General features: G+C 70.2%; 51 protein-coding genes (2 of these 51 running past the window's edge). 28 read left to right on the forward strand and 23 right to left on the reverse strand.

The features are described from left to right. Positions 1-911, reverse strand: partial view of a type I glutamate--ammonia ligase gene (glnA, locus tag ACIPY8_RS17210; RefSeq protein WP_400820808.1) — the 5' portion only. It extends 514 nt beyond the left edge of the window; only the first 911 of its 1425 coding nucleotides appear in the window; the start codon lies at positions 909-911; its stop codon lies beyond the left edge, outside the window. A gap of 158 nt (positions 912-1069) precedes the next feature. On the opposite strand from glnA, the gene ACIPY8_RS17215 reads away from it, so the two are divergent. Further along, complete coding sequence (locus ACIPY8_RS17215) at positions 1070-1456, forward strand: RDD family protein (RefSeq protein WP_400820971.1); 387 nt, start codon at positions 1070-1072, stop codon at positions 1454-1456. Between the two features lie 6 nt (positions 1457-1462). On the opposite strand, the gene ACIPY8_RS17220 is transcribed toward ACIPY8_RS17215, so the two are convergent. Then, the gene (locus tag ACIPY8_RS17220; protein ID WP_400820811.1) at positions 1463-1942 is read right to left on the reverse strand and encodes an ATP-dependent zinc protease; all 480 of its coding nucleotides are present in this window, start codon (positions 1940-1942) and stop codon (positions 1463-1465) included. 26 nt (positions 1943-1968) lie between these two features. Here ACIPY8_RS17220 and ACIPY8_RS17225 point away from each other — a divergent pair, with 26 nt between their 5' ends. Beyond that, positions 1969-3156 carry a RimK family alpha-L-glutamate ligase gene (locus tag ACIPY8_RS17225; RefSeq protein WP_400820813.1) on the forward strand — a complete coding sequence of 396 codons (1188 nt, stop codon included), beginning with the start codon at positions 1969-1971 and terminating at the stop codon, positions 3154-3156. 71 nt (positions 3157-3227) lie between these two features. On the opposite strand, the gene ACIPY8_RS17230 is transcribed toward ACIPY8_RS17225, so the two are convergent. Continuing rightward, entirely contained in the window at positions 3228-3938 is a 711-nt protein-coding gene (locus ACIPY8_RS17230) for a DUF4191 family protein (protein ID WP_400820816.1), read from the reverse strand. A 158-nt stretch (positions 3939-4096) separates the two neighbouring features. Between ACIPY8_RS17230 and ACIPY8_RS17235 the strand changes: the two genes are divergently transcribed. Together ACIPY8_RS17235 and ACIPY8_RS17240 are read left to right on the forward strand one after the other, a co-directional pair. Further along, the gene (locus tag ACIPY8_RS17235) at positions 4097-4966 is read left to right on the forward strand and encodes a hypothetical protein (protein WP_400820819.1); all 870 of its coding nucleotides are present in this window, start codon (positions 4097-4099) and stop codon (positions 4964-4966) included. 32 nt (positions 4967-4998) lie between these two features. Next, complete coding sequence (locus tag ACIPY8_RS17240) at positions 4999-5619, forward strand: hypothetical protein (RefSeq protein WP_400820822.1); 621 nt, start codon at positions 4999-5001, stop codon at positions 5617-5619. Between the two features lie 13 nt (positions 5620-5632). On the opposite strand, the gene sucB is transcribed toward ACIPY8_RS17240, so the two are convergent. From sucB to ACIPY8_RS17255, 3 genes are all read right to left on the reverse strand, one after another. Further along, positions 5633-7366, reverse strand: coding sequence for a 2-oxoglutarate dehydrogenase, E2 component, dihydrolipoamide succinyltransferase (gene sucB / locus ACIPY8_RS17245; RefSeq protein ID WP_400820825.1), 1734 nt, complete (start codon positions 7364-7366; stop codon positions 5633-5635). Between the two features lie 98 nt (positions 7367-7464). Beyond that, the gene (gene lpdA, locus ACIPY8_RS17250) at positions 7465-8838 is read right to left on the reverse strand and encodes a dihydrolipoyl dehydrogenase (RefSeq protein ID WP_400820828.1); all 1374 of its coding nucleotides are present in this window, start codon (positions 8836-8838) and stop codon (positions 7465-7467) included. A gap of 4 nt (positions 8839-8842) precedes the next feature. Further along, positions 8843-10315 carry a leucyl aminopeptidase gene (locus tag ACIPY8_RS17255; protein WP_400820830.1) on the reverse strand — a complete coding sequence of 491 codons (1473 nt, stop codon included), beginning with the start codon at positions 10313-10315 and terminating at the stop codon, positions 8843-8845. A 105-nt stretch (positions 10316-10420) separates the two neighbouring features. On the opposite strand from ACIPY8_RS17255, the gene ACIPY8_RS17260 reads away from it, so the two are divergent. From ACIPY8_RS17260 to ACIPY8_RS17270, 3 genes are all read left to right on the forward strand, one after another. After that, a complete protein-coding gene (locus tag ACIPY8_RS17260; RefSeq protein WP_400820833.1) occupies positions 10421-11362 on the forward strand; it encodes a proteasome assembly chaperone family protein in 942 nt (313 codons plus the stop codon). A 129-nt stretch (positions 11363-11491) separates the two neighbouring features. Further along, positions 11492-12769, forward strand: coding sequence for an RNA polymerase sigma factor (locus ACIPY8_RS17265; RefSeq protein WP_400820835.1), 1278 nt, complete (start codon positions 11492-11494; stop codon positions 12767-12769). Continuing rightward, complete coding sequence (locus ACIPY8_RS17270) at positions 12769-13461, forward strand: coenzyme F420-0:L-glutamate ligase (RefSeq protein ID WP_400820838.1); 693 nt, start codon at positions 12769-12771, stop codon at positions 13459-13461. Before ACIPY8_RS17265 ends, ACIPY8_RS17270 begins: the two co-directional genes overlap by 1 nt. A gap of 89 nt (positions 13462-13550) precedes the next feature. Here the strand turns inward: ACIPY8_RS17270 and ACIPY8_RS17275 are convergent, their stop codons facing one another. Continuing rightward, on the reverse strand, positions 13551-14567 hold the full coding sequence (locus tag ACIPY8_RS17275; RefSeq protein ID WP_400820840.1) for a sugar-transfer associated ATP-grasp domain-containing protein: 1017 nt from the start codon (positions 14565-14567) through the stop codon (positions 13551-13553). An 80-nt stretch (positions 14568-14647) separates the two neighbouring features. Between ACIPY8_RS17275 and ACIPY8_RS17280 the strand changes: the two genes are divergently transcribed. Together ACIPY8_RS17280 and ACIPY8_RS17285 are read left to right on the forward strand one after the other, a co-directional pair. Continuing rightward, positions 14648-15346 carry an alanine racemase gene (locus ACIPY8_RS17280; RefSeq protein WP_400820843.1) on the forward strand — a complete coding sequence of 233 codons (699 nt, stop codon included), beginning with the start codon at positions 14648-14650 and terminating at the stop codon, positions 15344-15346. Beyond that, a complete protein-coding gene (locus ACIPY8_RS17285; RefSeq protein ID WP_400820845.1) occupies positions 15343-16395 on the forward strand; it encodes an alanine racemase in 1053 nt (350 codons plus the stop codon). Before ACIPY8_RS17280 ends, ACIPY8_RS17285 begins: the two co-directional genes overlap by 4 nt. Before the next feature lie 67 nt (positions 16396-16462). On the opposite strand, the gene ACIPY8_RS17290 is transcribed toward ACIPY8_RS17285, so the two are convergent. Continuing rightward, positions 16463-16681, reverse strand: coding sequence for a hypothetical protein (locus tag ACIPY8_RS17290; RefSeq protein ID WP_050720867.1), 219 nt, complete (start codon positions 16679-16681; stop codon positions 16463-16465). A gap of 181 nt (positions 16682-16862) precedes the next feature. Between ACIPY8_RS17290 and ACIPY8_RS17295 the strand changes: the two genes are divergently transcribed. After that, on the forward strand, positions 16863-18977 hold the full coding sequence (locus tag ACIPY8_RS17295; protein WP_400820847.1) for a type IIA DNA topoisomerase subunit B: 2115 nt from the start codon (positions 16863-16865) through the stop codon (positions 18975-18977). Here the strand turns inward: ACIPY8_RS17295 and ACIPY8_RS17300 are convergent. Continuing rightward, complete coding sequence (locus ACIPY8_RS17300; RefSeq protein WP_400820850.1) at positions 18931-20178, reverse strand: glycosyltransferase; 1248 nt, start codon at positions 20176-20178, stop codon at positions 18931-18933. The genes ACIPY8_RS17295 and ACIPY8_RS17300 overlap by 47 nt on opposite strands. Positions 20179-20210: 32 nt before the next feature. On the opposite strand from ACIPY8_RS17300, the gene ACIPY8_RS17305 reads away from it, so the two are divergent. The 5 genes from ACIPY8_RS17305 to ACIPY8_RS17325 are packed head-to-tail and all read left to right on the forward strand — an operon-like array spanning position 20211 to position 25158. After that, entirely contained in the window at positions 20211-21200 is a 990-nt protein-coding gene (locus tag ACIPY8_RS17305) for an NAD-dependent epimerase/dehydratase family protein (protein WP_400820852.1), read from the forward strand. Further along, positions 21197-21994, forward strand: a complete 798-nt coding sequence (locus ACIPY8_RS17310; RefSeq protein ID WP_400820855.1) for an MBL fold metallo-hydrolase — start codon at positions 21197-21199, stop codon at positions 21992-21994. The genes ACIPY8_RS17305 and ACIPY8_RS17310 overlap by 4 nt, the downstream gene beginning before the upstream one ends. Beyond that, entirely contained in the window at positions 21994-23286 is a 1293-nt protein-coding gene (locus ACIPY8_RS17315; protein ID WP_400820857.1) for a F390 synthetase-related protein, read from the forward strand. Before ACIPY8_RS17310 ends, ACIPY8_RS17315 begins: the two co-directional genes overlap by 1 nt. Next, on the forward strand, positions 23283-24215 hold the full coding sequence (locus ACIPY8_RS17320; RefSeq protein WP_400820860.1) for a 3-oxoacyl-ACP synthase III family protein: 933 nt from the start codon (positions 23283-23285) through the stop codon (positions 24213-24215). Before ACIPY8_RS17315 ends, ACIPY8_RS17320 begins: the two co-directional genes overlap by 4 nt. A 37-nt stretch (positions 24216-24252) precedes the next feature. After that, on the forward strand, positions 24253-25158 hold the full coding sequence (locus ACIPY8_RS17325) for an arginase family protein (protein WP_400820863.1): 906 nt from the start codon (positions 24253-24255) through the stop codon (positions 25156-25158). 9 nt (positions 25159-25167) lie between these two features. Here the strand turns inward: ACIPY8_RS17325 and ACIPY8_RS17330 are convergent, their stop codons facing one another. Continuing rightward, on the reverse strand, positions 25168-25704 hold the full coding sequence (locus tag ACIPY8_RS17330; RefSeq protein WP_400820865.1) for an AAA family ATPase: 537 nt from the start codon (positions 25702-25704) through the stop codon (positions 25168-25170). After that, positions 25704-28145, reverse strand: a complete 2442-nt coding sequence (locus ACIPY8_RS17335; RefSeq protein ID WP_400820867.1) for a DNA topoisomerase (ATP-hydrolyzing) subunit A — start codon at positions 28143-28145, stop codon at positions 25704-25706. Before ACIPY8_RS17335 ends, ACIPY8_RS17330 begins: the two co-directional genes overlap by 1 nt. A 59-nt stretch (positions 28146-28204) precedes the next feature. On the opposite strand from ACIPY8_RS17335, the gene ACIPY8_RS17340 reads away from it, so the two are divergent. Continuing rightward, positions 28205-29326 (forward strand): alkaline phosphatase family protein, encoded by a 1122-nt coding sequence (locus tag ACIPY8_RS17340; RefSeq protein ID WP_400820869.1) that lies wholly within the window; start codon positions 28205-28207, stop codon positions 29324-29326. A 20-nt stretch (positions 29327-29346) separates the two neighbouring features. Here ACIPY8_RS17340 and sepH read toward each other — a convergent pair whose 3' ends face one another. Then, a complete protein-coding gene (sepH, locus tag ACIPY8_RS17345; RefSeq protein WP_400820871.1) occupies positions 29347-30387 on the reverse strand; it encodes a septation protein SepH in 1041 nt (346 codons plus the stop codon). A 196-nt stretch (positions 30388-30583) separates the two neighbouring features. Between sepH and ACIPY8_RS17350 the strand changes: the two genes are divergently transcribed. Continuing rightward, positions 30584-30877, forward strand: coding sequence for a DUF4193 domain-containing protein (locus tag ACIPY8_RS17350; protein ID WP_400820874.1), 294 nt, complete (start codon positions 30584-30586; stop codon positions 30875-30877). A gap of 85 nt (positions 30878-30962) precedes the next feature. Here ACIPY8_RS17350 and ACIPY8_RS17355 read toward each other — a convergent pair whose 3' ends face one another. Next, a complete protein-coding gene (locus tag ACIPY8_RS17355; protein WP_400820876.1) occupies positions 30963-31427 on the reverse strand; it encodes a DUF3093 domain-containing protein in 465 nt (154 codons plus the stop codon). 12 nt (positions 31428-31439) lie between these two features. Here ACIPY8_RS17355 and dut point away from each other — a divergent pair, with 12 nt between their 5' ends. The 5 genes from dut (at position 31440) to dxs (ending at position 38318) form a co-directional block, all read left to right on the forward strand. Next, positions 31440-31913: a dUTP diphosphatase gene (gene dut / locus ACIPY8_RS17360; protein ID WP_400820879.1), complete on the forward strand. Its 474-nt coding sequence runs from the start codon at positions 31440-31442 to the stop codon at positions 31911-31913. Continuing rightward, entirely contained in the window at positions 31906-32484 is a 579-nt protein-coding gene (locus ACIPY8_RS17365) for a DUF3710 domain-containing protein (RefSeq protein WP_400820881.1), read from the forward strand. Before dut ends, ACIPY8_RS17365 begins: the two co-directional genes overlap by 8 nt. Continuing rightward, the gene (locus ACIPY8_RS17370) at positions 32481-33227 is read left to right on the forward strand and encodes a DUF3159 domain-containing protein (protein WP_400820884.1); all 747 of its coding nucleotides are present in this window, start codon (positions 32481-32483) and stop codon (positions 33225-33227) included. The genes ACIPY8_RS17365 and ACIPY8_RS17370 overlap by 4 nt, the downstream gene beginning before the upstream one ends. Positions 33228-33335: 108 nt before the next feature. Then, positions 33336-36218, forward strand: a complete 2883-nt coding sequence (locus ACIPY8_RS17375; RefSeq protein ID WP_400820886.1) for an aconitate hydratase — start codon at positions 33336-33338, stop codon at positions 36216-36218. Between the two features lie 159 nt (positions 36219-36377). Further along, a complete protein-coding gene (dxs, locus tag ACIPY8_RS17380; protein WP_400820888.1) occupies positions 36378-38318 on the forward strand; it encodes a 1-deoxy-D-xylulose-5-phosphate synthase in 1941 nt (646 codons plus the stop codon). On the opposite strand, the gene ACIPY8_RS17385 is transcribed toward dxs, so the two are convergent. From ACIPY8_RS17385 to ACIPY8_RS17400, 4 genes are all read right to left on the reverse strand, one after another. After that, the gene (locus ACIPY8_RS17385) at positions 38267-38857 is read right to left on the reverse strand and encodes a hypothetical protein (protein WP_400820891.1); all 591 of its coding nucleotides are present in this window, start codon (positions 38855-38857) and stop codon (positions 38267-38269) included. The genes dxs and ACIPY8_RS17385 overlap by 52 nt on opposite strands. Before the next feature lie 41 nt (positions 38858-38898). Then, entirely contained in the window at positions 38899-39594 is a 696-nt protein-coding gene (locus ACIPY8_RS17390; protein ID WP_400820893.1) for an SPFH domain-containing protein, read from the reverse strand. Positions 39595-39722: 128 nt separating this feature from the next. Continuing rightward, the gene (locus ACIPY8_RS17395; RefSeq protein WP_400820896.1) at positions 39723-41189 is read right to left on the reverse strand and encodes a glycerol-3-phosphate dehydrogenase/oxidase; all 1467 of its coding nucleotides are present in this window, start codon (positions 41187-41189) and stop codon (positions 39723-39725) included. Continuing rightward, on the reverse strand, positions 41186-41794 hold the full coding sequence (locus ACIPY8_RS17400) for a TetR/AcrR family transcriptional regulator (RefSeq protein WP_400820898.1): 609 nt from the start codon (positions 41792-41794) through the stop codon (positions 41186-41188). Before ACIPY8_RS17400 ends, ACIPY8_RS17395 begins: the two co-directional genes overlap by 4 nt. 20 nt (positions 41795-41814) lie before the next feature. Here ACIPY8_RS17400 and ACIPY8_RS17405 point away from each other — a divergent pair, with 20 nt between their 5' ends. The 3 genes from ACIPY8_RS17405 to ACIPY8_RS17415 are packed head-to-tail and all read left to right on the forward strand — an operon-like array spanning position 41815 to position 46019. Further along, on the forward strand, positions 41815-43437 hold the full coding sequence (locus tag ACIPY8_RS17405) for an FAD-binding oxidoreductase (protein WP_400820901.1): 1623 nt from the start codon (positions 41815-41817) through the stop codon (positions 43435-43437). Position 43438: 1 nt separating this feature from the next. Next, positions 43439-44365, forward strand: coding sequence for a diacylglycerol kinase (locus ACIPY8_RS17410; RefSeq protein ID WP_400820903.1), 927 nt, complete (start codon positions 43439-43441; stop codon positions 44363-44365). Further along, positions 44358-46019 (forward strand): GMC oxidoreductase, encoded by a 1662-nt coding sequence (locus ACIPY8_RS17415; protein ID WP_400820905.1) that lies wholly within the window; start codon positions 44358-44360, stop codon positions 46017-46019. Before ACIPY8_RS17410 ends, ACIPY8_RS17415 begins: the two co-directional genes overlap by 8 nt. 106 nt (positions 46020-46125) lie before the next feature. On the opposite strand, the gene ACIPY8_RS17420 is transcribed toward ACIPY8_RS17415, so the two are convergent. The 4 genes from ACIPY8_RS17420 to ACIPY8_RS17435 form a co-directional block, all read right to left on the reverse strand. Beyond that, positions 46126-48285 (reverse strand): 3-hydroxyacyl-CoA dehydrogenase NAD-binding domain-containing protein, encoded by a 2160-nt coding sequence (locus ACIPY8_RS17420; RefSeq protein ID WP_400820908.1) that lies wholly within the window; start codon positions 48283-48285, stop codon positions 46126-46128. 6 nt (positions 48286-48291) lie between these two features. After that, positions 48292-49497, reverse strand: a complete 1206-nt coding sequence (locus ACIPY8_RS17425; RefSeq protein ID WP_400820910.1) for a thiolase family protein — start codon at positions 49495-49497, stop codon at positions 48292-48294. 73 nt (positions 49498-49570) lie between these two features. Then, on the reverse strand, positions 49571-50764 hold the full coding sequence (locus ACIPY8_RS17430; RefSeq protein WP_400820913.1) for a ribonuclease D: 1194 nt from the start codon (positions 50762-50764) through the stop codon (positions 49571-49573). Then, positions 50757-51338, reverse strand: a complete 582-nt coding sequence (locus tag ACIPY8_RS17435) for a DUF3000 domain-containing protein (protein ID WP_400820916.1) — start codon at positions 51336-51338, stop codon at positions 50757-50759. Before ACIPY8_RS17435 ends, ACIPY8_RS17430 begins: the two co-directional genes overlap by 8 nt. Positions 51339-51363: 25 nt before the next feature. Here ACIPY8_RS17435 and ACIPY8_RS17440 point away from each other — a divergent pair, with 25 nt between their 5' ends. After that, the gene (locus ACIPY8_RS17440) at positions 51364-52518 is read left to right on the forward strand and encodes an alpha/beta hydrolase (protein WP_400820918.1); all 1155 of its coding nucleotides are present in this window, start codon (positions 51364-51366) and stop codon (positions 52516-52518) included. Here ACIPY8_RS17440 and ACIPY8_RS17445 read toward each other — a convergent pair. Both ACIPY8_RS17445 and ACIPY8_RS17450 read right to left on the reverse strand, forming a co-directional pair. After that, a complete protein-coding gene (locus tag ACIPY8_RS17445; protein ID WP_400820921.1) occupies positions 52502-52933 on the reverse strand; it encodes a SufE family protein in 432 nt (143 codons plus the stop codon). The genes ACIPY8_RS17440 and ACIPY8_RS17445 overlap by 17 nt on opposite strands. A gap of 18 nt (positions 52934-52951) precedes the next feature. Continuing rightward, a complete protein-coding gene (locus ACIPY8_RS17450) occupies positions 52952-53845 on the reverse strand; it encodes a sulfurtransferase (RefSeq protein WP_400820923.1) in 894 nt (297 codons plus the stop codon). 146 nt (positions 53846-53991) lie between these two features. Between ACIPY8_RS17450 and zapE the strand changes: the two genes are divergently transcribed. Further along, positions 53992-55044 carry a cell division protein ZapE gene (gene zapE / locus ACIPY8_RS17455; protein WP_400820925.1) on the forward strand — a complete coding sequence of 351 codons (1053 nt, stop codon included), beginning with the start codon at positions 53992-53994 and terminating at the stop codon, positions 55042-55044. A gap of 114 nt (positions 55045-55158) precedes the next feature. Next, positions 55159-56036, forward strand: partial view of an ammonium transporter gene (locus ACIPY8_RS17460; protein WP_400820928.1) — the 5' portion only. 361 nt of this gene lie beyond the right edge of the window; only the first 878 of its 1239 coding nucleotides appear in the window; its start codon is at positions 55159-55161; its stop codon lies off the right edge, out of view.

A 56036-nucleotide genomic window follows, 5' to 3' on the forward strand; every position in this document is an offset into this window, starting at 1 on the left:
CCGCCGATGTACCAGCGCGCGATGTCGCTGAGCTGGCCGTAGCCGGCCTCGTCGTAGAACAGCGGCTTGCCGTCGTTCCACAGCGACTGGTGGGTGTGCATGCCCGAGCCGTTGTCGCCGTACAGCGGCTTCGGCATGAAGGTGGCGACCTTGCCCCACTCCTCGGCGGTGTTCTTGACGATGTACTTGAACTTCAGGATGTCGTCCGCCGAGTGCACCATGGTGTCGAAGCGGTAGTTGATCTCCTGCTGACCGGCGGTGCCGACCTCGTGGTGCGAGCGCTCCAGGATGAAGCCGGCCTCGATGAGCTTCAGCGTGATGTCGTCGCGCAGATCGGCCGTCTTGTCGACCGGGCTGACGGGGAAGTAGCCGCCCTTGTACGGGGTCTTGTTGGCGAGGTTGCCGCCCTCCTCCTCGCGACCGGTGTTCCACGCGGCCTCCTCGGAGTCGACCTTGTAGAAGCTCTCGCCCGACGTGACCGAGTAGCGGACGTCGTCGAAGATGTAGAACTCCGCCTCGGGGGCGAAGAACGCGGTGTCGGCGATGCCGGTGGAGGCGAGGTACTTCTCGGCCTTCTTGGCGACCTGACGCGGGTCCTTCGAGTAGATCTCGCCGGTGCGCGGGTTGTAGATGTCGAAGACCATCACGAGGGTGCTCGCCTCGCGGAACGGGTCCATGTACGCCGTGGTGACGTCGGGGATCAGCTGCATGTCCGACTCGTGGATGCTCGCGAAGCCGCGGATCGAGGAGCCGTCGAACAGCTGGCCGTCCGTGAAGAAGTCCTCGTCGACGGTCGCTGCGGGGATGTTGAAGTGCTGCTGCACACCCGGCAGGTCGGTGAAGCGGATGTCAAGGAACTTGACGTCGTTCTCCTTGATGTAGGCGAGCACCTCGGACGAATCTTTGAACATGAACAGCTCCTGGATCGGATCGGTGGCTTCACGGCCATTCTGCACAGTACGGCCGGGGCGTTACTCCACGGTATCCGCTTTGTTTCCAGCGTGTTACGCGCCGGTAGGGTTGATGTGTGACGGATGCTGTGAACACGTACCCCGGCGAGAGACTCGGAATGCCGCAGACCGGGACCGGCAGCATCGCCCGTCCCGGGCGCCGGATCGGGGCACTGTTGATCGACTACGTCGCAGCCACGATCATCGCCACCGGTTTCCTCGGCTTCGACCAGTTCGCACTGCCCACGGAGGCCGGTCTCACGCAGTTCGCGCCCATGGCGGTGTTCGCGGTGCTGCAGATCCTCTTCATCCCCACGGCGGGCGGCAGCCCCGGCCACCGCATCCTCGGCATGCGCGTCGTGCGTCTCGGCGGCGGCTGGGTCGGGATCTGGCGTCCGATCGTCCGGACGCTGCTGCTGGTCGTCGTGATCCCCGCCGTGATCTGGGATGCCGATCAGCGCGGCCTGCACGACAAGGCGACCGGCCTGGTGCTCATCCGCGCGTGAGCGGACTCATTCCCGGCCGCGGTTGCGGCGCCGGGCCTCGCGCGGCGCACGACCCCCGACGAAGGAGCGCGACGGGTCGACGACGTACCCCTGCTTGAGCGCCTCGCGCCCGATCAGCATGCGGAAGCCCATCTCGTCCCGGTTGCTCAGCGTGACCTCCGCGAGGACCTCGCGGTCGTAGAGACGGATGAGCAGCTCGACGACGAAACGCTCCTGCGCGTGACCCGAGGAGCTGCGCACGGCACGGCGGTCGTGCACGGGCGACTCCACGTCGACGGCATCCTCCTGGCTGTCCTGCCAGGGCTTCACCCGGAAGCGGACCCACGACACGCCGTCGCGCTCGAACTCATGGATGTCGAACGCATGCAGCGAGGACGTGCGGGCACCGGTGTCGATCTTGGCCTTGAGCCAGTCGACGCCGAGATCGGGCAGGCTCACCCATTCTCGCCACCCGATAAGAGTGTTTGAATGGGATGACTTACTCACCCGACCATCCTGGCAGGAAATCCCTCGTGAAGATCGCAGTGCTCTCCCGTGCGCCGCAGGCGTACTCCACCCAACGACTTCGTGCGGCCGCCCTCCAGCGCGGTCACAACGTCAAGGTGCTGAACACCCTGCGGTTCGCGATCGACCTCACCGCGGACGAACCCGACCTGCACTACCGCGGACGGCAGCTGAGCGACTACGACGCGATCCTGCCGCGCATCGGCAACTCGATCACGTACTTCGGCACGGCCGTCGTGCGCCAGTTCGAGCAGATGGACGTGTACACGCCGAACACCGCGAACGGGATCTCGAGCGCGCGCGACAAGCTCCGGGCGAATCAGATCCTGTCGAGGCACAACATCGCGATGCCGCCGACCGCGTTCGTGCGCAATCGCGCCGACGTGCGCCCGGCGATCGAGCGCGTCGGCGGTGCCCCTGTCGTCATCAAGCTGCTCGAGGGCACCCAGGGCATCGGCGTGATCCTCGCGCCCCAGGTCAAGGTCGCCGAGGCGATCATCGAGACGCTGCACTCCACGAAGCAGAACGTGCTGATCCAGAAGTTCATCTCCGAGAGTCGGGGCAAGGACATCCGTGCGCTCGTGGTGGGCGACCGGGTCGTCGCCGCGATGCGACGCTCCGCCGCGGGCGATGAATTCCGCTCCAACGTGCACCGCGGGGGTTCGGTCGAGGCGATCGAGCTCGATCCCGTGTACGAGCGCGCCGCCGTGCGTTCGGCGCAGATCATGGGACTCCGCGTCGCGGGCGTCGACATGCTCGAGGGCGACGACGGGCCGCTGGTCATGGAGGTCAACTCCTCGCCCGGGCTGCAGGGGATCGAGACCGCCACGAAGCTCGACGTCGCCGGCGCGATCATCGACTACATCGCCGGTCAGGTGGCGTTCCCGGAGATCGACGTGCGTCAGCGTCTCACGGTCTCGACGGGATACGGCGTCGCCGAGCTCATGGTGCACGGCGCGGTCGACCTCGTCGGCAAGACTCTCGGCGAGGCCGGGCTCTGGGAGCGCGACATCACCGTGCTCACCCTGCACCGCGGTGTGACCGTGATCCCCAACCCGCGCAAGCACGTGGTGCTCGAGGCCGATGACCGGTTGTTCTGCTTCGGCAAGCTCGACGAGATGCGCTCGATGGTTCCCGAGCGCCGCCGACGCCGCGCGAAGGTGCGCCGGCTGCCGCGACAGCCGCTGTCCGAGTAGCCGGTGACGACGAAGCGCGGCCGCCCTCGCGAGAGGAGCGGCCGCGCTTCGTCGTCTGTGCGGGATCCGGATCAGCGCGGACGCTGAGCACGGACCTTCGTGGGGTCGATGCCCTTCGGGATGGGCAGCGAGGAGATCGACTGCGACACCGACTCGATGCGCTTGATGACGGCGGCCATGGTGGCCTTGTCGATCGCCTTCGGAAGCTTCTTGATGGTCTTCGAGAGGTCGGCGATGGCGACGTCGTCGTCGCCGTGTCCGACGTAGAGCACCGTGACGGGCACGCCGTGAGCGACGCGAGCGGCCTTGCTGCGCTCGTCGTTGACGAGGCGCGTCAGGCGACCGCGCGAGCCTTCGCCGACGACCACGACGCCGCCGCGGCCGACCGTGCGGTACACGGCGTCCTGCGTCTTGGGGTTGATGCCGACGGGCGTCTCGGACGCCTGCCAGCTGCGTCCGAGGCTCGTGCTCAGCACATGGCCGGTGGCACCGGGCATGCCGTCGATCTTCTGATACATCGCCGAGGTCGACAGGCGGGTCATGAGGAACATCGACCCGAGCACGCCGAGCATGAGACCGGAGATGCCCCAGAGGACGAGCGTCCAGATCTGCGACTGCTGGATCAGGAAGCCGACGATGAGTCCGATGAGCACACCGGCGATCAGGATCGCGATCTGGGCCCAGGGGAGCCAGGGGTACACCTCACGGGTGAACCGGAAGAGCGACTTGATCTGGGAGAAGAACCCCGGGCGCTTCTCGGGTGCGGACGAACGGTTTGCCATGCTCCCAGGATACCGACTCCCGGATGCGGTCATGACGCCGTTCGCGTGGGGCGGATTCCCCGTCGGCTCCTCCTCCACATCCAGGGCGCAAGGCCGATTCTCTCCACAGGCACCCCGATCTGTCCCGCCTCATCGGCGGATGCGCTCTGATGGAGGCCATGACATCGAGCGAGACGACCACGCGACGGGCGAGCGCCCTGCTCCCCGGCGCGTACCGCGTCGTCCGTCGTCTGGCAGCGGAGGAGGGGCCTTTCGCCGGGGCGCTCGTGTCTGACGGGGAGGAGAAAGCCGTGCTGCGGGACGCGGAGGGGCTGTCCGGCTGGGGCGGATGGCCGTACGCGGGCGCGCAGCATGTCGCGGCGCCGATGGACGTGGTGCGACGTGCCGACGGGCACGACGTGCTGCTGCCCTGGTGCACCGAGAGGATCACCGTGTTCCTGGGGCGCCGCGCGCGTCAGGGGAACGTGCTGACGGCTGGGGAGATCAGCACGCTGGTGGTCAGCGTGCTCCGGGGGGTCGGTGAACTCGACGCCGGCCCTCCCGGAGCACGCCGCGGGGAGTGGTGGCTGACCGACGAGGGATGTCCGGTCGTCGTCATCGGGGAGGACGACGACGCGCGTGTGACCGGAGCGAGGCTCGTCGAGGCGGTCGCGGCCGAGACGACGGATCGAGCGCAGAGGCGACTGCTCGACGTCATAGCCGAGGGGCTCCGCCGGTTCGCGGACCGACCGGAGGTCCCGCGGCGCCAGCTCGACATCTGGGAGACGGAGCTGTTGTCCGTCGCTGCTCCCCGTCCTCTGAGCGTCGCAGAGGACACCGCCCCGGACACGTCCGCTGCGGGTGCGGTGCACAGGATCGTCGCCGCGGAGCCGTTCGTGCACCGCCGGGCGGAGCGTCGGCGGATCTCGCCGGCCCATCGTCGGAGGCACGGATGCGTGACGTGTCGGCACCACCGGTGCGGGCGCGTGTCGCGATGCTCGTGCGCACCGTCCTCGTGTCGGTGCGGACGGTCGCTGCGTCGGCCGTAGCGGTGCGGCGGCCTCGGCGCGGCGTCGCGTCCATGGACGAGGAGCGAGGAGGGCGCCCCGGCGGGACGGGACCGGCTCGTCGACGGGTGCCGAAGCTCCTGGTCGGAGCGGTCGCCGCCGGCGCGGTGATCGCGGCGGGCCTGCTGTGGCCGGGCGGAGGTTCGGATGGTCCGGCCGGTGGCGACTCGGCCGCGGGAGGCGCGAGGCACGTCGAGAACCCGGCCGCGGCGGACGTGCCGACCGAGCCGTCGTCGGGCGGCGCGGAGGAGCAGACGGGCGTTCCGCTCGACCCCGCACCGGAGCCCGGCGCGAGGAGTGGAGGAGATCTGGAGGTCATCGGGGCGCGCGTGGTCGCGGCCGTCCGTGCATGCGTCGCCGCCCGCGACGACACCTGTGCGGCGGCCGTGGTTCCCGGCGCCGGCCATGTCGTCGACCTGTTCGAGGCCGCGTCGCAGCGGGACGAGGGCGACGAGAGCATCCAGGTCGTCGACGAGTACGGCGGCGCCGCGGTCCTGCGGCTGTCGACGGGCGCCGAGGCCGGGAAGGGCGCGGAGGCGGGTTCCGGGGCGTACGCCCGCATGCTCGTGCTCGTTCAGGTGGACGAGAAATGGCTGGTCCGCGACGCCTACGACGTCGCGGACCAGCCAGGGTGACACTGCGAGGAGATCAGGCTCCGAGCTGAGCGGCGAACTGCGCCGACTCGAGGCGGGCCTTGACCGCCCCGAGGAAGCGGGCTGCGTCTGCTCCGTCGATGATGCGGTGGTCGTACGAGAGCGCGAGGTACACGTACGAGCGCACCGCGATCGCGTCGGTGCCGCCGACCTTGACGAGGCCGGGCCGCTTGACGACCGTTCCGGTCCCGAGGATCGCCGACTGCGGCAGGAAGACCACGGGGGTGTCGAACAGCGCGCCACGCGAACCGGTGTTGGTCAGCGTGAACGTGCCGCCTGCGAGCTCGTCCGGCTTCAGCTTGTTGTCGCGGGTGCGGGCCGCGAGGTCGGCGATCTCGTGCGCGATCTCAGCGATGTTCTTCGACGCCGCGTCGCGCAGCACCGGGGTGAGCAGGCCGCGCTCGGTGTCGACCGCGATCGAGAGGTTCTCGGTGGCCGGGTACACGATCTGGTCTCCGTCGACCGTGGAGTTCACGATCGGGAAGGCCTGGAGTGCCTCCGCGGCGGCGAGGGCGAAGAACGGGAGGAACGACAGCTTGTCACCGGTCTTCTCGAGGAACGAGCCCTTGACGCTGTCGCGGTACTCCGCCAGAGCCGTCACGTCGACCTCGACGACCGTCGTGAGCTGAGCCGTCTGCTGCATCGACTCGACGGCGCGCTGGGCCAGAACCTTGCGCAGACGGGACATCGGCTGCGTCGTGCCGCGGAGCGGCGAGACCTCGAGCGCCGGAGCGGCGGGAGCCGCGGCGGCGGCCGGAGCGGCCGAGGCCGACTCGGCTGCCTTGAGGACGTCCTCCTTGCGGATGCGTCCACCGACGCCGGTGCCCGTGACGGTCGCGAGATCGACACCCTGCTGCGAGGCGAGGCGACGGACGAGCGGCGTCACGTAGAGGTTGTCGTTCTCGGTCGGGAGCGACAGCTTCGGAGCAGCAGCGGCGGCGGGTGCCGGGGCGGCGGCGGGTGCCGGGGCGGCGGCGGGTGCCGGGGCGGCGGCGGGTGCCGGAGCAGCGGCCTCCGGAGCGGCGGCCTCAGGAGCGGCGCTCGGGGCAGCGGCAGGTGCGGGGACGGCGCCCGAACCGACGCGGGCCAGGACAGCGCCGACGGCGACGGTCTCGTCCTCGCCGGCCACGATCTCCTGGAGCACACCGGCGACCGGCGACGGGATCTCGGTGTCGACCTTGTCCGTCGAGATCTCGAGGAGAGCCTCGTCGACCTCGACCGAGTCGCCGACCTGCTTCAGCCAGCGCGTCACGGTGCCCTCGGTCACGCTCTCGCCGAGTTCGGGGAGCACGATGTCCTTGGCGTCGCCTGCCGGAGCGGCGGCGGGTGCCTCGGCGGCAGGTGCCTCGGCAGCGGGCGCCTCGGCGGCAGGTGCCTCGGCAGCGGGCGCCTCGGCGGCAGGTGCCTCGGCAGCGGGTGCGGCCTCGGCGGGTGCGGCTTCAGCGGCCGGGGCTGCGGCCTCGGGAGCGTCGGCGGCCGGTGCCGCACCGCTGCCGTCGCCGATCCGCGCGAGCAGCGCGCCGACCTCGACGGTCTCGTCCTCGGCGACGAGGATCTCCTCGATCACACCGCTGACGGGGGAGGGGATCTCGGTGTCGACCTTGTCGGTCGAGATCTCGAGCAGGCCCTCATCCGCCTGCACGGTGTCTCCCACCTGCTTGAGCCAGCGGGTGACCGTACCCTCTGTGACGCTCTCACCGAGAGCGGGGAGGACCACGGATGTGCTCATGACGGAGTCTCCTTCAGGAAGTTGTATGACGCTTGTCTAGCTTAGTGACCTGCGCGGCGGTTGGTGTTCCGCCCCGCTGGTCCGGGGGTCTGGGTGGTTCAGAGAGCGTGCAGCGGCTTGCCGGCGAGGGCCAGGAAGGCCTCGCCGAGAGCCTCGCTCTGAGTCGGGTGGGCGTGGATCAGCGGGGCGATGTCCTCCGGGTGGGCTTCCCACGCCACGGCGAGCTGGCCTTCGGTGATGAGTTCGCCCACGCGGTCGCCGAGCAGGTGCACGCCGAGCACCGGACCGTCCTTGAGGCGCACGACCTTGACGAGTCCGCCGGTCCCGATGATCTCGCTCTTGCCGTTGCCGGCGAGGTTGTACTCGTACGCCGCCACGGCGTCAGCTCCGTGCGCCGCGACAGCGGCCTCCTCGGTCACGCCCACCGACGCCACCTCGGGGCTGGAGTACGTCACCTTCGGGATCTGCGAGTCCGGGATGGTCACGGGCGACAGACCAGCGATCCTCTCGGCGACGGCGATTCCCTGCTGGAATCCGCGGTGCGCGAGCTGCAGTCCGGGCACGATGTCGCCGACGGCCCAGACGCCCGGGGCACCGGTGCGCAGGTCCTGGTCGACGGTGACGAATCCACGGTCGAGCGCGACTCCGGCCTCCTCGAAGCCGAGGTCGGCGGTCACGGGACCGCGGCCGACCGCGACGAGCAGGTAGTCCGCCGTGAACTCCTTGCCGTCCTCGAGCGTGACGGTGACCGAGGAGTCGTCCTGCGTCGCGGTCTGGAAGCGCACACCCAGCGAGTATTGGATCCCGCGACGACGGAACGCGCGCTCGAGGCCCTTGCTGAGTGCGATGTCCTCGTTGGGCACCAGGTGCGGCAGCGCCTCGATGATCGTGACCTCGGCGCCGAAGGAGCGCCAGACGCTCGCGAACTCCACGCCGATGACACCGCCGCCGAGGATCAGCACTCGGTCGGGGATCACATCGAGCGACAGGGCCTGCTCGCTCGTGAGGACGCGCCCGCCGATCTCGAGGCCCGGCAGCGTGCGGCTGTACGACCCGGTCGCGAGGATCACGTCGGCCCCGACGTACACGTCGTCGCCCACGCTCACCGAGCGGTCGGCGTTGAGGCGGCCGGTGCCGGCGACGGTCGTGATGCCGCGCGCCTTGACAAGCCCCTCGAGCCCCTTGAACTTCTTCGCGACGATGCCCTCGCGGTAGGCGCGGACGCCGGCCGGGTCGATGCTCTCGAGCGTCGCGGTGATGCCGACGTGCGCGGCGTCGCGCACGTGCTCGGCGACCTCGGCCGCATGGAGCAGAGCCTTGGTCGGGATGCAGCCGCGGTGCAGGCAGGTGCCGCCGACCTTGTCCTTCTCGATGAGGGCCACGCTCTTGCCGAGCTCGCTGGCTCGCAGCGCCGCGGCGTACCCGCCGCTGCCTCCGCCCAGGACGACGATGTCGAAGGTGTGGGTTGTCATGTGGTCATGCCTCCGTGTGGGATGCGTCGGCGAAGGCGATGATCGATCGGACCATCGCCCCCGTTGGACCCTTGTCCGTGAAGCCGTAGGGGGCTCCGTTGTGCTCGCCGGATCCGGCGATGTCGAGGTGCACCCAGGGGATGCGCGGCGCGTCGTCCGCGTCGGACGTGCGGCCGATGAAGCGGCGGAGGAAGAGGCCCGCGTAGGAGGCGCCGCCCATCCTGTCGCCCATGTTCGCGTTCTGCATGTCGGCGATGGGGGAGTCGAGCGAATCCTCCATGTAGTCCGGCAGCGGCATGTGCCACGCCAGCTCGTCGACGGACTTCGCGGCGGCCAACAGTTCGGCGACGGTGTCGTCGTCGCCGAACACACCGGTGTGACGGTGTCCCAGCGCCATCACGATCGCGCCAGTCAGGGTCGCGACGTCGATGATCACGTCCGGGTGCTCGCGGCTCGCGGCGACGAGGCCGTCGGCGAGCACGAGCCGGCCCTCGGCGTCGGTGTTCGGGACCTCGACGGTCGTACCGTCGAGGATGCGCAGCACGTCTCCCGGGCGCAGAGCACGACCGGAGGGCATGTTGTCGGTGATGCAGAGCCAGGCGGTGACATGCACGGGGAGGCCGAGCGTCGCGATCGCCCGCAGCGCGGCGAGGCTCGTGGCGGCTCCTGCCATGTCGAACTTCATGCCGACCATGGAGGCCGCGGGCTTGAGCGAGAGTCCGCCGGTGTCGAACGTGATGCCCTTGCCGACGAGGGCGATGTGCCGTGTGGCGTCGGCGGGCGCGTAGTCCAGTCGGACGAGGCGCGGCGGGCGGTCGGAGCCCTGCGCGACGCCGAGGATGCCGCCGAAGCCCTGTGCTGCGAGGGCCTCCTCGTCGAGGATCTCGACGGTGACGTCGAGGTCGGCCACGCTGTCCGCAGCGCTCTGCGCGAGCTGCGCGGGGCTCTGCCATTCGGCGGGGGTGAAGACGAGGTCCTTGATGAGCGAAACGGCATCACCCACCGCGGTCGCCTTCGCGACGGCAGCGTCGTCGACATCGGCGTGCAGGATGACCGACGTCGCGCGGGCCTTCCCCTTCTCACGGCGGTAGCCGTCGAAGCGATATCCGCCGAGCACGGCGCCCTCGGCCGCGGCATCCGCGAAGCTCTCGAGCCCCGGTGCCAGGGCGAGGGAGACCGTCTCGAACCCGGTGAGGCCGCGCAGCGCGGCGCCGACGGCGTTTCGCACCGCGGCGGCGTCCGGATCCGTCCCGACCCCGACGACCGCGAAGGGCAGGGTCGTCGTCTCGGGGGCGTGCACGCGCGTGAACGCCGACGCGGAACCCGTGTACCCGACGCCCTTCAGCGCCTCGGCGAGTCCGGGGTAGCCGGAGAGCGGTTCGACCGAGTCGCTGATCTCGGGGATGACGAGCACTGCGGCGTCTGCAGCGCTTCCGGGGAACTGATCGGTGGTGCGCGAGAGCGCGGGAAGCGTCATGCCTCCATCCTAGGGACCACGATGCCTGCGGTCGTCGCGCGACGTGTTCGCTGTGAGCATGACGGCCGCCGCCCTCCCGTCCGCCCCTGCTCGTAGCATGGAGTCATGCCCTTCTCCGGAGACATCCACGAACGTGTCGCGAACGCGCCGGCGGTGCCGCGCGGGCTGCCCCTGGTCCTGCTCCTCACGGGCTTCACGGACGCGGGGAACGCGGTCTCCGGTCTCATCGAGCACCTGCGCGAGACCACGTCCCCGCAGCCGATCGAGATCTTCGACAACGACGTGCTGCTCGACTACCGGGCGCGTCGACCGGTGATCGCCTTCGATCAGGACCACCTCACCGAGTTCCGTCCGGCTCGGCTCGAGCTCTCGCTCGCCACCGATGCCCTCGGGCAGCAGTTCCTCCTCCTCGCGGGCTACGAGCCGGACTTCGCCTGGAACGAGTTCGCGCGCACCGTGCTCGACCTCGCTTCCGAGTTCGAGGTGTCCGGTCTCAACTGGGTGCATTCCATCGCGATGCCGGTGCCGCACACGCGGCCGATCGGCACGACGGTGAGCGGCAATCGCCGTGAGCTCACGGTCGCGCACTCGGTCTGGCGCCCGCGCACCCAGGTCCCGGCCACGGCCGGTCATCTCCTCGAGTTCCGCTTCGCGGAGCGCGGCGACCGCGTCGTCGGCTTCGTGCTGCTCGTCCCGCACTACCTCGCCGAGACCGAGAACCCGGATGCCGTGATCGCGGCCGCCGAGCGGCTCATGGCGGCGACCGGTCTGGTGCTGATGCTCGACGAGGTGCAGGAGCGCCGCGAGGACTACCTGTCCCGCGTCGACGAGCAGGTTCTGGGGAACGACGAGCTGCAGCAGATGGTGCACGGTCTCGAGCGCCGGTACGACGCCTACATGGCGGGCCGTGATCCGGAGGACGCGTCGTACGACGAGGGCGGGTTCAACGAGCGCGACCTGCCGAGCGCCGACGAGTTGGCGGCGGAGCTGGAGCGCTACCTCGCCTCGCGGCGCACCGGCGACGAGGACAAGCCCGGTCGCGGCTGAGCCCGACGGGCGGCGAGTTCGCCGGGATGCACCTGCACACCCGCACGTGTGGGTATACTAGGAGTCCGACCCGTTGTCAATCGATCTCCCCGGAGATCGGGCTTGACAAGGGTCTTACTAGTGTCCGAAATGTCCCGAGGCCGCCTGCGGCCCCGTGAAAGGCGAAACGTGACTCCTGCCACGACGAAGAAAACCCGGACGAAGAAGACCGCCGAGGCTCCCGAGGTCGAGCCCCAGGCGGAGGAGACGGCCGAGAAGCCCGCGCCCAAGACCGCCGCGCAGCGTGCGGCCGCCAAGCGCGCTCCCGCGAAGAAGAAGAAGTCGGACGACATCGTCGAAGATGACGAGTCCACGGCCCCCGCGGCCGAGGAGGCCGACGAGGACGAGGACGACAAGAAGCCGGCCTTCACCGAGCCGCTGCCCACGGGTGCGATCGTCATCTCGTCGAACGACGACGAGGACGTGCCGGTCTACTCGACGCAGATCACGGGCGCGACGGCCGACCCGGTCAAGGACTACCTGAAGCAGATCGGAAAGGTCGCGCTGCTGAACGCGGCCGAAGAGGTCGAGCTCGCGATGCGCATCGAGGCGGGTCTGTTCGCCGAGGAGAAGCTCTCCGCGATGTCGGCGGCCGAGAAGACCGGCCAGCTCGGTCTCGACCTCCAGTGGGTCGCCCGCGACGGCCAGCGCGCGAAGAGCCACCTCCTCGGTGCCAACCTGCGACTCGTCGTCTCGCTCGCGAAGCGCTACACCGGCCGCGGCATGCAGTTCCTGGATCTGATCCAGGAGGGCAACCTCGGTCTCATCCGCGCGGTCGAGAAGTTCGACTACACCAAGGGCTTCAAGTTCTCGACCTACGCGACCTGGTGGATCCGTCAGGCGATCACGCGCGCCATGGCCGACCAGGCCCGCACCATCCGCATCCCGGTGCACATGGTGGAGGTCATCAACAAGCTCGCCCGCGTCCAGCGGCAGATGCTGCAGGACCTGGGCCGCGAGCCCACGCCCGAGGAGCTCAGCCGCGAGCTCGACATGACGCCCGAGAAGGTCGTGGAGGTGCAGAAGTACGGCCGCGAGCCCATCTCCCTGCACACCCCGCTCGGCGAGGACGGCGACAGCGAGTTCGGCGACCTGATCGAGGACACCGAGGCCGTCGTGCCGGCGGACGCCGTGGGCTTCACGATGCTGCAGCGTCAGCTCGAGCAGCTGCTCGACTCGCTGTCGGAGCGCGAGGCCGGAGTGATCCGGATGCGCTTCGGCCTGGGCGACGGTCAGCCGAAGACGCTCGACCAGATCGGCGACACGTTCGGCGTGACCCGTGAGCGGATCCGTCAGATCGAGTCGAAGACCATGGCCAAGCTGCGCCACCCGAGCCGCTCGCAGTCGCTGCGGGACTACCTCGAGTGATGCAGGCGAACGAGGGCAAGGCGCTCGAGGCGAGCGTCGAGGGGACGAGCTACGCGCGGATTCCGCTGAAGACGCGCGTCGTGATGCCGAACGACGACCTCGACTCCGTCATCACGGAGTACGCGAAGGACGCCGTGCAGCCGGGCGACCTGCTGTTCGTGACCGAGAAGATCGTCGCGATCACGCAGGGTCGCTCATACCGTCTCGACGAGATCACGCCGCGCCCGCTCGCCCGCTTCCTCTCCCGGTACGTCGTGCGCACCTCGTACGGCATCGGCCTGGGCATGCCCGAGACGATGGAGATGGCGCTGCGCGAGTGCGGCACCCTGCGGATCCTCTTCGCCGCGGGTGTCTCGGTGATCACGAAGGCGTTCGGCCGTCGCGGGGACTTCTACCGCATCGCCGGCGACAAGGCGCGCGCGATCGACGGCCCTACCAAGAACACGATCCCGCCCTACAACGAGGCGGTCGTGCTCGGTCCGAAGAACCCGCGCGAGGTCGCGCAGCGCGTGCAGAAGCTCGTCGGCGCCCAGGTGGATGTGGCCGTGGTCGACATCAACGATATCGGCGGCAACATCCTGGGTTCGACGCTCGACAAGGCGGGGGAGCGCCGGCTGGTGCAGATCCTCGGCGACAATCCGCTCGGCCAGGGCGGACAGTCCACGCCGGTGGGCATCGTCCGCGCGGTCTGAGTCGCACAAAGACCCTCTGTTTCTGCCGTTCGGCAGAAACAGAGGGTCTTTTGGTGCCGTTCGGCAGAAATAGACGGGGGTGTCTGCGCTCAGAAGCCGATCGCGGCCTGATAGCGCGGCTTGTGACCGGTCCGGATGCCGGTGACGCTGGGCTTGTTCTCGTAGACGCCCGCGCCCCAGTTGCCCTCGACGAGCACGGGGCCGTCGGGCGTCACCACGACGTCCCAGCCGACGTACTGGACCTGCGGGACGACGCGGGCCGCCTGGTCGACGAACTCCCGCACCTGGTCCATCAGCGGCAGCTGGAAGTCGGCGATCGTGAACCCGGAGTCCGGGTGGGTGACGTGCACGTGGCCGTGCGAGTCGTAGCCGGGGCCGACGGCGTGGCCGTCGTCGTCGAGCATCGTGTAGAAGCCGCCGAAGCTCATCTGGTCGCTCACCGCGCCGCGGCCGAACTTCTGCGCGATCGCGAGGATGTGCGTCTTCTCGCCGTCGAAGAAGGCGGTGACGCGCGTCGTGTTCACGGTGCCGGGGCAGACGGCGGCGAGGTCGGCGTGCTGGCGGATGACCTCCTCGACGAGGACCTGCTTCTTCGACAGCAGCTCCGCGTGGAACGCGGTCCAGTCCGTGACGTCCTTCGCGTGATAGCGGTGCACGCCGGTGCCGGCCTGACCGTGCGTCTCCTTCACGACGATCGTGCCCTGGCGCTCGGTGAACGCGCGCAGCTCCTCGGCGTTGTCGGCCGTGATCAGCATCCACTCGCGCTTCAGCAGAGCGTCGAACCTGACGTTGAACTCGGCCTTGTCATGGAACAGGTGCCGGTAATCCGGGTGGTCGTACTGCTGCGAGATCTGATTCGACACGGGGTGCGTCATGTACGTGTTGCGCTCGGCCTTGGACAGGATCGCGAAGTCGTAGTCGATGTAGTCCTGGAAGCCGACGTTGTGCCGACCGGCCGACCACAGCATGTCGACAACGACCAGCGGCACGGGCTTGCCGTGCTGGGCCGACGCCTCCTTGGCGCGCTCGATCACGGAGCCGACGTCGATGCGCCGGGCGCGATCCATCAGGTAGCGGACGCGGGGCGCGAGGGAAAAGCGTGACATGGATCTCCAAGTTCGGGGGTCCCGTCCAGTCTACGGTGGGGCCGCCGGGCATCCTGGGAGGGCGGAGTTAGGCTGGTCGGGTGTGTGAGACGTCTTCCAGTTCCCGCCCGCGTGCGCTGATCTCCCGGTCCGCTCTCACCGCCGCGGCGTCCGCGGCGGTCGCCGCCGGAGGGCATCTGGCCGACCTGCGGCGCGACGCCTGGGGTCATGGCGTCCGAGCCGTCGCACCGGCCGTGATCGCCGCAGGAGCCTCTGCCGTGCGTGTGGATTCCGTCGCCGAGGTCGATGCTCTCGCGGAGCACGGCGTGCCCGCCGTCACCGCGGGCGAACCGGACATCGACGCCCGCCTCCTGTACGGGCTCTCCGCGGCGTCCGATGTCGTCCCGGTCCTGCGGCTCGTCGGACGCGTCCTCTCCACCAAGCCTCTCGAGGCCGGGGATGCGGTGTCGTACGGATACACGTTCCGGGCCGGGGCGCCGACGACCGTCGCCCTCGTGACCGGCGGCTACGCGCAGGGCATCATGCGTTCGCTGGGCAACCGCGCCGACGTCGAGATCGGAGGACGGATGCGCCCCATCGTCGGCCGTGTGGCGATGGACGTGTGCGTCGTCGATCTGGGGGCTGCCAGTGCGATCGACGTGGGCGCGGAAGCGACGTTCTTCGGGGGGCGTGGTCCCGCCGCGGAGTCGCTCGCCCACTGGAGCGAGGCGACCGGGCTCGGCGACGCCGAGCTCCTCGCGGTCGCCGCAGCGCACGCCGATCGGGGGTGGGAGGCATGACCCGCCCTGTGCTGCGGATCCGCACCGACAGGTTCCTCGCGAACATCGCCGCGGTGCGCGCGCGCATCGCCCCTTCCGACCTCATGATCGTCGTGAAGGACCAGTCCTACGGGCATGGGCTCGCATGGGCCGTGGACGCCGCCGTGCGGGCGGGCGTGACCTCGTTCGGGTCCTACGACATCCGCAGCGGTGTCGAGATCAGGACTCTTCTCGGCGACACGGCGCACGAGGAGGTGCGGATCTTCGCGTGGGCGACCTCGACGGACGAGGAGATCGACGCGGCGCTGGAGCACCGGATCGACCTGGGTGTCGGGACGGCCGAGTACCTGGACCGTGTGCTCGCCCGCGCGGCGGAGCGGGGGATCCTCGCCCGGATCCACCTGAAGATCGACACGGGGTTGCATCGCAACGGCCTCCTCCCCTCGGAGTGGCCGGACACGATCAGGCGCGTGCGGGCGGCCGAGGCCGCGGGGCACGCCGCCCTGATCGGGATCTGGAGCCATCTCGCCGAGGCCAGCGACGCCGAGGACGACGACGCCCGCGCGGTGTTCCTCTCGGCGATCCGCATCGCGGAGCAGTCGGGGCCGACCCCCGAGGCGTTGCACCTCACGGCGTCGGCGGCATCCTGGTGGCGGCCCGAGCTGCGCGGCAGCGTCTCGCGCATCGGGGCGTTCTGCTACGGCATCCGCTCGGCGGACGGCCCCGACCTCGACGGCATCCTGCCGATCGCGGAGCTCATCGCGCCGGTCGTCGACGTCGCCGGTGGAGAGGCGCTGATCGGGATCGGGTCGTTCGACGGGCTGCCCTCCTCGCTCGCCGGAGCGTCGGTGGGGACCCCGGCCGGCCCCCGCGGGATCCGGCGCGTCGGCGAGGCGTCCACAGCGGTCGAGGGGTGGGACGGGATGGCCGTCGGCGACGAGGTGCGGGTCTTCGGCGCCGGAGAGAGCGGCGAGAGCAGCGCGACCACCCTGGCCGAGCGCATCGACACGGTGGGCGAAGAGATCCTCACCCGCCTCACCCCGTTCGTGCGCCGCGTGATCGTGGACTGACGACCGGGAGCGGATACAGAAGGAGCCCGTCGGATGACGGGCTCCGGAGCGGATCAGATCGCGTGGATCAGACGGCGTCGATCAGACGAGCGGTCTCATCGTGCCAGCTCGTGGCGATGCTGCGCAGCTTCTCCTCGTACTTGCGGCCGTGGTGGGCGCAGAAGAGAAGTTCGGAGCCGTTGACCTCGGCCGCGATGTAGGCCTGAGCGCCGCACGAATCGCATCGATCCATCGCGGTCAGGCGGAACTCGACGGCGGAGGTCTCACGTTCTGTCGTTGCGTTCATCTCGGTGCCTCCTATGGTGTCGGGTTCGCTGCTGGGCGTGTTCAATACAACCACGCCCCACCTGTATGCATGCCCGGTTGACGGCGTGTTTCGCTCGGAGCGTACGCGGCGGGCCCGGGGTCGGTGGTCGTGGGGAGTGTCGGCGGACTCCTCGAGCCCGCCGAGAATAGAATCGGAGATTGTGACCGCCGAGTATTCCGCCCATCATCTCCAGGTGCTCGAAGGCCTCGAAGCCGTCCGCAAGCGCCCTGGCATGTACATCGGGTCGAACGGCTCCCCGGGCCTGATGCACTGCCTCTGGGAGATCATCGACAACGCCGTGGACGAGGCCGTCGCCGGCAACGGATCCAAGATCGACGTGATCCTGCACGACGACGGCAGCGTCGAGGTGCACGACAAGGGTCGCGGCATCCCCGTCGACGTCGAACCGCGCACGGGGCTCACCGGCGTCGAGGTCGTCTACACCAAGCTCCACGCCGGCGGGAAGTTCGGCGGCGGCTCCTACGCGGCCTCCGGCGGTCTGCACGGCGTCGGCGCCTCGGTCGTGAACGCTCTGTCGGAGCGTCTCGACGTCGAGGTGGACCGCGGGGGCAAGACCTACGCGATGTCGTTCCACCGCGGCGAGCCCGGCGTCTTCGCGGACACGGGCGAGAAGCGCCCCGACGCCCCGTTCACGCCGTTCGAGCAGAAGAGCGAGCTCCGTGTCATCGGCAAGACGGCGCGCGGTGTCACCGGGACCCGGGTGCGCTATTGGGCCGACCGCCAGATCTTCACGAAGGACGCCGCGTTCCAGCTCGGCGAGCTCGAGACACGAGCTCGCCAGACCGCGTTCCTCGTCCCCGGACTCGAGATCGTCGTCCGCGACGCGCGAGCCGCCGCTGCGCCCGACGGCGAGGGCGTCGCCGAGACGGCGGTGAACGAGACCTCGTACCTGTATGAGGGGGGCATCTCGGAGTTCGTCGAGTTCCTGGCGACAGACGCCCCGGTGACCGACACCTGGCGCATCCAGGGAGAAGGCACCTTCAAGGAGACCGTCCCCGTGCTGCAGGCCGACGGGCACATGGTCGCGACCGAGGTCGAGCGCGTGTGCGCCGTCGACATCGCGATGCGCTGGGGTACCGGATACGACACGATCAGCCGCTCGTTCGTCAACATCATCTCGACCCCCAAGGGCGGCACGCACCAGCAGGGCTTCGAGCAGGAGCTGCTCAAGGTACTGCGCGCGCAGGTGGAGCAGAACGCCCGCCGCCTCAAGGTCGGGGCGAACGACAAGCTGGAGAAGGACGACGTGCTCGCCGGGCTCACCGCGGTGCTCACCGTGAACGTGCCGGAGCCGCAGTTCGAAGGGCAGACGAAGGAGGTGCTCGGCACCCCGGCCGTGCGCCAGATCGTGGCGCAGGTGATCCGCAAGGACCTCGCCGCCCGCTTCTCCTCGACCAAGCGCGACGACAAGAGCCAGGCGACCCAGCTGCTCGACAAGATCGTCGCCGAGATGAAGGCTCGCGTCTCGGCTCGCGCGCACAAGGAGACCCAGCGCCGCAAGAACGCGCTCGAGTCCTCGACGCTCCCGACCAAGCTCGTCGACTGTCGCACGAACGAGGTCGAGCGCAGCGAACTGTTCATCGTCGAGGGCGATTCGGCGCTCGGCACGGCCAAGAACGCGCGCAACAGCGAGTTCCAGGCACTGCTCCCGATCCGCGGCAAGATCCTCAACGTGCAGAAGGCCTCGGTGGGAGACATGCTCTCCAACACCGAATGCGCCTCGATCATCCAGGTGATCGGTGCGGGATCGGGCCGCAGCTTCGACATCGACGCCGCGCGCTACGGCAAGATCATCCTCATGAGCGACGCCGACGTCGACGGCGCGCACATCCGCACGCTGCTGCTCACGCTCTTCTACCGCTACATGCGGCCGCTCATCGAGCACGGGCGCGTCTTCGCGGCCGTGCCGCCGCTGCACCGCGTGATCGTGATCAATCCGGGCTCGAAGCCCAACGAGACGATCTACACCTACAGCGAGCAGGAGATGCACGCGCTGCTCGCCAAGCTCCGCAAGGCCGGCAAGAGGTGGCACGAGCCGATCCAGCGGTACAAGGGTCTCGGCGAGATGGACGCCGAGCAGCTGGCCTCGACGACCATGGATCGCGGCGGGCGATTGCTGCGGCGCGTGCGCATGGAGGATGCCGAGGCAGCCGGGCGCGTGTTCGAGCTGCTGATGGGCAACGAGGTCGCTCCGCGCCGCGAGTTCATCATCGACTCGTCGGACCGGCTGTCCCGCGAGTCGATCGACGCGTGATCGCCGCCCGATAGACGTCGAGCAGCGCCTCACCGTGCGTGGACTGCGCGATGCGGTCGCGTCCGGCGATCGCCGCCGCGCTCATCCGTGTCACGCGCTCGGGGTCATCGCGCAGGGCGGCGAGTGCGCTGGCGAGGCCCTCGGCATCCGGTGAGCCCGTCACGCAACCCGCCCCGTGCGGGACGGTCTCGGCGAGGTCGGGGTCGGTCACGATGACCGGGAGCCCGCTCGCGATCGCCTCGAGGATCACCATGGGCTGGTTGTCGAAGTCGAGAGAGCTCGATACGAGCACGTGCGCCTCTCGCATGGCCTCCAGGACCTGCCACTGCGAGACGCCTCCGTGCACGACGAGACGCCCATCGCCGACGCGGCGCGCGTGTCGAGCCACCACAGCCCTCGACACTCCGTCGCCGACCATGTCAGCCCGGATGCCGGGAGTGCGGCGCACGGCTTCGGCGAAGACCTCGGGACGCTTCTCGGGCGAGAGCCGGCCGCACCACAACACCCGCAGCTCGTCGCCCGACTCGACGCGTCGCGCCGCCGGGGAGCCCACGGCGTCGAGCACCGACGCCTCGATCCCGTTCGACAGCACCGTGAGCGGAGTGGTGACGCCCTGTGCGAGGAGCTTCTGCGCGAAGTGCGACGAGGGAACGATCACGTGGTCGGCGTGATTGGCCTGGCTCACCATGAGTCGCCACATCCGTCGAGCGGTGCGGGTCCGCGTGTACGGCGTCGAGGCATCGAGCCTCGCGCGGTCATGCGGCATCCGGCGTCGGTGCAGCGCCGCGAGGAGCACGGTCGTGATCGACGGCACCGGCAGGACCGCGCGCGTGTACACGTCGATGCGGCCGTGCATGGTCTGCACGACGGGGAGGTCCAGCGCCTGCGCGGCCTCGTACCCGGCGAGCGCGGCGAACATCTCGGTGTGCACGTGCACGACGTCGACGCGCAGGCCGGCGAGTGCCGCCGTGAGCGCGCGGGCGGCGGCTCCGGGCGTCCAGGTGAACGGGTAGTCGTCCGGGGCGAAGCCGCGAGCCGTGGGCAGACGTATGATCTGCGGGTCCGTGCTCGGTGCCGCCAGCGGCGTGCACACCACGACCTCGTGCCCTGCGGCCTCCAGCATCTCTCGGTGGGCTTTGACGACGGTCTGCACGCCGCCGAGCGTCGGCAGGTAGTAGTCGGTGACCATCGCGATGCGCACCCGACCACCATAGGGCGGCTAGGGTGATGACCATGTCCGGAGCCCGTGTACTGGTGACGGGGGCGAGCGGATTCCTCGGCGGCCACGTCGCGCGCGACCTGCAGGAGCACGGGCACGAGGTCTTCGCTGCGGGGCGGCGCGTCGACGCCCTCGCGTCCGTCGCCGACGCGGCCCATCGCATCCCTGGCGACCTGGCCTCGCTGCGGCCTCGCGACCTCGAGGTCGACGCCGTGATCCACTGCGCCGCGCTGTCGACGCCGTGGGGCCCCTGGCGGGCGTTCCACGAGGCGAATGTGCAGGGCACGGCCGACGTGGTGGAGTTCGTGCGTCGCAACCGGGTGCGACGCCTCGTCCACGTCTCGTCGCCGAGCGTGTACGCGGCCGCACGCGACCACGAGCAGATCCGTGAGAACGAGGTCGATCCACGGAACAGGCTCAACGGTTACATCCGCTCGAAGATCGCGGCGGAGGCCCTGCTGCAGGATGCTCACCGCGCGGGGGACGTGGACGAACTGGTGATCGTGCGGCCGCGCGGGCTCATCGGCGTCGGCGACCCGAGCCTCGTGCCGCGCCTCCTCGACGTGCACGCTCGACTCGGGGTGCCCGTCTTCGACGGAGGTCGCACTCTCATCGATGTCACGGCGGTGCAGAACGTCGCGAGCGCGCTGCGGCTCTCCCTCACCCGGGGCGACGCGCGCGGCGGCGTGTACAACATCACGAACGACGATCCCCGCGAGTTCCGCGACCTGCTCGTGCAACTGCTCGGCCTCCTGGGCGAGACGCCGCGCCTCCGCCCTCTGAACCGCCGCCTGGCGTGGGCGGCCGCAGCGACGCTCGAAGGCGTCCACCGGGTGCTGCCGGGGCGGCCGGAGCCGTCGTTCACGCGGTACACGCTCAGCACGATCGCGTTCTCGCAGACGCTCGACATCACACGGGCGAAGGATGAGCTCGGTTATGGCCCTGAAGTCTCGCTCGACGAGGCGCTCGCAGATGTCGCCGCCGACTTGAAGGCTCGATCATGACCGGGCGGCTGCGCCACTACGTGTGCGGCAGCACGACCCACGACGTCGGCGCGCTGTTCCACGGCGGATCGCGCGAGGTGCGGTCGTTCCCCTCCGGGGTGTTCCTGTACGACGGTGACGGCGACCGCCGGGTGCTCTTCGACACCGGGTATGCGACGGGGGAGTGGCGCACCGGATGGCGAGGAGCGGTGTACCGGCGACTGCTGCCGCCCACGGTCGAGGATGCCGACGACATCGCCCGTCAGCTGCGCGACGACGGCGTCGGGCCCGAGTCGGTGACGCAGGTGGTGCTCTCGCACCTGCATCCCGACCATATCGGCGGGGTGAGTCGGTTCTCGAATGCGACGTTCGTGCTGACGGACGGAGTCGAGCGCACGCTGGTCGGTTCGCGTCTGCGCGACGGCGTGCTGCCCGGTCTGCTGCCGGACTGGTTCCCGCAGGCGCGGCGCCGAGTGCTCGGGGATGCCGAGTTCCAGCCCCGTGAGATCGCCGGTGTCTCCCTACCCGCGGTCGATCTCTTCGGAGACGGCTCCTACGTGATCCTCGCTCTGCCCGGGCACGCCGACGGTCACATCGGCGCGCTCGTCGATGGTCGCGTCCTGCTCGCGGGCGACGCCGCATGGGGGAGCGACCTGCTCGACGCCGCCCCACGGCTGCGCGCGATACCGCGCGCAGTGCAGTTCGACGCCGAGGCCTACGCCGACACGGCGCGCACCCTTCGCGCGATCGCCGATGCCGGCATCCGCGTGGTGTGCAGCCATGATCCGCTCGGCGCGAAGGAGCTGCTGACTTGATGTCGACGCTCCGCATCCTTCGCGAGTTCGCCGCTGTGCGGTGGCTGCGCCCGCTGCGCACGCGACCCGCTGTCGAGCGACGCCAACGACGGTTGCTCCAGGCGCATCTGCGCTTCCTGCGGCGTCGATCCCCGTACTTCCGCGCTCTGCTCGCCTCCACATCGTTCGACGACCTTCCGCTCATGGACAAGACCGCGATGATGGCCCACTTCGACGAGATGAACACCGCAGGGGTGCGGCGTGACGACGCTCTCGCGCTCGCGATGGCGAACGAGCGCGCACGCGAGTTCGACGCCGACCTCGGCGACCTCTCCGTCGGGCTCTCGAGCGGTACGAGCGGACACCGCGGCCTCTTCGTCGTGGGCGGTGCCGAGCGGGATGCCTGGGTCGGCGCGGTCCTGGCGCGCACGCTGCCTCGCGGGCGTGCGCTCGGTCACCGGATCGCGCTGTTCCTGCGGGCTGACAACAGCCTGTACGAGTCGGTGGGGTCCCGAGCCGTGTCGTTCCGCTACTTCGACGTGTACGCCGACATGGACGAGAACATCGCCCGGCTGCGCGACTACGCGCCGACGATTCTCGTCGCCCCGCCCTCGGTCCTGCGGCCTATCGCGAGGGCAGCGGATTCCGGCGCCTTCGACGTCGTGCCGCAGAAGGTGTACTCCGTGGCGGAGGTGCTGGAGGTGGCCGACGAACAGCGCATCGCTGCGTCTCTCGGACAGTCCGTGCTGCACCAGCTCTATCAGTGCACCGAGGGGTTCCTCGGGCACACCTGCGAGCGCGGTGTGCTGCACCTCAACGAGGATTCCGTCCTGATCGAGCGGGAGATGCTCGACGCACGCAGGTTCGTGCCCATCGTGACCGACCTGCGGCGGCGAGCTCAGCCGATCATCCGCTACCGCCTCGGCGATGTGCTGCGGCTGCGCGCCGAACCGTGCGAGTGCGGCAGCGCGCTCACGGCTCTCGACCGGATCGAGGGGCGCGAGGGCGACACTCTTCATCTCCGGGGACACGACGGGCGCAGCATCCCGGTGTTCGCCGACCTCGTGTCGCGGGCCCTGCTGTTCGCGGAGGGCTTCGACGAGTACCGCGTCGCCCAGACGGGGGAATCGCGGATCGAGGTCGCGCTCGACGTCATCGACGATCGATCGACGCTCAGCGTCGAGGCGGAGCTGCACCGTCTCGCCGACAGGCTGTCGTGCGAGCGCCCCGAGGTCGTGTTCGTGCCGTACGCTCACGACGGATCGGTGAAACTGCGCCGTGTGGTGCGCGCCTGGGGGGACGGACAGTCATGAGGAACTGCGAGATCGCGGGATGGGGCACGTCTCTGCCCGAGCGCACCGTGCGCTTCGGCGCGGAGACGCGGCACCGGATCGCCGACGATGTCTCCCACCTGGACATGCTGGTGGATGCCGCAGAGCGGGCGCTCGCACACGCCGGCGTCGTCCCGGAGGAGCTCGACCTCGTGCTGGGTGCCTCGGCCGCCGGCATCCAGCCGATCCCGTGCACCGCGGCCCTCGTGCTCGAACGTCTGACCCTGCGCGGGCACGCAGCGGCCTTCGACGTGAACTCGACGTGCACGAGCTTCATCACGGCTCTGGACGTCGCGTCCCGGTACCTCGACGCCGGCGATCACGACACGATCCTCGTGGTGTCGGGCGACGTCGGCTCGCGATTCCTGAACCCCGCGCAGCGCGAGAGCTTCGAGCTGTTCAGCGACGCGGGTGCCGCGGTTGTGCTGCGCCGCACCACCGATCCTGAGCGCGGCGTGATCGCGAGCGCGCAGCGCACCTGGCCGGCCTACGCGCACGACACCGAGATCCGCGGTGGGCTGTCCGGCTCACCCGCGCAGGCGTACGCCGAGGCCGACCCGGCCGACTACCTGTTCGACATGGACGGTCGGCGCGCATTGCTCGGGATGATGCGCGTGCTCCCGGAGTTCTTCGACGCGTTCCACGAGTCCTCGGGCGTCTCACCCGACGACGTCGCCCTCTGGGTGCCGCATCAGGCGTCCGCCGCGCTCGGGCCGATGCTCGACCGCCTCGGAGTGCCCGCGGACCGCCGTATCGACGAGGTGCGGGACTTCGGCAACATGGTCTCCGCGTCGGTGCCCTTCATGCTCGCGCGGGCGCTGGACGCCGGCCGAGTCGGGCGGGGTGACACCGTGATCCTGTGCGGGACGGCCGCGGGTCTCACGGCCAATGTCCTCGCGCTCCGCCTGTGATCCCACGGCCCCGGAGGCGCACTGCGAGGATGGGGCGATGATCGCGATCGTCTCGGCGCCGACCAATCTCGGGTTGCGTCCGCCGGAACCCGGCTCCGTTCCCGGCACGGCCAAGGCGCCGGAGGCGCTCCGCGAGGCCGGTCTGCACGCGGCGCTCCAGTCGGATGGCGCGCGGGACGCCGGAGTCGTGCTGCCCGGCCGATACGTCGATAATCCCTCGCGCGGACCGCTGACCGTGCGGAACCAGGACGCGGTCGTGGATCATGCGCGACGGCTCGCCGCACGGCTCGTCGACATCCGACGCCGCGGTGAGGCGCCCCTCGTGCTGGGCGGGGACTGCAGCCTCGTGATCGCCGCGGGCCTCGCCTCGCGCGTCACCGAGCGCGGCGGCCTGGTCCACGTCGACGGGCACACCGACTTCCGGCATCCGGGCAACAGCTCCTCGATCGGCGCACTCGCGGGAGAGGACCTCGCGGTGGCGCTCGGACGGCACTTGCCCGAGGTCAGCGACATCGACGGTCTCGGCCCGTACTTCGACGCCACGGCCACGGCGCACATCGGATGCCGACGCGACGACGAGCACCTCGACGAGGTCACCGAGACCGTCGCGCTCACGATCCCGGCCGATCGGATCGTGCTGCACGGGGCAGCGCGCGCCGCCGCCGATGTACTCTCGACGCCGGGACTGGAGCGCGGGTTCTGGTTGCAGGTCGACGTCGATGTGCTCGACCCCGAGCACATGCCCGCGGTCGACAGTCCCGATCCCGGCGGGCTCTCGCCGGTCGAGCTCACCCGGCTGTTGAGCGAGCTCGCGCCGCGCGCGTGGGGCGCCTCCGTCACGGTGTTCGATCCCGACCTCGACCCCACAGGAACGCACGCACGTACCGTCTCCGAGATCATCGCGACCGGTCTGCGACACCTCGGAGTCGAGTACGCACGCTGAGGCCCGGCGTCAGACCAAGGACGACGGCAACCGTGAGTCGGATTTGCCGCGTTGCACCGCATCGATCGTCGCGTCAACCGTGAGTTCGCTTGTGTCCAGTCTCAGACCCGGCGAGTTCCACGCATCCTGATCTGCGCGCAGATGCGACCAGGCATCGGCGACCTGCTTGTCGCGCGCGGAGTCCCTGGCAGCGATCGTCGATTCGCCGGCGGTCAACAGCACGAATCGCAGCTCGCCCGGGATCGCGGCGCGGTACGACGCGAGCAGCGCGGGCCAGAGGACCACGTCGGAGATGAACACCTCGAAGCCCTCAGCGGCGAAGTTGGCGGCGAGCACGCACAGGTTCCGGCGCCGAAGTGACAGTTGACGCTCGGATTCCGGTGCGGGTGTTCCGCCGGGCAGGACGAGGCCCGAGACAATGAAGCCCTCACCCACGGCATCCGAATCGAGCAGGACGCCCCGGGGCACCGAGCCGGCCAGCGCGCGAGCCACCGTGGTCTTGCCGACGCCCGGCAGGCCGGACACGATCGTGGTCACGGGGGACATCAGGCGAGCGTGCGCCCGATGCTGCCGATCACGCCGTCGACGGGCTGACCCGAGGCGTCGCGGCGAGCGCCCGCGTCGGGGAGCTTGCGGACTGCGCCCGTCGGATCCACGGCCTGTGCCGGGCCCTGGCCGACCCAGGCGACCGTGAGCCGGTCCTCGCCCTTCAGGAAGGAGTGCGCGCGCACTCCACCGGTCGCGCGGCCCTTTCCGGGGTACTCGGCGAACGAGGAGACCTTGGCACGGCCCGGATCGGTGCCGGGGAGCACGCTCTCGGCGCCGGAGACCGTGGCGACCACGGCGTCCGCGCCCGGGGCGACCGCTCCGAAGAACAGCACGGAGGCGCCGGAGCCGAGCTTGATACCGGCCATACCGCCCGCCGCCGCGCCCTGCGGTCGCACCGTCGACGCCGAGAAGTGCAACAGCTGCGCATCCGTCGTGAGGAACACGAGCTCGGCGTCGTCCGCGGCCTCGGCGGCGCCGACGACGCGGTCGCCGGGCTTCATGCCGATGACCTCGATGTCCGGGCGCACGGGGAGAGCCGACGGCACGAAGCGCTTGACCGTGCCCTGAGCCGTGCCGAGAGCGATCGGGACGTCACTGTCGAAGCGCACGAAGCCGAGGATCCGCTCGCCCTTGGCGGTGACGCCGAGGTAGTCGCGCAGCGGGGTGCCGGCGGCGAGCTGCACGGAGGACGACGGCACGGACGGCAGGTCGACGGGGGAGAAGCGCAGCACGCGCCCCTCCGACGTCAGGGCACCGAGCTCGGCGCGGACCGTCGTCTCGACCGTGGCCAGGATCGCGTCGTGCTTGCTGCGGCGCGCAGGCGTCGTGAGCTCCTGCCCCTCGCCGAGGTCGACGCGCACGGTGCGGCCCGTCGTGGACAGCGCGAGAACGGTCGGGGCGTCGGCGATCTGCAGATCCACGGCGCCCTTGGTGGCACGGGGCTTCGGCGGTGCGGCGTTCATGAGCAGCGTGCGCCGGGGCGTCCCGTACGCGTCGGCCGCGGCGTCCAGCTCCTTCGCGACGGCCGCACGCAGGAGGGCCTCGCTGCCGAGCATCTCCTGCAGCGCCGCGATCTCGGCCCGCAGGGCGTCACGCTCGGTCTCGAGCTCGAGCCGCGAGAACTTGGTGAGGCGACGCAGACGGAGCTCGAGGATGTACTCGGCCTGCGGCTCGCTGAGGTCGAACACCGCTCGCAGCCGGGTGCGCGCCGCCTCGGAGTCGTCGGACGAACGGATGACCTGGATGACCTCGTCGATGTCGAGGATCGCGATGAGCAGGCCCTCCACGAGGTGCAGGCGCTCTTCGCGTCGAGCGAGGCGGTACCGGCTCCGGCGGGTGATGACCTCGAGGCGGTGACCGACGTAGACGCGGAGCATCTCCTTGAGGCCGAGCGTGCGCGGCTGTCCGTCGACGAGGGCGACGTTGTTGATGCTGAAGGAGTCCTCGAGCGGCGTGAGCCGATAGAGCTGGTCGAGCACCGCGTTGGGGTCGAAGCCCGTCTTGATGCCGATCGCCACACGCAGGCCGTGATTGCGGTCGGTGAGGTCGGTGACGTCGCTGATGCCCTGCAGCTTCTTCGACTGCACGGCGTCGCGGATCTTCTCGATCAGCCTCTCGGGCCCGACCATGTACGGCAGTTCGGACACGATGATGCCGGTACGCCGCGGTCCCAGGGGCTCCACCGAGACCTTGCCCCGCACCTTGAGCGCTCCGCGCCCGTTGGTGTAGGCGTCCTTGACTCCGTCGAGACCCATCAGGATGCCGCCGGACGGGAAGTCCGGGCCGGGCACGTACTCCATGAGGTCCTCGGTCGTGGCGTCCGGGTTCTCGAGCAGGTGGGTCGCCGCCGCGACCACCTCGATCAGATTGTGCGGCGCCATGTTGGTCGCCATGCCGACGGCGATGCCGCTCGCGCCGTTGACCAGGAGGTTCGGGAACGCGGCCGGGAGCACGGCGGGCTGCTGGAACTGCCCGTCGTAGTTGGGGATGAAGTCGACGACGTCCTCGTCGAGGTTCTCCGTGAGCGCCATCGCCGGTGAGGCGAGCCGCGCCTCGGTGTAGCGGGCGGCGGCGGGGCCGTCGTCGAGCGAGCCGAAGTTGCCGTGGCCGTCGACGAGCGGCACGCGGAGCGCCCAGTCCTGGGCCAGACGCACGAGTGCGTCGTAGATCGCCGAGTCGCCGTGCGGGTGGAGCTTTCCCATGACCTCGCCGACCACGCGCGCGCTCTTCACGTGTCCGCGGTCGGGGCGCAGGCCCATCTCGGCCATCTGGAAGAGGATGCGTCGCTGCACGGGCTTGAGCCCGTCGCGGGCGTCGGGGAGGGCCCGGGAGTAGATCACGGAGTACGCGTACTCGAGGAACGAGCCCTGCATCTCGCTCTCGAGGTCGATGTCCTGGATTCTCTCCGGTACGAGCTCGGGCGGCGGGGTCTTCGGCATGGGCATCCTGGATGGTGCGAGGCAGAGGGGGGACCGACGCCTGTGTCAGACTGGCTCGGATGTCCCTCATGCTACCGCCCGAGTCTCCCGCAGCTCGGAGCGTCGTCGGGGTGGCGGACGACCTGTTCGCCGCGCTGCGCGGCGAATCGGCCGTGCTGCCGCCCGCGGAATCGGTCGTGCTCGTACTCGTCGACGGGCTCGGCGCGATCGCGCTGCGCGGTCACGCGGGTCACGCTCGCACACTGACCGCCGCGATGGCGAAGAAGGACGTCGCGCATTCCGTGTTCCCGACCACGACGGCAGCCGCCCTGACGAGTCTGCTCACCGGCGCGTGGCCAGGGGAGCACGGCCTCGTCGGATACCGGGTGCTGGACCGCTCCCGGGACGTGCTGGTGAACCAGCTCACGGGGTGGGAGTCGGATGGCCTCGACCCGCTCACCTGGCAGGCGGCGCCCACCGTCTTCGAACGCGCGCGTGCCGACGGACGCCCGTCGTTCGCGATGGGCGTCGCCGCCTACGCGCACAGCGGCTTCACGCGGGCGACGCTGCGCGGCGCGGACTTCGTCGCCGCCCGGACGCCGGCGGAGCGGGTCGAGGCCGCCTACGACCTCGCCGCACGACACCCCGGGGCCTTCGTCTACTGCTACCTGCCCGAGGTCGACAAGGCCGGCCACAAGCACGGTGTCGACTCCCCGCAGTGGATCGCGGCGCTGGAGGAGATCGACGCCGCACTCGCCCTCCGTGTCCCGCCGGGGGTCGGCGTGCTCGTCACCTCGGACCACGGCATGCTCGACGTGCCCGTCCATCGTCAGGTCGTGCTGGAGGCCGAGCACCTCGAGGGCGTGCGCCACGTCGGCGGAGAGCCGCGCATGCTGCACGTGTACGTGGAGCCCGACGCCGACGCCGCGACGATCACCGACCGCTGGCGTCGCGATCTAGAGGGTCTCGCCGACGTCGGCACGAGGGCCGAGGCGGTCACGGCGGGGCTGTTCGGGCCGACGGTGACCGAGTCCGCGGCCGCGCGCATCGGCGACGTGCTCGTCGTGGCCCGCGGCAACGGCGCGATCTACGATGGGACGGCAGCGGATCAGCGCGGCCGCGGCATGATCGGCCAGCACGGAGGACTCACGCCCGAGGAGCGTCAGGTGCCCCTCATCCGCCTCGGCGCGTTCGGGCGCTGATCGCGGTCAGGGCTCCGCGGTCACTCGTCGGTGCGTGCCCCGAAGACGATCTCATCCCACGAGGGCATGGCGTTGCGTCGGCGACGACGGGTGCCGGTGTCGTTCGCGGGCTCGGGCGCGCTCGGCTGCTCGTCCGGCTCGTCGTCCTCGGGCTCCTGCGACTCGAAGGCGTCGAACAGCGCGATCGGGTCGTTGTCGACGTCGTCCGCGGTCTCCTCGAGCAGGGGGGCTGTCTCCCGCTGACCACGGCGACGGCGCAGCGCCTCGAGGAGGTCGGCGGTCTCCGGACTCGTGCTCGACGACTCGGGGGCGCGCTTGATCGCGGCGTCCTGCACCGCGGGTCCGGAGCGCTCGGGGGTCGCCATCTCCTCGGTCTCGACCTCCGGTGACGGGACGAGGCGAGGACCGAAGGCCCCGGAGTCGAAGCGGCTGTCGTCCTTGTACGGCGAGGTCGTGCGCTCCGACTCGACGGCGCGCAGTCGGGGGATCAGACCTTCGGGGAGGGCGCCTTGGCGGGAGAGCTGCGTCGCGTCCGCGTTGAGGGGGGAGAGCGCGCTGCGGCGAGGATCGAAGCTCCAGCGCGCATCGTGGTCGACCTCGTTCGCCGAGAACTCGAGCTTGATGATCCAGCTGCGGTCCTCCTTCCAGCTCGCCCAGCGCTCGTCCGTCGCCTGGACGTCGGCGAGCTTGGCGCGGATCGCGGTGCCGAAGGTGGGCTGCGCGTCGGGCTCGACCTCGCTGCCGATGAGCACGGGGACCGCGAGGGCCTGTCCGATCACGTGCTCACGCTCGGCGAGGACGGGACCTTCGAAGCGGATGACGTCGTCGACGTCGATGCCGAGCAGCTCGGCGACCTCCGCGGCGGTGAGCCCGGCGCGGATCTGGGCCTGGATGTCGCGGGGACTCGCGGCGAGTCGTTGCGCGGAGGGCTCGCTCTGGCGCGTCGCCCGACGGATCTCACGGTGCAGCACGTCGTCGATGGGCAGCGAGAAGCGCTCGCCCGACTCGGTCGCGAGTACGAGGACTCCTGATTCTGTGCCGACGATGGTGACGTTTTCCATGCGAATGCCCCTCTGATGGGTGTGCGTTCATGGTGTCACGCGGCACCCTCCAGAACCGGGAATACTCTGGGCGCGCCGTGAGTTTGGTCTGTCGCGCCCACGGGCATTTGCTTATTCACCCGAGGTCGTGCAAACTATGGCCGCCGATTACCCCGACGGCGCACCACCCACTCGCATGAAAGTGGAGATTCTCCATATGGCAACCGACTACGACGCTCCCCGCAAGAGTGAAGACGACTCCGAGTCGATCGAAGCCCTCAAGGAGCGTGTGCCGGACAAGAACTCCGGCTCCACGGGAGACGAGGACGCGGACAACCCGTCCAGCTTCGACCTCCCCGGAGCCGACCTGTCCGACCTCGAGCTCGATGTCGTCGTGCTGCCCGCGCAGCAGGACGAGTTCACGTGCATGAGCTGCTTCCTGGTGAAGCACCGCTCGCAGCTCGACCACGAGGGGGCTTCCGGCCCCATCTGCAAGGAGTGCGCTGCCTGAGCGCATCCCGAACGAGACGTACGCGCCCCGGACCACGGTCAGGGGCGCGTTGTCGTATCCGGATGCCGCGGCGCGGTCCCTCCCGTCAGCGCCGGGCGTGACGGATCGCGGCGGCGAGGCGCTCGGGCGTGCGGGACGAGATCGTCCACGTGTCGACGGGGTCGTCCTGGTCGGTGTTCGGCACGACCACCACGCCGTCGATCCCGCCGCGGATCAGGTGCCAGCCGCGCGCCGGCAGGCCGGGGCCTCGTGCCTGGCGCGCGTCCTCGCCCGTGAGTGCGACCGGTTCGCCGAGGTGACGGACGTCGATGTGGGCGCGGCCCGCGCGGAGCTCGCCGTCGTCGACGGACACCACGGGCGTCAGTGCGATCGCGGCGACCACCAGCAGCGCCGACACGGCGGCGCCGACGACGAGGGCGACGGTCGAGCCGACGGGGACGAAGATCAGCGCGACCATGGGGCCGGCGAGGGCGACGGTCACGAGGAGCCAGAGGCTCGGCGAGAGCCGCTCGCGGTAGCGGGCACGTGTCTCGGGTGCGGTGTTCTGCATTAGCCTCATGGGGTGACTGATTCCGTTGATGTCCCCATTATCGCGTCTGTCGTTCCCGGATACGCCCACCCGGGCGACGCCGGTGCCGATCTGGTCGCCGCGGAGGCCGTGCATCTCGGCCCGGGGGAGCGTGCTCTGGTCGCGACCGGTGTGCGCATCGCGCTGCCCGACGGCTACGCCGCCTTCGTGGTGCCGCGCAGCGGTCTCGCGGCGAAGCACGGCATCTCGATCGTGAACTCGCCCGGCACGGTCGACGCCGGCTACCGCGGCGAGATCAAGGTGAGTCTGATCAACACCGACATCCGCAACGCGTACGATGTGGCCGTCGGCGACCGCATCGCGCAGCTGATCGTCATGCCCGTGACGCGTGCCACGTTCATCCCGGTCGAGGAGCTGCCGGAGAGCGTGCGCGGCGAGGGTGGCTTCGGTTCGACCGGCTACCAGGCAGGACACCACACGAACCCGGCAGGACAGAGCAATGACTGACAACAGCGAGATCCCCTCCAAGGCCGCGCCCGAGAACCGCGCCACCGACGGCCCGTTCGACGACTCCGAGGCGAACCCCGTCCGGCCGTACATCGACCTCGGCGGCATCAAGATCCTCCCGCGCGAGGGTCTCAACCTGCGCCTCGAGGTCGAGGAGCAGACCAAGCGCATCGTCGCCGTCGGCCTCGACTACGCGGACTCCTCGTTGCAGGTGCAGCCGTTCGCGGCGCCGCGCTCCGGTGGTCTGTGGGACGAGACGCGCGTGCAGCTGCGCGACCAGGTGCGCTCCCAGGGCGGCCGCGTCGAGGAGCGCGACGGTCCTCTCGGCAAGGAGCTCCTCGCCGAGGTGCCGGCGCCGGCGAGCGAGGGCTCCGAGCTGCGGCTCGCCCGCTTCATCGGCATCGACGGTCCGCGGTGGTTCCTGCGCGGCGTGATCGGCGGGGCTGCGGCATCCGACCTCGACGCCGCCGCGAAGGTGGAGGATCTCTTCCGCTCGATCGTCGTGGTGCGCGGTGGGGCCCCGATGCCTCCGCGCGACCTCATCCCGCTCAAGATGCCCGCCACGCCGTGAGCACCCCGTTGACGCCGCCGTCGCCCGAGCCGGGGCGCGAGCAGAGCACCTCCGAGATCCTGGGGGCTGCGCTCGGCGGAGCAGCCCGGCGCGCCGGGCTCGACCCGTCCGAGAGCGGCGCGACCCACAGGGTCGTCTGGTCCGCCATGGGCGGATGGCGCGGCATCCTCGAATCGGTGCTCCCGAGTCTCGCGTTCGTGATCCTGTTCACGATCAGCCCGGAGCCGCTGATCCTCTCGCTCGGCGTGTCCGTCGGCATCGCGGCGATCTTCACGATCGTGCGCCTCGTCCAGAAGTCTCCGCCGTCCGCGGCGATCGGCGGTCTCGTCGCGGCTGCCGCCGCGGCGGCCCTCGCGCTGTTCACCGGCCGGGGTGCCGACAACTTCGTCCCCGGGCTCATCACGAACGCCGCCTACGGCACCGCCATGCTCGTCTCGGCGCTGATCGGCTGGTCGCTGATCGGCCTGGCCGTCGGCTTCCTCATGGGGGACGGCACGGCCTGGCGTCAGGATCGCCGCAAGCGCCGGGCCTTCCTGTGGCTCGGGATCGCGTGGGCCGCGCTCTTCTTCGCCCGACTCGCCGTGCAGCTCCCGCTCTATCTCGCGAACGAGGTCGCGGTGCTCGGCACGCTCAAGCTCATCATGGGGCTGCCGCTCTTCGCCCCGCTCATCGCCGTCACCTGGCTGGTCGTCCGCGCGCTCTATCCGCGCACGCCGGATGCCGGAGCACCCGCGAAGTCGTGATAGATTTATCTTGACATCAAGATAAATTGCAGGCTTCCGCCCGGCGGTCGAGCGGAGCAGACTGGTTAGGTCTGCCTTGCTAGCCGCAGAGGCTCGCTGGCGAGCAAGATGGAGGCGCCTGTCGCTCCCATCCGAATAGAAGGAGACGGATTCGTGTCCACGGTGAACAGCTTCGGTGCCCAGAGCACCCTGACGGTCGGCAGCACCGACTACGAGATCTTCCGCATCGACACGGTGCCCGGTTTCGACAAGCTCCCCTTCAGCCTCAAGGTCCTCCTCGAGAACCTGCTGCGCACCGAGGACGGCGCGAACGTCACCAAGGCGCAGATCGAGGCCCTCGGATCGTGGGATGCCGCAGCCGAGCCCAACACCGAGATCCAGTTCACGCCCGCGCGCGTGGTCATGCAGGACTTCACCGGCGTGCCCTGCATCGTCGACCTCGCCACCATGCGCGAGGCCGTCACGGCCCTCGGCGGCGACGCGAACAAGATCAACCCGCTCTCTCCCGCCGAGATGGTCATCGACCACTCGGTCATCGCCGACCTCTTCGGCTCCGAGAACGCCCTCGAGCGCAACGTCGAGATCGAGTACGAGCGCAACGGCGAGCGGTACCAGTTCCTCCGCTGGGGCCAGACGGCGTTCAGCGACTTCAAGGTCGTCCCGCCGGGGACCGGCATCGTGCACCAGGTGAACATCGAGCACCTGGCCAAGGTCATCTACGACCGGAACGTCGACGGCGTGCTCCGCGCGTACCCCGACACCTGCGTCGGCACCGACTCGCACACCACCATGGTCAACGGCCTCGGTGTGCTCGGCTGGGGCGTCGGCGGCATCGAGGCTGAGGCCGCGATGCTCGGCCAGCCCGTGTCGATGCTCATCCCGCGCGTCGTCGGCTTCAAGCTGTCGGGTGAGATCCCCGCCGGCGTCACCGCGACCGACGTCGTGCTCACGATCACCGACATGCTGCGCCAGCACGGCGTGGTCGGCAAGTTCGTCGAGTTCTACGGCGAGGGCGTCGCCTCGGTGCCGCTCGCGAACCGCGCGACCATCGGCAACATGTCGCCGGAGTTCGGCTCCACGGCCGCGATGTTCCCCATCGACGACGTCACGCTCGACTACCTGCGCCTCACCGGCCGCAGCGAGGAGGCCGTCGCGCTCGTCGAGGCCTACGCCAAGGAGCAGACGCTCTGGCACGACGCCTCGAAGGAGCCCGTGTTCAGCGAGTACCTCGAGCTCGACCTCGGCACGGTCGTGCCGTCGATCGCCGGCCCGAAGCGTCCGCAGGACCGCATCCTCCTCTCCGAGGCCAAGTCGCAGTTCGAGCAGGACATCCTGAACTACGCCACCGCCTCGACCTCGGACGACGTCGTCGACCTCGAGTCGAAGCACTCGTTCCCTGCGTCCGACCCCGGCAACGTCCCGGGCGAGGAGGAGCCGCGCACCACGCGCCCCGTGCACATCAACAGCGGAGCGCCGGTCAACGCCTCGAACCCGGTGCCCGTCACCACGCCCGCGGGGGAGAAGTACATCCTCGACAACGGCGCGGTCACGCTCGCGGCCATCACGTCGTGCACCAACACGTCGAACCCCTCGGTCATGATCGCGGCCGGCCTCGTGGCCCGCAAGGCGCTCGAGAAGGGCCTGAAGCAGAAGCCGTGGGTCAAGACCACGCTCGGCCCGGGCTCGAAGGTCGTCACGGACTACTACGAGAAGTCCGGCCTCGACAAGGACCTCGAGGGCCTCGGCTTCTACACGGTCGGCTACGGCTGCACGATCTGCATCGGAAACTCCGGACCGCTGATCGAAGAGGTCTCCGAGGCGATCAACTCGCACGACCTCGCCGTCACAGCGGTGCTCTCGGGCAACCGCAACTTCGAGGGCCGCATCAGCCCCGACGTGAAGATGAACTACCTCGCGAGCCCGCCCCTCGTGATCGCGTACGCGCTGGCCGGGTCGATGCATTTCGACTTCGAGAACGACGCGCTCGGTCAGGGGTCCGACGGTCAGGACGTGTTCCTCAAGGACATCTGGCCGACGCCCGACGAGGTGCAGGAGATCGTCGACTCGTCGATCTCTCGCGAGCAGTTCATCAAGCAGTACGCGACCGTCTTCGACGGCGACGAGCGCTGGCGCAGCCTGCCCACGCCGGAGGACGACACCTTCCAGTGGGACGAGCACTCGACGTACGTGCGCAAGGCGCCCTACTTCGACGGCATGAAGATGGAGCTCACCCCGGTGAAGGACATCGAGGGTGCGCGCGTCATGGCGACGCTCGGCGACTCGGTCACCACCGACCACATCTCGCCCGCCGGCAACATCAAGCCCGGCACGCCGGCCGCGCAGTACCTCACGGAGCACGGCGTCGACCGCAAGGACTTCAACTCCTTCGGCTCGCGCCGCGGCAACCACGAAGTCATGATCCGCGGCACGTTCGCGAACATCCGTCTGAAGAACGTCATGGTCTCGGCCGTCAACGACGGCCAGGTCGTGGAGGGCGGCTACACGCGCGACTTCACGCAGCCCGGCGGCCCGCAGTCGTACATCTACGACGCGAGCATGAACTACCAGGCGCAGGGCACCCCGCTCGTGATCTTCGGCGGCAAGGAGTACGGCTCCGGCTCGTCGCGCGACTGGGCGGCCAAGGGCACGAGCCTGCTGGGCGTCAAGGCGGTCATCACCGAGAGCTTCGAGCGCATCCACCGCTCCAACCTCATCGGCATGGGCGTCGTCCCGCTGCAGTTCCCCGCGGGCGAGAGCTGGGAGTCGCTGGGTCTCGACGGCGCCGAGGTCGTCTCGATCACGGGTCTCGAGGAGCTCAACGAGGGCGTGACCCCGAAGACCGTGCACGTCACCGCGACCCCGAGCGAGAACTCGCCGGAGGGCAAGCAGGCCGTCGAGTTCGACGCGGTCGTGCGCATCGACACCCCCGGTGAGGCGGACTACTACCGCAACGGCGGCATCCTGCAGTACGTGCTGCGTTCGCTGGTCTGAATCCACTGACGAGAGGGACCCGGTTCTCCCGAACCGGGTCCCTCTCCGCGTGTCAAGGGGCATCCGCCCTCCGGCCCTTCCTCACCTGTGCGAGGTAGGATCGATCACGCATCCGGACATGAGACGGATGCACCCGACGACGCCCCACAGGAGGTGCAGATGCCCATTCTTCGGAGCATCTCAGGACCGCGTGACCTCGACTCCCTGTCTGAGGATCAGCTCGTCGAGCTCGCCGGGGAGATCCGGGAATTCCTCGTGGAGAACGTGTCCCGCACCGGCGGGCACCTGGGCCCGAACCTCGGCGTCGTCGAGCTCACGATCGCTCTGCACCGCGTGTTCTCCTCGCCCGATGACCCGTTCATCTTCGACACCGGACACCAGTCGTACGTGCACAAGCTCCTCACGGGGCGTCAGGACTTCTCGTCGCTGCGTCTGCGCGGCGGGCTGGCCGGCTACCCGCAGCGCGGCGAGAGCGCGCACGACGTCGTCGAGTCCTCGCACGCGTCGAGCTCGCTGAGCTGGGCCGACGGCGTGTCCCGGGCCCTCACCGCCACGGGACGCGCCGACCGGCACGTCGTCGCCGTCGTGGGTGACGGCGCCCTCACCGGCGGCATGACGTGGGAGGCGCTCAACAACATCTCCGACGACAACGACCGCAACCTCGTCATCGTCGTCAACGACAACGGGCGCTCCTACGCGCCGACCATCGGCGGCATGTCGCGCTACCTGAACCGGGTGCGCACGGCCGCGGCGTACAAGGATCTGCACCAGAAGTCGGATCGCTTCTTCCGCGCCTTCGGCCCCGTCGGGCGCGCCGTGTTCCGCGGGGTGCGCGGTGGCACGCACGGGTTCCTGTCGCGCTTCACCAACAACGAGGCGCTGTATTCCAATCTCGACATCAAGTACCTCGGTCCGGTCGACGGGCACGATCTCCCCGCCCTGATCGAGACGCTCGAACTCGCGAAGTCGTTCGGCGCCCCGGTGATCGTGCACGCGATCACCGAGAAGGGGCGCGGATACCAGCCCGCCCGCGACGACGAGGCCGATCAGTTCCATGCCGTCGGACGCATCGACCCCACGACCGGCGAGACGCTGTCGTCGGGCGGCCGCGGCTGGACCGACGTGTTCTCCGACGCGCTCGTCTCGGTGGGGGAGCGTCGCTCCGACGTGATCGCCATGACCGCGGCGATGCTCCGGCCCACAGGCCTCGCCCCCTTCGCCGAGCGCTTCCCCGACCGCGTGTACGACGTCGGCATCGCCGAGCAGCACGCGGTGGCCTCGGCGGCCGGCCTCGCGTTCGGCGGACTGCACCCCGTGGTCGCGCTGTACGCGACGTTCATGAACCGTGCGTTCGATCAGGTGCTCATGGACGTGGCGCTGCATCGCGCCGGAGTCACCTTCGTGCTCGACCGCGCCGGCGTGACCGGTCCGGACGGACCGAGCCACCACGGCATGTGGGACCTCGCGATGCTGCAGATCGTCCCGCACATCCGGATCGCGGCCCCTCGTGATGCCGTGCGGCTGCAGGAGGCCCTCGACGAGGCCGTGCTCGTTGAGGATGCTCCGACGGTGATCCGCTTCCCGAAGGGAGACGTCGCGCCGGAGCTGCCCGCGATCGACCGCCTCCACGACGGCGTGGACGTGCTGGCCCGCGGTGAGACCGAGGACGTCCTGATCGTCGGCATCGGTCCGTTCGCGGCTCTCGCGGTGGACGTCGCCGAACGCCTTCGCGCACAGGGCATCGGCGCGACGGTGATCGATCCGCGCTGGGCGATCCCCGTGCAGCCCTCGATCGTCGAGCTGGCGGCGCGTCACCGTCTCGTGATCACGCTGGAGGACGGCATCCGTGTCGGCGGTGTCGGCACGCGCGTGCGTCAGGTGCTCCGCGAAGCGGGGATCGACACCGCCGTGGACGAGCTGGGACTGCCGGACGAGTTCATCGACCACGCATCGCGTGACCAGATCCTCGCGGACGCCGGTCTCACGGCGTCGAAGATCGCCCAGGACGTCGTCGCGCAGGTGCTCGGCACCCGCATCCCGATGGCGCGTCAGTCCGGTGAGACCGGCGCGATCGAGTTCCCGCTGCACGAGCGCGGCTGATCAGGGACGGATCGGGCGTCGCGGCGGACGGCGTTCCGCGCCGTGATCCACCACCCGAGCGGGGTCGCGACCGCGACGGCGATCGCCGGTGTCACCAGGAACAGCTCCCCGGGGCCGAAGGCGGTGAGCCCCGAGAACGCCCCGGCGAACGCGAGGTAGACCGCGGCGACGGCCGTTCCCAGCAGTGTGAACGCGACGAGGTGCACGGCCTGGGAGCGGACGCCGCGCAGAGCGAGTCCGACGGGCCACGCCAGCAGCACCCCTAACGGCACGAGCAGGAGTGCGATCAGAGCGGCGAAGAGGGTGACGACGAACAGCAGGAAGAGGAACTGCAGCGCGGTGTCGCTGATCGGGACCACCGACCCACGGATGTAGACGAGCATGTTCACCCCGATGCACACGGGGAGGAGACCGGCGAACAGTGCCCAGGTGGTCAGTCCGCCTCGCCAGAGATCGTCGCGGGTGAACGCCATCGGGTGCTCGGCGGTGCGCACCGCATCGACCCTCAGGTCGCCGCGTGCGCGCCCTTCTCCGGTCATGTCTCGATTCTCCGGGCGCGGAACCGAGAAGGCAAACGTCGTCAGTTCAACGCGTGCAGCGCGGCGACGGCCTCGGCGCCGCGATCGGTGTTGTCGCGGAGCGCGGTGGACAGCAGGTAGCCGTCGGTCAGGGCGTCGCCCGTGACCATGACCCGCACGAGCTCGACACCGCAGGCCCGGCGCACCTCCTCGGCGCTGGCGGCGATGACCCGGGTGTTGATCTCGTCGTTGTGCGGGAGCTCCGCCCCGTCGAGGCCACGGATCACGTCACGCAGTGACGCGCCGACGATGTTCGACGCGCGCTCGGTCACGTTGACCACGTCGAGCTCGAACACCCGGAGATCTCGGCCGTTCGGTATCGGACGCCACTCGAACGACGCATGCACGCGGTGCTGATGACCGCTCGCTCCCGTCATCTCGCGCGCCGGCAGGTCGGTCGCGCGGCACCGGACGTCGATGAGCTTGTACCAGTAGAAGAGGGGGAAGGCCCCGTGCGAGCCGGGGTCGAGCACCACCACCTCGCCGACGGCTCCTCCGCGATGCGGACGGCGCGGCGGGCGGTTGCGGATGATCGGCTTGCCGTTGCGGGTGCGGATGGCCGCCCAGCCCTCGTCGACCGTCACCACGAAGATCTTCAGCAGGGCCGGGACCACGAGCAGGATGGTGAGGATCGCCGTGCCGGTCTTGAACAGACCCGACATCCCCTTGCCTCCGAGCATCGAGAGGATCATGTCCATGAGTCCACTGTGCATGCTCGCGAGCCGGGGCACGGCCGCCCGCGGGGCGCGGAGCGCGGAGTTCACACGCTGTTCCGTGGGTGTTCGTCGCTGCGCCGCGCGCTGGAAACGCGATGCGGCCGGCGTGCTCAGACGAGGTCGGCGAGCGTCGCGGTGACGATCTCGTCGACTGCGCTCTCGCAGCGGGCCCGGTCGTCGTCGACGAGCCCCACTCGCGTGCGTCGGTCCAGCACGTCCGCCGTGGTCATCGCCCCCTCCGCACGGACGGCGTACTCCACGTCGGCGCGCGTCAGCGCCACACCGTCGACGAGGGGGACGGATGCCGTGCGCGCGACGCCGTCCGGAGTGCGGCGGTCGACGAGGCGGAGTCCCGCCGTGCGACTGGGCGGCGCGTCCAGCCGGCGCGTCGCGACCGCGAGGTCGACCGCGTCCTCGGCCATGCGCCGATACGTCGTGAGCTTGCCTCCGAGCACGTCGACGAACCCGCCGGCGGAGGTCGTGACGAGGTGCCGTCGGGAGATGTCCGCGGTCGCGTCAGCGCCGGTGTCGACCAGGGGGCGCAGGCCGGCGAACGCTCCGAGCACCCGCTCGCGCGTGATCGGGACGTCGACGACGCGATTGAGGTTGTCGAGCAGGAATGCGATCTCGGGCTCGGTGGGCGTCGCGACGTCCGGCACGGGACCCGGGGCGTCCTCGTCCGTGAGTCCCACGATCACGCGTCCGTCGCGCTGCGGCAGGGCGAAGACGAACCGGCTGATCGACCCCTCGTGCGGGATGGTCAGTGCGGCGGAGGCCCGGCCGAGGTCGGAGGCGTCGAGCACGATGTGCGTGCCGCGGCTCGGGCGGATCGTGATGTCGTCGTCGAGCGTCCCGGCCCATGCGCCGGTCGCGTTGATCACGCTGCGCGCCCGGAGCTCGAGGCGACGTCCGGTGAGAGCGTCCTCCGCCGTCGCCCCCGCATCGTGGAGCGCGAGGGCGCGCACCCGCGTGAGGATGCGGGCGCCGTGCGCGGCGGCGGTGCGCGCGACGGTCGCGACCAGTGCCGCGTCGTCGACGAGCTGCCCGTCGAACGAGAGCATGCCGCCGCGGAGCTCCCGGGGCGAGAGGGCGGGCACCAGCGCGCGCGCCGTCCGCGCGGTGACGGGTCGAGGCGCGGGGAGTGTGCGACGAGGGGTTCCCGCCCGCATCCGGAGGAGATCGCCGAGCGCCATGCCGACGGCTCCCGCCGTGCGCTGACGGATGCTGATGCCGGGCGCGAAGGGCAGCAGCTGACCGAGCGGGCGGATGAGGTGGGGGGCGATCACGGTCATGAGCAGGTGGCGCTCCATCGCGCTCTCCCGGGCGGTCGGGACATCACCGGTGGCGAGGTAGCGCAGCCCGCCGTGCACCAGCTTGGAGCTGAAGCGACTGGTGCCGAAGGCGAGGTCCTCCGCCTCGACCAGGGTGACCGAGAGTCCGCGAGCGGCGGCGTCCAGCGCGACTCCGACGCCCGTGATCCCGCCTCCGATCACGAGCACGTCCGTCGTGTCGTTCCCGGCGCGCTCGAGCTCCGCTGCCCGACGCGCGGCGTTGAGGTCGGGGGAGCCGGTGATCATGCGCGGAGCAGCCCGTCCAGCGCGGCGCGCAGCTCGCGCTCCCACGCGCTCTCCGAGACGAGATCGGAGACGGTGCCGTGCGAGAGCACGGCGGACTGGGCGAGGAGGAGCAGCATGACGGCCATCTCCGCCGGGTCGTCCCGGCGGACGTCGCCGTATCCCTGGGCGACGGCGATCGCGTCGGCCAGCCAGGCGAGGATGAGGCGCTGACTCGATCCGACCCGCTGCAGCGTGTAGCGGGTGAACGCCTCGGGCTCCTCCTCGAGGAGCCGACCGTAGACGGGGTCGGAGCGGAACAGGGTGGAGAAGCGCAGCACGTCGTCGACGAGTTCCGCGCGCGAGCGCGACGGGCGGGGGAACTGGGCGACGATCCCGGCGACCCGGCGGAGCAGCGCCGCCCGGACGACGTCGTCGGCGTCGCTCCAGCTGCGGTAGATCGTCGGGCGGCTGTGGCCGGCGCGGCGAGCCAGCTCGGCGATCGTGACGCCGTGCACGCCGCGCCGCAGGATGAGCTCGTCGGCGGCGTCGAGGATGCGCGTCTGCGTGGCGTCCGCGCTCGGCGGGTTGGCGGCGGTGGCGGTGATCGCGGCTTGACGTTCTTCCATGATGTGTCACACTGTAACGCATGACGCAGGAACACGGCAGAGTGGCCGCGGAGACGGAGATGCGCTGGAACGGCTGGGGTGACCCGGCCCGGGCGAAAGACCTCCCGCTCGCCGTGCGCACGCTCCTGCCGCTGCTCCTCGGCAGGATCCGCCGACCGGTCGATGCCGTCGGACTCGCAGCGGTCGAGCTCCCGCCGTCCGCACTCGACGCCTCCGACGTCGCGGCGTTCGCGGCGGTCGTCGGGGCGGAGCACGTGTCGACGGGGCATGACGCACGTGTCCGGCACTCCGGCGGTCGCTCGACCCCCGACCTGCTGCGTCTCCGCGAGGTCCGTCAGGCAGCACCCGACGCCGTCGTGCGGCCCCGCACCCACGACGAGGTCGCCGCGTGCCTGCGTGTCGCCGTCGAACTCGGCGTCGCGGTCATCCCCTTCGGCGGAGGCACGAGCGTCGTCGGCGCCCTCGACCCCGAGCGCGGTCCGCACCGCGTGGTCGTGAGCCTCGACCTCCGTCGGCTGACCGGGCTGCTACGCGTCGACGAGGTCAGTGGCGAGGCGCTGATCGCCGCCGGCACGACCGGGCCGGATGCCGAGGCGCAGTTGGCCGCGCACGGCTACGAGCTGGGCCACTATCCGCAGAGCTTCCGGTACGCGACGATCGGCGGTTTCGCCGCGGCACGGTCCTCGGGCCAGAACTCCGCCGGCAACGGGCGGTTCGACACCATGGTCACCGGCATCCGCGTCGCCACGCCGACCGGAGACATCGAGCTGGGCAGGTCGCCCGGGTCCGCCGCCGGGCCCGACCTCATCCGCGTGTTCCTCGGCTCCGAAGGCGCATTCGGCGTGATCACGGAGGTCCGTGTGCGCGTGCACCCGATTCCCCGTGATCGGGTGTTCGAGTCGTGGGCCTTCCCCGACTTCGCGAGAGGTGTCGACGCGCTGCGCCACGTCGCCCAGGAGGGAGGGGGCCCCACCGTGATCCGTCTCTCCGATGAGGCGGAGACGGCCGTGAGTCTCGCGCAGGTCGGGCGGATCGGCAAGGCGCTCGCGAGGGGCGCGAGCGCGGTCACCGTGTACGAGGGCGAGGGGATAGCCACGAGGCGGGAGCGCACGGCCGCTCTGCTGCGCGCGGCCGGCGGCGTGTCGTCGGGCGAGGGCGCCGCGGAGGAGTGGCTCGCCGGGCGCTTCGACGGCCCGTACCTGCGGGACTCGCTGCTCGACGCCGGGGTGTTCTGCGAGACCCTGGAGACCGCGACGACGTGGTCGAACCTCGCGTCGCTGAAGAGCGCCGTGGAGGGCGCCCTGCGCGACGGCTTCGCGGAGACGGGTGCCCGCTCGTACATCATGTGCCACGTCTCGCACATCTACCCGACCGGAGCATCGCTCTACTTCACGGTGCTCGCCGGTATCCGCGCCGAGCCGCTCGCGACCTGGTCGGGCGTCAAGGCGCGGACCAACGACGCGATCATCGCCGCCGGCGGGACGATCAGCCACCATCACGCGGTCGGCCGCGATCACGCCCCCTGGCTCGAGAGCGAGATCGGCATCACCGGCGTGCGGATCCTCCGGGCGATCAAGCGCGAGCTCGATCCGGCCGGCATCCTGAACCCCGGGGCCCTGATCCCGGCGGACCGGACTTCCTGACATGGCGCGCCACATCGCGGTGCTGGCGAATCCCTTCGCGGGCAAAGGGCGCGGTCGGGCGGCCGCGGAGACGGCGCTCCAGCGTCTTCGGGAACGCGGCGCCGAGGTGCGCGTGTACGCGGGGGACACGCCGGCCGACACGAAGGCGCTCGCCCGCGAGGCGATCGCCGCACGGCCGGTCGCCATCGTCGTGGTCGGCGGCGACGGGACTCTCTCCGGCATCCTCAGCGACCTCGTCGCCGCGGAGCTGCCGGTGGCCCTCGTGCCGGCGGGCACCGGTAACGATCTCGCTCGTGCGCTCGACCTGCCCCGGCACGATCCCGCGGCGGCGGCGGATCTCGCCCTCGACGGCACCGCCCGCCGGATCGACGTGGGCGAGATCCGCACACCGACAGGCGTCGCCGGGTTCCTGACGATCGCCGCGCTCGGGTTCGACGCCAAGGTCAGCGAGCGCACGAATCGTCTGCGCTGGCCCCACGGCGCGCTGCGCTACTACCTCGCTCTCCTCATCGAGCTGGTGCGTCTGCGGCCGCTGCCGTTCGCGGTGGCCGTCGACGGGGGAGAGGTCCGGGTGAGACCCGGAACCCTGATCGCGGTGGGCAACACGCCCAGCTACGGCGGAGGGATGCCGGTCTGTGCCGGCGCGGACGCGACCGACGGGATGCTGGACCTCGTCGAGGTCGCTCCGATCGGCCGGCTGCGACTCCTCCGCCTCTTCCCCCTCCTGCTCCGCGGCACTCACCTCGCGCGCCGGGAGGTCGCTCACCGACGAGCCCGCACCGTGACCGTGAGCGCCCCGGGACTGGTGGTCTACGCCGACGGGGAGCGGCTCGGCGAAGACGCGTGCACGATCAGCGTGCACCCGAGCGCCCTGACGATCCTCACGCCACCCGGCGCGCTCACGAGCGGGGACGGTGACCGTGGCTGAGCATCCCGCAGCGGGCGACGAGACGCGCTTCGACGAGGACGTGGTGATCGTCGGCTCCGGCTTCGGCGGTTCCGTGGCGGCGCTGCGACTGGCCGAGAAGGGGTATCGCGTCCGCGTGTACGAGGCCGGACGACGCTTCGAGGACGAGGACTTCGCCCGCACGAGCTGGGACGTCCGCCGCTACCTGTGGGCCCCGACTCTCGGATGCTTCGGGGTGCAGCGCATCCACCGCCTGCCGCACGTCATGATCCTCGCCGGGGCGGGTGTGGGCGGCGGATCGCTCAACTACGCGAACACGCTCTATCAGCCCGGTGCGGCGTTCTTCGCGGATCCGCAGTGGCGGGGGCTCGCCGACTGGGAGTCGGAGCTCGGCCCGCACTACGCCACGGCGAAGCGGATGCTCGGGGTCGTCGAGCAGTATCCGCACACGGGTCCCGTCGAGCGCATCATGGCCGGCGCCGCCGAGGACCTCGGTGTCGCCGACACGTTCCGTCGCGCCCCGGTGGGCGTCTGGTTCGGGACGCCGGGCGAACGCGTCTCCGATCCGTTCTTCGGGGGAGAGGGGCCGGAGCGCACGGGCTGCACGCTGTGCGGGAACTGCATGGTCGGATGCCGGGTCGGCGCCAAGAACACGCTGATGAAGAACTACCTCGCGCTGGCCGAGCGCCGCGGCGTCACGATCGAGCCGCTCCGGACGGTCGTCGAGGTCCGAGCGCTCCACACGGGCGGCTTCGCCGTCACCACCCAGCGCAGCGGTGCCTGGCTGCGGCGCGGCCGACGCACGGTGCGGGCCCGTCAGGTGGTCCTCGCGGCCGGGACCTGGGGCACGCAGCAGCTGCTGCACCGGATGAGGGCCGACGGGGCGCTGCCGAACGTCTCGGCGGCCGTCGGACGCCTGACCCGCACCAACTCGGAGGCCCTGGACGGGGCGGTGTCCACCCGTGTGCCCGAGGGCCTCGAACTCGCGCGCGGGGTCGCGATCACGACGTCGTTCCACGTCGATGAGCGCACTCACGTCGAGAACGTCCGCTACGGCCCCGGGTCGAACCTCATGGGCGCGCTCGCGACGATCATGGTCCCCGGGGACGTCTCGTTCCCGCGGCGCATCGGGATCCTCGTCGGACGGGCGCTCCGGACCCCCGTACGCCAGCTGCGGCTCGGCTCACTGAGACGATGGAGTGAGCGCGGCATCATCGCTCTCGTCATGCAGACGGCCGACAACTCGCTGACGCTGTCGTTGCGCCGCCGGTTCGGACGCTCGGTGCTCACGAGCGCCCAGGGTCACGGCGAGCCGAACCCCAGCCACCTGCCGCAGGCTCATCGGGCGTCGGAGGCCATCGCGCGCGGTGTGGAACGGGAGGGCGGCGTCCCGACCGAGGCGCGGGGTTCCTGGCCGGAGGTGTTCGGCATCCCGCTCACGGCGCACTTCCTCGGGGGCGCGGTGATCTCGGGGTCCCCGATCGACGGCGTGATCGACGCGTACCACCGCGTCTGGGGGCATCCCGGTGTTCACGTGGTCGACGGCGCGGCGGTGCCGGCGAACCCCGGGGTCAATCCGTCGCTCACGATCACGGCCCTCGCCGAGCGGGCGCTGTCCTTCTGGCCGCGGAATGGTGAGGCGGATGCGCGGCCGGAGCAGCGTTCCGAGGGGTGAGACGCGTTTCGTCTCGCTGCGCTCGCTCGACGACCGAGGTCTTCGCCCGCCGGCCGAGACGGAACGCCCCACCCGGTCTGTCGGGCGGGGCGTTCCGGTCACTCGATCAGCGGCTCTCGATGCCGCGGATCTGCGGCGTGTGGAAGGAGCCTCCGAAGACGCGTTCCGAGGCGCCTTCTCGGTCGAGGTACGGCGAGGCGCCACCGTCGATGAAGGGCCAGCCGGCGCCGAGGATCAGGCACAGGTCGATGTCCTCCACCTCGGGCACGACCCCCTCGTCGAGCATGAGCTTGATCTCGCTCGCGAGTCCGTCCTGCACACGCTGGAGGATCGTCGCGGCCGCCGCGGGGCTGCTGCCGACAGCGGGCTTGAGGATCTTCTCCGCCTGCTTCGTCCAGCCGGTCACGCGACCGCCCTTGTCCTTCTCGACGACCGCATCCAGTTCGGCGAGAGCGTGGAAGTTCTCGTTCGCGTAGAAACGATCGGGGAAGGCATGCGCCATGGTGTCCTGCACGTGCGCCGCGACCTTCCAGCCGACGAGGTCGATGAGCTGGAACGGCCCCATCGGCAGACCGAGGGGCGCGAACGCCTTCTCGACGTCGGTGAGCGGCGTGCCCTCGTAGACCGCGCGCGCGGCCTCTCCCATGACCTTCGCCAGCAGGCGGTTCACGACGAACCCGGGGGCGTCGGCGGTGAGGACCGCGTTCTTGCCGAGGTTCTTGGCGACCACGAACGCGGTCGACAGGGCGGCCTCGGAGGTGACGGGCGTCTTCACGATCTCGATCAGCGGCATGACCGCGACCGGGTTGAAGAAGTGGAATCCGACGAGGCGCTCGGGATGCGCGAGCTTCGCGCCGATCTCCTCGACCGACAGCGACGAGGTGTTGGTCGCGAGGATCGCGTCCTCGGCGATGATCTGCTCGATCTCGCCGAACACCTGCTGCTTGACCCCGACCTCCTCGAACACCGCCTCGATCACGAAGTCGCAGTCGGCGTAGAGGCTCTTGTCGGTCGTGCCGGTGACGAGCGCGCGCAGCTTGTTCGCCGTGTCGGCGTCGAGCCGACCCTTGCCCTCGAGCTTGCCGATCTCCTCGTGGATGTAGGCGACGCCCTTGTCGACGCGCGCCTGGTCGAGGTCGGTGATGAGCACCGGCACCTGCAGCTTGCGCACGAAGAGCAGCGCGAACTGGCTCGCCATGAGGCCGGCGCCGATGATGCCGACCTTCGTGACCTTCTTGGCGAGCTCCTTGTCGGGAGCTCCGACCGGGCGCTTCGCGCGCTTCTGCACGAGGTCGAACGCGTACATGGATGCCGCGAACTGGTCGCCCGTGACGAGATCGGCGAGCGCCTCGTCCTCGCGCGCGAACCCTTCGGCCTTCGTGCCGCTCTTCGCCTTGTCGAGCAGGTCGAGGGCGGCGTAGGGCGACTTCGGCACGGTGCCGATCTTCGACTCGAGCATGCCGCGAGCCATCTTGATCGCGATGGGCCACTTGGTCAGACGCTCGATCTTCCCCGGCTCGTTCTTGCGCTCGACCTTCTTGCCGCCCAGGACCGCGTCGGCCCAGATCAGCGAGTTCTCGAGGTAGTTCGCAGCGGGGAAGATCGCGTCGACGACACCCAGGTCGAACGCCTGCTGGGGCTTGAGCATGCGGTTCTGCTTGAGCGGGTTCGAGATCACGACCTCGAGGGCGTTCTCGATGCCGATGAGGTTCGGCAGCAGGTACGCCCCGCCCCACCCGGGGATGATGCCGAGGAAGACCTCGGGCAGCGCGATCGCCGCGGCCGAGGCGTCGACCGTGCGGTAGGTCGAGTTCAGCGCGATCTCCAGACCGCCGCCGAGCGCGAGTCCGTTGACGAAGGCGAAGGACGGCACGCCGAGCTCGCCGAGCTTGCCCAGCACCTTGTGCCCGAGCTGCGCGATCATCCGGGCGTTGTCGCGCGAGCCCACGCGGCTGATGTCGGACAGGTCGGCGCCGGCGGCGAGGATGTACTGCTTGCCCGTGATGCCGACGGCCTGGATCTCGCCGGCCGCGGCGCGGGCGGCGAGTCCGTCGAGAGTCTCGCCGAGCGCGGTGAGGGTCGCGGGACCGAGGGTGTTCGGACGCGTGTGGTCGCGACCGTTGTCGAGGGTGACGAGGGCCAGGACCTTGCCGGAGGGGAGGCGGACGTCGCGCACGGGGGAGTGCGTGATCACCTCGCCCTCGGTCAGCGCCTGGATCGGCGAGAAGTCGATGTTCGCGTACTGGTCGGATACCGAGGTGGCCATCTGCGCTTACTTCCTCTTCTTGCCGTCGAAGTGCGGGTTCTCCCAGATCACGGAGCCGCCCTGCCCGAGACCGACGCACATGGCGGTCAGGCCGTAGCGGACGTCCGGTCGCTCGGCGAACTGGGCCGCGAGCTGGATCATGAGACGAACGCCGGACGCGGCGAGCGGGTGACCGAGGGCGATCGCGCCGCCCCACTGGTTGACGCGGGGGTCGTCGTCGGCGATGCCGAAGTGGTCGAGCAGCGAGATCACCTGGATCGCGAACGCCTCGTTGAGCTCGAAGAGGCCGATGTCGGCGATCGTGAGACCGGCCTTCTTGAGGGCCTTCTCGGTCGAGGGGATCGGGCCGATGCCCATGATCTCCGGCTGCACACCGGCGAAGGCGAAGGAGACCATGCGCATCTTGGGCGCGAGGCCGAGCTCCTTGACCGCGCCGCCGCCCGCGAGGAGCGACATGGTCGCGCCGTCCGTGAGCGGGGAGGAGGTACCGGCCGTCACACGACCGTGCGGGCGGAACGGCGTCTTGAGCGCGGCCAGGTCCTCCATCGTCGTCTGCGGGCGGCGTCCCTCGTCTTCGGTCGCCAGGCCCCAGGCTCCCTCGGCATCCTTGATCGCGACCGACACGAGGTCGGGCTGGATCTTGCCCGCGTCGTACGCCGCCTGCACCTTGTGCTGGCTGAGCATGCCGAAGCGGTCGGAGCGCTCCTTCGTGAGGTGCGGGAAGCGATCGAAGATGCGCTCGGCGGTCACGCCCATGTTGAGGGCGCCGGGGTCGACCATGCGCTCCGCGACGAACCGCGGGTTCGGGTCGGCGTTGCCGCCGATCGGGTGGTGGCCCATGTGCTCGACGCCGCCGGCGAGGGCGAGGTCGTACATGCCGACGCCGATCGACGCGCCCATGGTCGTCACGCTCGTCATCGCGCCGGCGCACATGCGCTCGACCGCGAGGCCGGGCACGGTCTGGGGGAGTCCCGCGAGGATCGCGACCGAGCGGCCGAGGGTCAGTCCCTGGTCCCCGGTCTGGCTCGTCGCGGCGATCGCGACGTCGTCGATGCGGTCGGCCGGCACGGCGGCGTTGCGTTCCATCAGGCCGATGGTCGCCTTCACGGCGAGGTCATCTGCGCGGGTGTTCCAGTACATGCCCTTTTCGCCGGCGCGCCCGAAGGGGGTGCGCACTCCATCGACGAAGAAGACGTCCGAGATCTCGGCCACTCTGCCTCCAAGTTTGTGCGGTTCCCTCAGTCTAGGAAGCGCCGGAAACCGGGAGGAATCGGTTGGATCGAACCTACGAAGCGGGAGTGGAGGCCTCGTCGGGGGTTTGCGCAGCCTCTACAAAGGCGGCGGCGATCTTCTGTGCGGTCTGTTCAATCTGCCATGGACGTGCGCCGAGCGCGGCGAGGGCGTCACCGATCGCTTCGGGCGTCGTGCCCGGGACGTCCCAGGCGATGCGGCGCAGGTAGTCGGGGGTCAGCAGGTTCTCGGTCGGCATCCCGAGCTCCTCCGCGGTGGCCTCGACGACGGGGCGGGCGGCCTTGAGCCGCCGGTCGGCCTCGGGGTTGCGGTCCGCCCAGGCGCGGGGCGGCGGAAGGGCGTCGCTCGGCACGCGCTCGCGCGGCAGCTCCTCGGTGGTGCGGCCGTCGACCATGGCCTGCCACCACCTGTCCAACTGCGTGCGGCTCGCACGCCCCTGGAAGTCCTTGGTGCCCGCGAGCGCCTGCTTGCTCTGCGGGTTGGCGAGCACGGCGGCGACGAGTGATCGGTCGGGGACGAGGCGGCCGGGCGAGACGTCCTGCTCCTGCGCGTAGGCCTCGCGCGCCTGCCAGAGGGATCGGGCGACCGCGAGGTTGCGAGCCCCGCGCACCTGGTGCAGCCCGCTCAGCCGACGCCACGGGTCCTCGCGCGGCGGCTTGGGCAGGCGCGTGATCGTCGCAGCGAACTCCTCCTCGGCGAACTCCGTCTTGCCCTGCTCCTCCAACTGCGCCTGGAGCGCCTCTTCGACGTCGATCAGGTGCAGCACGTCCAGCGCCGCATATTCGAGCCACGCCGCGGGGAGCGGTCGCGTCGACCAGTCGGCGGCGGAGTGCTCCTTCTTGAGCGTGATGCCCAGAGTGCTCTCGACGACCGCGGCGAGCCCGACCCGTTCGTGTCCGAGCAGTCGGGACGCGAGCTCGGTGTCGAAGATCGTGGGAGGCACGAGGTCGAGCTCCCGCAGCGACGGGAGGTCCTGGCTCGCGGCGTGGAACACCCAGCGGACATCACCGATCGCGGCCTGCAGTGCCGAGAAGTCCCCGACCGCCGGCGGGTCGAAGAGGAAGACGCCGGCGTCGCGGCGGAAGACCTGCACGAGGTAGGCGCGCTGGGAGTACCGGAAGCCGGACGCCCGTTCGACGTCGACCGCGACGGGGCCGGTTCCGGCCGCGAGCGCGGCGCACGCCGCCTGGAACTCCGAGGAGTCGGAGATCACAGAGTATTCAGTCACGTGCTGCCTTTCGCGCGCCGATCACGGCGATGCCCTCTGAACCGGGCGGTAGACCCGCCAGCATCCCGACCAGCTCGGCCCATGCTTCGACGTGCGGTCGGAACGGGCCCTCGGGAGTCCAGGACGCTCTCAATTCTATCTGCGCGCCGTCGCCTTCGACGGCGAGTCCGCCGAACCCCTTCGACAGGGTCTTCGTGGACGTGCCGGAGGCCGAGTGGTAGACGGCTCCACGCGAGTCGAGCGCGTCGACGAGCCACGACCAGGTGACATCGGCCAGAAGCGGGTCGGTGCCGATCTCGGTCTCGAGCGGTGCCTGCGCGAACAGGACGATACGCCAGGCGCCGCCCCACGCGGCCGGCGCCTCCGGATCGTGCAGGAGGACGAAGCGGCCGGTGCCGTAGACGGAGTCGCCGTCCTCGCCCGGACGCACGTCGGCGGCGAGCGCGATCGCGTACGGGGCGAGGCCCTGGGGGGTGGCGATCTCGCGGACGGTGATGTCCGCGCGGAACGCGGTCTCGTGCAGCTCGGCCACGGCGGCGTCGAAGATCGTCCCGGCATCGGGGTGTGCGGTCACGGTGACAGGCTAGAGTCAGGAGGCGATGAAGAGTCTCAGGCACGCCGTTGCGCTCCTTGTCCCTGCACTGCTCGCTCTCGGGGCGGCCCTCGCGCTGCTCGTGTTCAGCGTGGCGCGCCGCGTCGTCGTGCCCGCGAAACGCGCCGCCGACGCGGAGATCATCGCGGTCGACACCGGTGCGCAGACGATCGAGCTGTCGCGCACCCCCGACACCGAGCTGCCCGGTCGCTACGGGCTGTTCACCTCGGGCACCCACGGCTACGTCAAGCTCGGCGCCGTGCTGAGCGCCGACGCGACGAGCGTGCGGCGCAAGCTGCTCACGCAGATCGAGCCCGGGGCGCGGCTCGACCGGCACGCGGCCTTCAGCGGCTGGTACTACGCCACACCGAGCGAGCTGCACCTGCGCTGGGAGAACGTCCTGATCGGCTCTCCCGCGGGCCCCTGCCCCGCCTGGTTCTTCCCCGGTGACTCGACCACCTGGGTCGTGCAGGTGCACGGTCGCGGCGTCACACGAGCCGAGTGCCTCCGCGCGGTGCCCGTGCTGCACGGCGAGGGCTTCCCGAACCTCGTGGTCTCGTACCGCAACGACGGCGAGGCCCCGCGCAGCCGCAACGGCGCGTACGCCCTGGGGGCGAGCGAGTGGCGCGATGTCGACGCCGCGGTGGCCTACGCGCTCCGTCACGGCGCCGAGCGTGTGATCCTCATGGGCTGGTCGATGGGCGGCGCCGTGGCGTTGCAGACCGCGGTCAACTCCGGCAACCGCGACCGCATCGCCGGCCTGATCCTCGAGTCGCCGGTCATCGACTGGCGCACGGTGCTCCGGTTCCAGGCTCGCGAGGCGGGGATGCACGCGCCGCTGCCGGATCTGGCGATGAGCGCGCTGTCCGTGCCGATCACCGCACGGCTGAGCGGCGCGGAGGACGCGATCCCGTTCGATCGCCTCGACATGGTCGCGCGCGCCGAGGAGCTCTCCGTCCCCATCCTCATCCTGCACAGCGACGACGACGGCTTCGTGCCGGCCGACGCCTCGCACGCTCTGCAGGAGGCGCGCCCGGACATCGTCACGATGCCGCGGTTCTCGGTCGCGCGGCACACCAAGCTGTGGAACTACGACCAGGCGGGCTGGTCGGATGCGATCACCGGCTGGCTCCGCACCCAGGGGTTCAGCGCTTCTGCGTGACCTGCTTCTTGGCGCGCATCAGCATCCCGGTCATACCGCCGATCCGCAACGGTGACACGGCCTTGGTGAGGCCGATCGACTGGGGGTAGTCGTCGGGGATCGCGAGCACCTCGTCGGCCGTGAGGCCCGTGATGCCCTGCACGAGGATGCTCGCGAAGCCGCGGGTGGTCGGCGCCTCCGGCGGTGCCGTGGCGTGCATGGTGACGACGTCGTCGTGCACCTCGACGTAGATGTAGACAGGCGACTGGCACTCCGCGACGCGCTCGCACATCTCGGGATGGTTCGCGAACTCCTCGGACACCTCGGGCAGCTCGTCGGCGTACTCCAGCAGAAGGAGCAGACGGTCCGCCTCGGGGGTCTCGAGGAAGCCGTCGCGGATCTCGGCGAGGACGTCAGGAACGTGCGTGGTGCTCATCCCTGTCATTGTCACACGTCAGAGAGAGCCGGGCTCCGTCCCCGTCACGATCGGGACACGCACGGCGCTGCCCCACTCGGTCCACGATCCGTCGTAGTTGCGGACGTTCTCGAAGCCGAGCAGGTGCTTCAGGACGAACCAGGTGTGGCTCGACCGTTCGCCGATGCGGCAGTAGGCGACGACCTCGTCGCCGCCGGCCAGTCCGGCGCCCTCGCGGTAGATCGCGTCGAGCTCGGCGCGGGACTTGAAGCCGCCGTCCTCGGCGACCGCCTTCGCCCAGGGCACGCTCTGGGCCGTGGGGATGTGGCCGGCGCGCAGCGTGCCCTCCTCGGGGTACGCGGGTGCCGTGGTGCGCTCACCGCTGTACTCCTCGGGCGAGCGCACGTCGATCAGCGGGCTGCCGATGTGCGCGAGCACGTCCTCCTTGTAGGCGCGGATGACGGAGTCGTCGCGTTCGACGACGGGGTACTCGGTCGGCGTGACGGACGGGGCCTCGCGGGTGATCTCCCGACCCTCCGAGATCCAGCGGTCGCGGCCGCCGTCGAGCAGACGCACGTCTTCATGACCGAAGAGCGAGAACACCCACAGCGCGTACGCGGCCCACCAGTTGTTCTTGTCGCCGTAGATCACGACCGTGTCGTCGCGCGCGATGCCCTTGCGGCTCAGGAGCTCCGCGAAGCCCTCGCCGTCGACGTAGTCGCGCACGACGGGGTCGTTGAGCTCGGTGTGCCAGTCGACCTTCACGGCGCCGGGGATGTGCCCCGTTTCGTAGAGGAGCACGTCCTCGTCGGACTCCACCACCACGAGACCGGGGGTGCCGAGGCGTTCGGCGAGCCATTCGGTCGTCACGAGGCGGCCGGGCTCGGCGTACTCGGCGAACTTGGACGAAGACGTGTCGAACTCGATGGCCACAGGGATCTCCTCAGTCGGTGAGCGGCGATGGGGCGGGTGGTGACGGCGTAATGTGGAGCCGACACTTCGACGATAGATCCCCGCCGTGCACTCCGGACCCGATTCGTAAGACTTCGACACAGGTGCGCACCCGATCCAGGACCGTGATGACCGACACGCCCACCCGCACGGGCCTCGTGCACCTCACCGATCGCGAACCGACCGTCTCCGGTCCCGAGATGCTCGCGAGTCTCGTTCCGCCGCCGCAGTTCGACGGCGCCACCTTCGAGAGCTACCGCGCCGACGCCGCGTACCCCTCCCAGGAGGAGGCCAAGGAGACGCTGCAGCGCTTCGCGGGACGCGGCGGGAGCCCTGTCAAGCGCGGCGGGTTGTTCAGCCGCGCGAAGAAGGAGCCCGAGATGAAGCCGGGCGTCTACCTGGACGGCGGCTTCGGCGTCGGCAAGACGCACCTGCTGGCGTCGATCTTCCACGCGATGCCCGCCCGTCGGAAATACTTCGGGTCGTTCATCGAGTACACCGCGCTCGTGGGCGCGCTCGGCTACAAGAACACGGTCGACCTGCTCAAGGGCGCCGACCTCCTCTGCATCGACGAGTTCGAGCTCGACGACCCGGGCGACACCATGGTCATGACGCGTCTGCTCGGCGAACTCGTCCCCACGGGCACGCGTCTCGCCGCGACGTCGAACACCCCGCCCAACGCACTCGGAGAGGGGCGCTTCGCAGCCCAGGACTTCCTCCGCGAGATCCACGCGATGTCCGACAGCTTCCAGACGCTGCGCATCGACGGCGTCGACTTCCGTCAGCGCGCCCTCGACGGGCACGCGGTCGTGAGCGACGAGGCGCAGTACCGTGCTGCGGTCGATGCCGGGGCGGCCGACGCCACGGCATCCGACGACGCCTTCGACGAGGTCATCCGCCACCTCGCCCGCGTGCACCCGTCGCGCTACCTCCGCCTGATCACGGGCGTCGGACTCGTCGGGTTGCGCGACGTGCGGACGCTCACCGACCAGTCCGAGGCGCTCCGCTTCGTCGCGTTCGTGGACCGCGTGTACGACGCGCAGATCCCGATCGTCGCGACCGGGACCAGCCTCGACCAGGTGTTCTCGGAGGAGATGCTCGGCGGCGGCTACCGCAAGAAGTATCTGCGGGCCATCTCGCGGCTCAATGCGCTCACACATGCGGATCGCAGCGCCGCGTAACGCAGAGTTCACACGCCGCGTGTTCCTGTAACACGTCCGCAACACACCTCGCGCATTCCGGAAATCGGGCCTCGGCACACTGAAGCTCTCAGACACCCGAATGTGAGGTTCACCATGGATGCTCCCGGCAACATCTCCTGGGCGATCACCGCGACCGCCCTCGTCCTGCTCATGACGCCCGGCGTCGCCTTCTTCTACGGCGGCCTCGTGAAGGCGAAGAGCGTCGTCAGCATGATGATGATGAGCTTCGGCTCGATCGGACTCGTCGCGGTGCTCTGGATCCTCTTCGGGTTCTCCATGAGCGCGGTCGACAGCCCCACCGCCTTCGCCGGCAACCCGTTCGCGGACTTCGGCCTCTCGAGCCTCGCCTCGGGTGAGGGGTCCAACGTCGCGCTCCTGGGCGTCGCCTACGGCGCGACCTTCGCGATCATCACGGTCGCCCTGATCTCGGGCGCCATCGCGGACCGCGCGAAGTTCGGCAGCTGGCTGATCTTCGCGGGAGTCTTCGCGACGGTCGGCTACTTCCCGGTCGCGGCCTGGGTCTGGGGCGGCGGCTGGATCATGAACCTCGGCACCACGCTCTTCGGCGAGGACAGCGGCATCGGCGTGATCGACTACGCCGGCGGCACCGCGGTGCACATCAACGCGGGTGCGGCGGCTCTGGCCCTCGCGCTGGTCCTCGGCAAGCGCATCGGATTCCAGAAGGGCATCCTCAAGCCGCACAACGTGCCGCTGACCCTGCTCGGCGCCGCTCTCCTGTGGTTCGGCTGGTTCGGGTTCAACGCGGGCGCCGAGTGGCTCGCGGAGGACATGGGCGGCGTCGGCCTCATCGGCATCAACACCCTCGGTGCCACGGCGGCCGCGATCCTCGGCTGGATCCTCATCGAGAAGATCAAGGACGGCAAGCCCACCTCGGTCGGCGCCGCCTCCGGTGCGGTCGCGGGTCTCGTCGCGATCACCCCCGCCTGCGCCAACCTGACCCCGGGCTGGGC

The organism is Microbacterium sp. NPDC089696, assembly GCF_044749125.1.
Lineage (GTDB): Bacteria > Actinomycetota > Actinomycetes > Actinomycetales > Microbacteriaceae > Microbacterium.

Bases quoted from the DNA above. Each gene is read 5' to 3' on its own strand.
- ACIPY8_RS17215 (WP_400820971.1), top strand. From the start codon at position 1,070: ATGCCGCAGACCGGGACCGGCAGCATCGCCCGTCCCGGGCGCCGGATC.
- ACIPY8_RS17230 (WP_400820816.1), bottom strand. From the start codon at position 3,938: ATGGCAAACCGTTCGTCCGCACCCGAGAAGCGCCCGGGGTTCTTCTCC.
- ACIPY8_RS17235 (WP_400820819.1), top strand. From the start codon at position 4,097: ATGACATCGAGCGAGACGACCACGCGACGGGCGAGCGCCCTGCTCCCC.
- ACIPY8_RS17240 (WP_400820822.1), top strand. From the start codon at position 4,999: ATGGACGAGGAGCGAGGAGGGCGCCCCGGCGGGACGGGACCGGCTCGT.
- sucB (WP_400820825.1), bottom strand. From the start codon at position 7,366: ATGAGCACATCCGTGGTCCTCCCCGCTCTCGGTGAGAGCGTCACAGAG.
- lpdA (WP_400820828.1), bottom strand. From the start codon at position 8,838: ATGACAACCCACACCTTCGACATCGTCGTCCTGGGCGGAGGCAGCGGC.
- ACIPY8_RS17255 (WP_400820830.1), bottom strand. From the start codon at position 10,315: ATGACGCTTCCCGCGCTCTCGCGCACCACCGATCAGTTCCCCGGAAGC.
- ACIPY8_RS17260 (WP_400820833.1), top strand. From the start codon at position 10,421: ATGCCCTTCTCCGGAGACATCCACGAACGTGTCGCGAACGCGCCGGCG.
- ACIPY8_RS17265 (WP_400820835.1), top strand. From the start codon at position 11,492: ATGTCCCGAGGCCGCCTGCGGCCCCGTGAAAGGCGAAACGTGACTCCT.
- ACIPY8_RS17270 (WP_400820838.1), top strand. From the start codon at position 12,769: ATGCAGGCGAACGAGGGCAAGGCGCTCGAGGCGAGCGTCGAGGGGACG.
- ACIPY8_RS17275 (WP_400820840.1), bottom strand. From the start codon at position 14,567: ATGTCACGCTTTTCCCTCGCGCCCCGCGTCCGCTACCTGATGGATCGC.
- ACIPY8_RS17285 (WP_400820845.1), top strand. From the start codon at position 15,343: ATGACCCGCCCTGTGCTGCGGATCCGCACCGACAGGTTCCTCGCGAAC.
- ACIPY8_RS17290 (WP_050720867.1), bottom strand. From the start codon at position 16,681: ATGAACGCAACGACAGAACGTGAGACCTCCGCCGTCGAGTTCCGCCTG.
- ACIPY8_RS17305 (WP_400820852.1), top strand. From the start codon at position 20,211: ATGTCCGGAGCCCGTGTACTGGTGACGGGGGCGAGCGGATTCCTCGGC.
- ACIPY8_RS17310 (WP_400820855.1), top strand. From the start codon at position 21,197: ATGACCGGGCGGCTGCGCCACTACGTGTGCGGCAGCACGACCCACGAC.
- ACIPY8_RS17315 (WP_400820857.1), top strand. From the start codon at position 21,994: ATGTCGACGCTCCGCATCCTTCGCGAGTTCGCCGCTGTGCGGTGGCTG.
- ACIPY8_RS17320 (WP_400820860.1), top strand. From the start codon at position 23,283: ATGAGGAACTGCGAGATCGCGGGATGGGGCACGTCTCTGCCCGAGCGC.
- ACIPY8_RS17325 (WP_400820863.1), top strand. From the start codon at position 24,253: ATGATCGCGATCGTCTCGGCGCCGACCAATCTCGGGTTGCGTCCGCCG.
- ACIPY8_RS17330 (WP_400820865.1), bottom strand. From the start codon at position 25,704: ATGTCCCCCGTGACCACGATCGTGTCCGGCCTGCCGGGCGTCGGCAAG.
- ACIPY8_RS17335 (WP_400820867.1), bottom strand. From the start codon at position 28,145: ATGCCGAAGACCCCGCCGCCCGAGCTCGTACCGGAGAGAATCCAGGAC.
- ACIPY8_RS17340 (WP_400820869.1), top strand. From the start codon at position 28,205: ATGTCCCTCATGCTACCGCCCGAGTCTCCCGCAGCTCGGAGCGTCGTC.
- sepH (WP_400820871.1), bottom strand. From the start codon at position 30,387: ATGGAAAACGTCACCATCGTCGGCACAGAATCAGGAGTCCTCGTACTC.
- ACIPY8_RS17350 (WP_400820874.1), top strand. From the start codon at position 30,584: ATGGCAACCGACTACGACGCTCCCCGCAAGAGTGAAGACGACTCCGAG.
- ACIPY8_RS17355 (WP_400820876.1), bottom strand. From the start codon at position 31,427: ATGCAGAACACCGCACCCGAGACACGTGCCCGCTACCGCGAGCGGCTC.
- ACIPY8_RS17365 (WP_400820881.1), top strand. From the start codon at position 31,906: ATGACTGACAACAGCGAGATCCCCTCCAAGGCCGCGCCCGAGAACCGC.
- ACIPY8_RS17375 (WP_400820886.1), top strand. From the start codon at position 33,336: ATGGAGGCGCCTGTCGCTCCCATCCGAATAGAAGGAGACGGATTCGTG.
- dxs (WP_400820888.1), top strand. From the start codon at position 36,378: ATGCCCATTCTTCGGAGCATCTCAGGACCGCGTGACCTCGACTCCCTG.
- ACIPY8_RS17385 (WP_400820891.1), bottom strand. From the start codon at position 38,857: ATGACCGGAGAAGGGCGCGCACGCGGCGACCTGAGGGTCGATGCGGTG.
- ACIPY8_RS17390 (WP_400820893.1), bottom strand. From the start codon at position 39,594: ATGGACATGATCCTCTCGATGCTCGGAGGCAAGGGGATGTCGGGTCTG.
- ACIPY8_RS17395 (WP_400820896.1), bottom strand. From the start codon at position 41,189: ATGATCACCGGCTCCCCCGACCTCAACGCCGCGCGTCGGGCAGCGGAG.
- ACIPY8_RS17400 (WP_400820898.1), bottom strand. From the start codon at position 41,794: ATGGAAGAACGTCAAGCCGCGATCACCGCCACCGCCGCCAACCCGCCG.
- ACIPY8_RS17405 (WP_400820901.1), top strand. From the start codon at position 41,815: ATGACGCAGGAACACGGCAGAGTGGCCGCGGAGACGGAGATGCGCTGG.
- ACIPY8_RS17410 (WP_400820903.1), top strand. From the start codon at position 43,439: ATGGCGCGCCACATCGCGGTGCTGGCGAATCCCTTCGCGGGCAAAGGG.
- ACIPY8_RS17420 (WP_400820908.1), bottom strand. From the start codon at position 48,285: ATGGCCACCTCGGTATCCGACCAGTACGCGAACATCGACTTCTCGCCG.
- ACIPY8_RS17440 (WP_400820918.1), top strand. From the start codon at position 51,364: ATGAAGAGTCTCAGGCACGCCGTTGCGCTCCTTGTCCCTGCACTGCTC.
- ACIPY8_RS17445 (WP_400820921.1), bottom strand. From the start codon at position 52,933: ATGAGCACCACGCACGTTCCTGACGTCCTCGCCGAGATCCGCGACGGC.
- zapE (WP_400820925.1), top strand. From the start codon at position 53,992: ATGACCGACACGCCCACCCGCACGGGCCTCGTGCACCTCACCGATCGC.